The sequence below is a fragment of the Rheinheimera baltica genome (assembly GCF_030731985.1).
GTDB classification, from domain to species: domain Bacteria; phylum Pseudomonadota; class Gammaproteobacteria; order Enterobacterales; family Alteromonadaceae; genus Alishewanella; species Alishewanella baltica.
In genome coordinates this window covers 57,672-115,110 of the sequence record NZ_JAPJDY010000008.1, presented here as the reverse complement: position 1 = coordinate 115,110, position 57,439 = coordinate 57,672, and the positions used below count along the sequence as shown (strand labels likewise).

General features: G+C 45.9%; 58 protein-coding genes and 4 tRNA genes (2 of these 62 only partly in view). 21 read left to right on the top strand and 41 right to left on the bottom strand.

What is annotated here, in order from left to right; all coding sequences use genetic code 11:
* Positions 1-183 carry the final stretch of an RES family NAD+ phosphorylase gene (locus ORJ00_RS14195; RefSeq protein WP_306126937.1) on the top strand. It extends 531 nt beyond the left edge of the window, so 183 of the gene's 714 nt are visible here — the last part of the coding sequence; its start codon lies beyond the left edge, outside the window; the stop codon is at positions 181-183.
* 22 nt (positions 184-205) lie between these two features.
* On the opposite strand, the gene ppiC is transcribed toward ORJ00_RS14195, so the two are convergent.
* From ppiC to ORJ00_RS14170, 5 genes are all read right to left on the bottom strand, one after another.
* On the bottom strand, positions 206-484 hold the full coding sequence (gene ppiC / locus ORJ00_RS14190; protein WP_027671480.1) for a peptidylprolyl isomerase PpiC: 279 nt from the start codon (positions 482-484) through the stop codon (positions 206-208).
* Positions 485-603: 119 nt separating this feature from the next.
* A complete protein-coding gene (locus tag ORJ00_RS14185; RefSeq protein WP_306126939.1) occupies positions 604-1,152 on the bottom strand; it encodes an SEL1-like repeat protein in 549 nt (182 codons plus the stop codon).
* 253 nt (positions 1,153-1,405) lie between these two features.
* Positions 1,406-2,521, bottom strand: coding sequence for an agmatine deiminase (gene aguA / locus ORJ00_RS14180; RefSeq protein WP_027672515.1), 1,116 nt, complete (start codon positions 2,519-2,521; stop codon positions 1,406-1,408).
* Positions 2,522-3,418: an N-carbamoylputrescine amidase gene (gene aguB, locus ORJ00_RS14175; protein WP_306140157.1), complete on the bottom strand. Its 897-nt coding sequence runs from the start codon at positions 3,416-3,418 to the stop codon at positions 2,522-2,524.
* Between the two features lie 185 nt (positions 3,419-3,603).
* On the bottom strand, positions 3,604-4,236 hold the full coding sequence (locus tag ORJ00_RS14170) for a peroxiredoxin-like family protein (RefSeq protein ID WP_305975740.1): 633 nt from the start codon (positions 4,234-4,236) through the stop codon (positions 3,604-3,606).
* 151 nt (positions 4,237-4,387) lie between these two features.
* Between ORJ00_RS14170 and ORJ00_RS14165 the strand changes: the two genes are divergently transcribed.
* Positions 4,388-5,566, top strand: coding sequence for an FAD-dependent oxidoreductase (locus tag ORJ00_RS14165; RefSeq protein WP_306140156.1), 1,179 nt, complete (start codon positions 4,388-4,390; stop codon positions 5,564-5,566).
* A gap of 290 nt (positions 5,567-5,856) precedes the next feature.
* On the opposite strand, the gene ORJ00_RS14160 is transcribed toward ORJ00_RS14165, so the two are convergent.
* The 7 genes from ORJ00_RS14160 to ORJ00_RS14130 form a co-directional block, all read right to left on the bottom strand.
* Positions 5,857-5,931, bottom strand: a tRNA-Gln gene (locus tag ORJ00_RS14160).
* Positions 5,932-5,996: 65 nt separating this feature from the next.
* Positions 5,997-6,071: transfer RNA gene (locus tag ORJ00_RS14155), tRNA-Gln, on the bottom strand.
* A gap of 29 nt (positions 6,072-6,100) precedes the next feature.
* A tRNA-Leu gene (locus tag ORJ00_RS14150) sits at positions 6,101-6,185 on the bottom strand.
* Positions 6,186-6,204: 19 nt separating this feature from the next.
* A tRNA-Met gene (locus ORJ00_RS14145) sits at positions 6,205-6,281 on the bottom strand.
* 183 nt (positions 6,282-6,464) lie between these two features.
* Positions 6,465-7,556, bottom strand: a complete 1,092-nt coding sequence (gene ychF / locus ORJ00_RS14140) for a redox-regulated ATPase YchF (RefSeq protein WP_027672519.1) — start codon at positions 7,554-7,556, stop codon at positions 6,465-6,467.
* A 40-nt stretch (positions 7,557-7,596) separates the two neighbouring features.
* Positions 7,597-8,199 (bottom strand): aminoacyl-tRNA hydrolase, encoded by a 603-nt coding sequence (pth, locus tag ORJ00_RS14135; protein WP_027672520.1) that lies wholly within the window; start codon positions 8,197-8,199, stop codon positions 7,597-7,599.
* Complete coding sequence (locus ORJ00_RS14130; RefSeq protein ID WP_305975744.1) at positions 8,199-8,807, bottom strand: 50S ribosomal protein L25/general stress protein Ctc; 609 nt, start codon at positions 8,805-8,807, stop codon at positions 8,199-8,201. Before ORJ00_RS14130 ends, pth begins: the two co-directional genes overlap by 1 nt.
* 511 nt (positions 8,808-9,318) lie before the next feature.
* On the opposite strand from ORJ00_RS14130, the gene ORJ00_RS14125 reads away from it, so the two are divergent.
* The 5 genes from ORJ00_RS14125 to ORJ00_RS14105 all read left to right on the top strand — a co-directional run bounded on the left by ORJ00_RS14125 (position 9,319) and on the right by ORJ00_RS14105 (position 12,994).
* Entirely contained in the window at positions 9,319-9,876 is a 558-nt protein-coding gene (locus ORJ00_RS14125) for a hypothetical protein (protein WP_306140155.1), read from the top strand.
* Between the two features lie 81 nt (positions 9,877-9,957).
* Positions 9,958-10,986: a hypothetical protein gene (locus ORJ00_RS14120; RefSeq protein WP_306140154.1), complete on the top strand. Its 1,029-nt coding sequence runs from the start codon at positions 9,958-9,960 to the stop codon at positions 10,984-10,986.
* A gap of 26 nt (positions 10,987-11,012) precedes the next feature.
* A complete protein-coding gene (locus tag ORJ00_RS14115; RefSeq protein ID WP_306140153.1) occupies positions 11,013-11,513 on the top strand; it encodes a TlpA family protein disulfide reductase in 501 nt (166 codons plus the stop codon).
* 5 nt (positions 11,514-11,518) lie between these two features.
* A complete protein-coding gene (locus tag ORJ00_RS14110; RefSeq protein ID WP_306140152.1) occupies positions 11,519-12,556 on the top strand; it encodes a hypothetical protein in 1,038 nt (345 codons plus the stop codon).
* Between the two features lie 246 nt (positions 12,557-12,802).
* Positions 12,803-12,994 (top strand): CsbD family protein, encoded by a 192-nt coding sequence (locus tag ORJ00_RS14105; protein WP_305975752.1) that lies wholly within the window; start codon positions 12,803-12,805, stop codon positions 12,992-12,994.
* 238 nt (positions 12,995-13,232) lie between these two features.
* On the opposite strand, the gene ORJ00_RS14100 is transcribed toward ORJ00_RS14105, so the two are convergent.
* The 5 genes from ORJ00_RS14100 to lolB all read right to left on the bottom strand — a co-directional run bounded on the left by ORJ00_RS14100 (position 13,233) and on the right by lolB (position 19,264).
* Complete coding sequence (locus ORJ00_RS14100; protein WP_306140151.1) at positions 13,233-14,330, bottom strand: Fic family protein; 1,098 nt, start codon at positions 14,328-14,330, stop codon at positions 13,233-13,235.
* A 56-nt stretch (positions 14,331-14,386) separates the two neighbouring features.
* Positions 14,387-16,504: a hypothetical protein gene (locus ORJ00_RS14095; RefSeq protein ID WP_306140150.1), complete on the bottom strand. Its 2,118-nt coding sequence runs from the start codon at positions 16,502-16,504 to the stop codon at positions 14,387-14,389.
* 294 nt (positions 16,505-16,798) lie between these two features.
* Positions 16,799-17,734: a ribose-phosphate pyrophosphokinase gene (locus tag ORJ00_RS14090; protein WP_240474855.1), complete on the bottom strand. Its 936-nt coding sequence runs from the start codon at positions 17,732-17,734 to the stop codon at positions 16,799-16,801.
* 79 nt (positions 17,735-17,813) lie between these two features.
* Positions 17,814-18,659 carry a 4-(cytidine 5'-diphospho)-2-C-methyl-D-erythritol kinase gene (ispE, locus tag ORJ00_RS14085; RefSeq protein ID WP_027670682.1) on the bottom strand — a complete coding sequence of 282 codons (846 nt, stop codon included), beginning with the start codon at positions 18,657-18,659 and terminating at the stop codon, positions 17,814-17,816.
* Positions 18,656-19,264 (bottom strand): lipoprotein insertase outer membrane protein LolB, encoded by a 609-nt coding sequence (lolB, locus tag ORJ00_RS14080; protein WP_306140149.1) that lies wholly within the window; start codon positions 19,262-19,264, stop codon positions 18,656-18,658. Before lolB ends, ispE begins: the two co-directional genes overlap by 4 nt.
* A gap of 67 nt (positions 19,265-19,331) precedes the next feature.
* Between lolB and hemA the strand changes: the two genes are divergently transcribed.
* From hemA to ORJ00_RS14040, 8 genes are all read left to right on the top strand, one after another.
* Positions 19,332-20,591, top strand: a complete 1,260-nt coding sequence (gene hemA / locus ORJ00_RS14075) for a glutamyl-tRNA reductase (protein ID WP_306140148.1) — start codon at positions 19,332-19,334, stop codon at positions 20,589-20,591.
* 18 nt (positions 20,592-20,609) lie between these two features.
* The gene (gene prfA, locus ORJ00_RS14070; RefSeq protein ID WP_027670685.1) at positions 20,610-21,701 is read left to right on the top strand and encodes a peptide chain release factor 1; all 1,092 of its coding nucleotides are present in this window, start codon (positions 20,610-20,612) and stop codon (positions 21,699-21,701) included.
* 3 nt (positions 21,702-21,704) lie between these two features.
* Complete coding sequence (gene prmC / locus ORJ00_RS14065; protein WP_027670686.1) at positions 21,705-22,547, top strand: peptide chain release factor N(5)-glutamine methyltransferase; 843 nt, start codon at positions 21,705-21,707, stop codon at positions 22,545-22,547.
* Between the two features lie 95 nt (positions 22,548-22,642).
* Positions 22,643-24,202, top strand: a complete 1,560-nt coding sequence (locus tag ORJ00_RS14060) for a response regulator (protein ID WP_306140147.1) — start codon at positions 22,643-22,645, stop codon at positions 24,200-24,202.
* A gap of 52 nt (positions 24,203-24,254) precedes the next feature.
* Positions 24,255-24,635: a SirB2 family protein gene (locus ORJ00_RS14055; protein WP_027670688.1), complete on the top strand. Its 381-nt coding sequence runs from the start codon at positions 24,255-24,257 to the stop codon at positions 24,633-24,635.
* Between the two features lie 90 nt (positions 24,636-24,725).
* Positions 24,726-25,574: a 3-deoxy-8-phosphooctulonate synthase gene (gene kdsA, locus ORJ00_RS14050; protein ID WP_027670689.1), complete on the top strand. Its 849-nt coding sequence runs from the start codon at positions 24,726-24,728 to the stop codon at positions 25,572-25,574.
* Between the two features lie 119 nt (positions 25,575-25,693).
* Complete coding sequence (locus ORJ00_RS14045) at positions 25,694-26,707, top strand: M14 family zinc carboxypeptidase (RefSeq protein ID WP_240474850.1); 1,014 nt, start codon at positions 25,694-25,696, stop codon at positions 26,705-26,707.
* On the top strand, positions 26,698-27,459 hold the full coding sequence (locus ORJ00_RS14040; protein ID WP_306126951.1) for an alpha/beta fold hydrolase: 762 nt from the start codon (positions 26,698-26,700) through the stop codon (positions 27,457-27,459). The genes ORJ00_RS14045 and ORJ00_RS14040 overlap by 10 nt, the downstream gene beginning before the upstream one ends.
* Positions 27,460-27,520: 61 nt before the next feature.
* On the opposite strand, the gene ORJ00_RS14035 is transcribed toward ORJ00_RS14040, so the two are convergent.
* The gene (locus ORJ00_RS14035) at positions 27,521-27,733 is read right to left on the bottom strand and encodes an RNA-binding S4 domain-containing protein (RefSeq protein ID WP_027670692.1); all 213 of its coding nucleotides are present in this window, start codon (positions 27,731-27,733) and stop codon (positions 27,521-27,523) included.
* Between the two features lie 16 nt (positions 27,734-27,749).
* Positions 27,750-28,448: a tRNA-uridine aminocarboxypropyltransferase gene (locus ORJ00_RS14030; protein ID WP_305975768.1), complete on the bottom strand. Its 699-nt coding sequence runs from the start codon at positions 28,446-28,448 to the stop codon at positions 27,750-27,752.
* A 91-nt stretch (positions 28,449-28,539) separates the two neighbouring features.
* Here ORJ00_RS14030 and ORJ00_RS14025 point away from each other — a divergent pair, with 91 nt between their 5' ends.
* A complete protein-coding gene (locus tag ORJ00_RS14025) occupies positions 28,540-29,460 on the top strand; it encodes a pseudouridine synthase (protein ID WP_306140146.1) in 921 nt (306 codons plus the stop codon).
* A 127-nt stretch (positions 29,461-29,587) separates the two neighbouring features.
* Positions 29,588-31,231, top strand: coding sequence for a methyl-accepting chemotaxis protein (locus ORJ00_RS14020; protein ID WP_306140145.1), 1,644 nt, complete (start codon positions 29,588-29,590; stop codon positions 31,229-31,231).
* Positions 31,232-31,348: 117 nt separating this feature from the next.
* On the opposite strand, the gene ORJ00_RS14015 is transcribed toward ORJ00_RS14020, so the two are convergent.
* From ORJ00_RS14015 to aceK, 4 genes are all read right to left on the bottom strand, one after another.
* Positions 31,349-31,795 (bottom strand): YaiI/YqxD family protein, encoded by a 447-nt coding sequence (locus ORJ00_RS14015; protein ID WP_306140144.1) that lies wholly within the window; start codon positions 31,793-31,795, stop codon positions 31,349-31,351.
* 8 nt (positions 31,796-31,803) lie between these two features.
* Positions 31,804-33,192: an ATP-binding protein gene (locus ORJ00_RS14010; protein ID WP_306140143.1), complete on the bottom strand. Its 1,389-nt coding sequence runs from the start codon at positions 33,190-33,192 to the stop codon at positions 31,804-31,806.
* Entirely contained in the window at positions 33,125-33,337 is a 213-nt protein-coding gene (locus ORJ00_RS19030; RefSeq protein WP_370304653.1) for a two-component regulator propeller domain-containing protein, read from the bottom strand. Before ORJ00_RS19030 ends, ORJ00_RS14010 begins: the two co-directional genes overlap by 68 nt.
* Positions 33,338-33,472: 135 nt before the next feature.
* The gene (gene aceK, locus ORJ00_RS14005; protein WP_306126955.1) at positions 33,473-35,224 is read right to left on the bottom strand and encodes a bifunctional isocitrate dehydrogenase kinase/phosphatase; all 1,752 of its coding nucleotides are present in this window, start codon (positions 35,222-35,224) and stop codon (positions 33,473-33,475) included.
* A gap of 271 nt (positions 35,225-35,495) precedes the next feature.
* On the opposite strand from aceK, the gene ORJ00_RS14000 reads away from it, so the two are divergent.
* Together ORJ00_RS14000 and ORJ00_RS13995 are read left to right on the top strand one after the other, a co-directional pair.
* The gene (locus ORJ00_RS14000; RefSeq protein ID WP_306126956.1) at positions 35,496-36,584 is read left to right on the top strand and encodes a porin; all 1,089 of its coding nucleotides are present in this window, start codon (positions 35,496-35,498) and stop codon (positions 36,582-36,584) included.
* Positions 36,585-36,593: 9 nt separating this feature from the next.
* Positions 36,594-37,004: a type 2 periplasmic-binding domain-containing protein gene (locus ORJ00_RS13995; RefSeq protein ID WP_305977887.1), complete on the top strand. Its 411-nt coding sequence runs from the start codon at positions 36,594-36,596 to the stop codon at positions 37,002-37,004.
* Between the two features lie 34 nt (positions 37,005-37,038).
* Here ORJ00_RS13995 and ORJ00_RS13990 read toward each other — a convergent pair whose 3' ends face one another.
* From ORJ00_RS13990 to ORJ00_RS13945, 10 genes are all read right to left on the bottom strand, one after another.
* The gene (locus ORJ00_RS13990) at positions 37,039-38,439 is read right to left on the bottom strand and encodes a YfcC family protein (protein WP_306140142.1); all 1,401 of its coding nucleotides are present in this window, start codon (positions 38,437-38,439) and stop codon (positions 37,039-37,041) included.
* Positions 38,440-38,628: 189 nt separating this feature from the next.
* Positions 38,629-42,432, bottom strand: coding sequence for a bifunctional proline dehydrogenase/L-glutamate gamma-semialdehyde dehydrogenase PutA (gene putA / locus ORJ00_RS13985; RefSeq protein ID WP_306140141.1), 3,804 nt, complete (start codon positions 42,430-42,432; stop codon positions 38,629-38,631).
* Between the two features lie 352 nt (positions 42,433-42,784).
* The gene (locus tag ORJ00_RS13980; protein ID WP_027670702.1) at positions 42,785-43,465 is read right to left on the bottom strand and encodes an endonuclease/exonuclease/phosphatase family protein; all 681 of its coding nucleotides are present in this window, start codon (positions 43,463-43,465) and stop codon (positions 42,785-42,787) included.
* A gap of 4 nt (positions 43,466-43,469) precedes the next feature.
* Positions 43,470-43,679 carry a hypothetical protein gene (locus ORJ00_RS13975; protein ID WP_305975782.1) on the bottom strand — a complete coding sequence of 70 codons (210 nt, stop codon included), beginning with the start codon at positions 43,677-43,679 and terminating at the stop codon, positions 43,470-43,472.
* A 50-nt stretch (positions 43,680-43,729) separates the two neighbouring features.
* Entirely contained in the window at positions 43,730-44,413 is a 684-nt protein-coding gene (locus ORJ00_RS13970; RefSeq protein WP_306126959.1) for a DUF2589 domain-containing protein, read from the bottom strand.
* Between the two features lie 55 nt (positions 44,414-44,468).
* Complete coding sequence (locus ORJ00_RS13965) at positions 44,469-45,008, bottom strand: DUF2589 domain-containing protein (RefSeq protein ID WP_305975786.1); 540 nt, start codon at positions 45,006-45,008, stop codon at positions 44,469-44,471.
* 209 nt (positions 45,009-45,217) lie between these two features.
* Positions 45,218-45,856, bottom strand: coding sequence for a PEP-CTERM sorting domain-containing protein (locus ORJ00_RS13960; protein WP_305975788.1), 639 nt, complete (start codon positions 45,854-45,856; stop codon positions 45,218-45,220).
* A gap of 180 nt (positions 45,857-46,036) precedes the next feature.
* A complete protein-coding gene (locus ORJ00_RS13955; protein WP_051219784.1) occupies positions 46,037-47,023 on the bottom strand; it encodes a tetratricopeptide repeat protein in 987 nt (328 codons plus the stop codon).
* A gap of 196 nt (positions 47,024-47,219) precedes the next feature.
* Positions 47,220-48,251, bottom strand: coding sequence for an RDD family protein (locus ORJ00_RS13950; RefSeq protein ID WP_306140140.1), 1,032 nt, complete (start codon positions 48,249-48,251; stop codon positions 47,220-47,222).
* A 73-nt stretch (positions 48,252-48,324) separates the two neighbouring features.
* On the bottom strand, positions 48,325-48,852 hold the full coding sequence (locus tag ORJ00_RS13945) for a lipocalin family protein (protein WP_306140139.1): 528 nt from the start codon (positions 48,850-48,852) through the stop codon (positions 48,325-48,327).
* 107 nt (positions 48,853-48,959) lie between these two features.
* On the opposite strand from ORJ00_RS13945, the gene ORJ00_RS13940 reads away from it, so the two are divergent.
* Positions 48,960-49,133 carry a hypothetical protein gene (locus tag ORJ00_RS13940; RefSeq protein WP_305975794.1) on the top strand — a complete coding sequence of 58 codons (174 nt, stop codon included), beginning with the start codon at positions 48,960-48,962 and terminating at the stop codon, positions 49,131-49,133.
* 74 nt (positions 49,134-49,207) lie between these two features.
* On the opposite strand, the gene ORJ00_RS13935 is transcribed toward ORJ00_RS13940, so the two are convergent.
* The 5 genes from ORJ00_RS13935 to ORJ00_RS13915 all read right to left on the bottom strand — a co-directional run bounded on the left by ORJ00_RS13935 (position 49,208) and on the right by ORJ00_RS13915 (position 52,697).
* Complete coding sequence (locus tag ORJ00_RS13935) at positions 49,208-50,362, bottom strand: histidine kinase dimerization/phospho-acceptor domain-containing protein (protein WP_306140138.1); 1,155 nt, start codon at positions 50,360-50,362, stop codon at positions 49,208-49,210.
* Positions 50,355-51,035, bottom strand: coding sequence for a response regulator transcription factor (locus tag ORJ00_RS13930; protein ID WP_305975797.1), 681 nt, complete (start codon positions 51,033-51,035; stop codon positions 50,355-50,357). The genes ORJ00_RS13935 and ORJ00_RS13930 overlap by 8 nt, the downstream gene beginning before the upstream one ends.
* Before the next feature lie 27 nt (positions 51,036-51,062).
* The gene (locus ORJ00_RS13925; protein ID WP_305975799.1) at positions 51,063-51,869 is read right to left on the bottom strand and encodes an alpha/beta fold hydrolase; all 807 of its coding nucleotides are present in this window, start codon (positions 51,867-51,869) and stop codon (positions 51,063-51,065) included.
* A gap of 96 nt (positions 51,870-51,965) precedes the next feature.
* Positions 51,966-52,178, bottom strand: a complete 213-nt coding sequence (locus ORJ00_RS13920; RefSeq protein WP_306140137.1) for a hypothetical protein — start codon at positions 52,176-52,178, stop codon at positions 51,966-51,968.
* An 81-nt stretch (positions 52,179-52,259) separates the two neighbouring features.
* Positions 52,260-52,697 (bottom strand): OsmC family protein, encoded by a 438-nt coding sequence (locus ORJ00_RS13915; protein WP_306126965.1) that lies wholly within the window; start codon positions 52,695-52,697, stop codon positions 52,260-52,262.
* A gap of 406 nt (positions 52,698-53,103) precedes the next feature.
* On the opposite strand from ORJ00_RS13915, the gene ORJ00_RS13910 reads away from it, so the two are divergent.
* A complete protein-coding gene (locus tag ORJ00_RS13910; protein WP_306140136.1) occupies positions 53,104-53,943 on the top strand; it encodes a substrate-binding periplasmic protein in 840 nt (279 codons plus the stop codon).
* Between the two features lie 3 nt (positions 53,944-53,946).
* On the opposite strand, the gene ORJ00_RS13905 is transcribed toward ORJ00_RS13910, so the two are convergent.
* The 3 genes from ORJ00_RS13905 to ORJ00_RS13895 all read right to left on the bottom strand — a co-directional run.
* Positions 53,947-55,176 (bottom strand): sensor histidine kinase, encoded by a 1,230-nt coding sequence (locus ORJ00_RS13905; protein WP_306140135.1) that lies wholly within the window; start codon positions 55,174-55,176, stop codon positions 53,947-53,949.
* Positions 55,176-55,898: a response regulator transcription factor gene (locus ORJ00_RS13900; RefSeq protein WP_306140134.1), complete on the bottom strand. Its 723-nt coding sequence runs from the start codon at positions 55,896-55,898 to the stop codon at positions 55,176-55,178. The genes ORJ00_RS13905 and ORJ00_RS13900 overlap by 1 nt, the downstream gene beginning before the upstream one ends.
* 79 nt (positions 55,899-55,977) lie before the next feature.
* A protein-coding gene (locus ORJ00_RS13895) for a TonB-dependent receptor (RefSeq protein ID WP_305975809.1) crosses the window boundary here: on the bottom strand, positions 55,978-57,439 show its 3' portion. It continues 950 nt past the right edge of the window; the window shows 1,462 of its 2,412 coding nt (coding positions 951-2,412); its start codon lies beyond the right edge, outside the window — the gene reads right to left on this strand; its stop codon occupies positions 55,978-55,980.

The following is a 57,439-nucleotide window of genomic DNA, read 5'->3' as shown; positions in this document are numbered from 1 at the left end:
ATAAGCTTGCGTGAGCAGCATGGCGCTGGGGTACAGTACTATTCGGTGCGTAACAATGCTGCGCTATGCTGGGGCTTATTCAGCCCGCAATATGTTACACAGATGGTGCAAAGTGCTCACTATGAGATGATCTGGCAGAGCGGCCGTATCAACGCTATTAACAAGATCGTTAGCTGTGTTTAATTAGTGTTTAACCCACATTGAGTTAGCTGCGATATAGTGTTTTGATCAGATGGAAACCAAACTGGGTTTTTACCGGGCCTTGTACTTCTAGCAGTGGGCCTTTAAACACGACGTCATCAAAGGCTTTTACCATCTGTCCTTGACGAAACTCGCCCAAATCGCCGCCTTTTTTCCCCGACGGGCATTGTGAGTGCTGCTTGGCTAATTTGCCAAAATCAGCCCCTTTTGCCAGCTGTTGTTTAAGTCTGTCAGCTTCTTCACGGGTTTTTACCAGTATGTGTAAGGCGCAGGCTTTGGCCATCAGAACGCTCCTTTATAAAAACCGCTATGGTAGCAGTTTTCGTTATTCTGGCCCAGTAAAGCCAACTACGTTAAATAGATTTACCGGGTCTCAGGCTGTGCCTGAAACCCGGTATTTTTTTAGCCCTCAGTGTCGTATTCAACTATTTTATAATAGTCATCTTGAAAGATGCTTTTCTTACAAATGTGCTTAACAATATTGGAAAATTTAACGCGTTCATATTCACAGCGCATAAATTGTTGCTCAGCACCGTATTTACTTTTGTATTCTTCATACAGGGGATCAAGTGATGCCAATTGTTGTTTGGTCAGGTTTTTAGTGATATCACGATAGCGGTTTTTCCAATCCGTTGTTTCTTGTTCCAGCGCAAGTCTCATCCACACTAGCCCTAATTCGGTATTAGCCTCTACTCCGCCACCTGAAATGAATAACACGCCAGTTAGAAATTGTGCCTGTTTATCGCCATAGCGTGCATAGCGTAATAGCTCAGGAAAAGCTTTATCATAAGCTTCCAATTTCACATTGTTCATCATCGTGTCGTAATCAGAAAAGTACTTCAATCTGTTTACGCTGCTTACTTTACCTGCATTTGGTGCATCGTCAGCTAAAACGGCTAAAGGACTGGTGGCCAGTAAAGTGGTTATTGCAATGAGGAGCAGCTTTTTCATATATCGTTATCCATAATCAATATTAGTAGCGTTAAGTGTAACAAGTAACCTGTTACACCATTGTCTCCATTTGTAAAAAACTATTTCACAAACACAGTGTTTTATTAGTTTGATTTTTATTTTTTATACCGATAACAATTGTTTATGCCGCAGTAGCCTGCCTGTTTTTATTACAGGGATTTACGCTTTAACTAAGAATTTCGTCAGTTAGGGTAAAAGGCTGCTCTCTTGTTTTAAGAGCAGCCTGAAAGGTTTAACGTGCAGGTTGTTGCTGGGTAATGCAGTGAATATTGCCACCACCGAGCAGTATTTCACGGCCGGGTACAGTAACAACTTTGTGCTCCGGATAAAGGCTTTGCAAAATATCTGCCGCGACTTTATCGTTTGGGTCGTCAAAGGTAGGCAATATTAAGCCGCCATTGCACAGGTAGAAGTTGATGTAAGAACCTGCCAAACGGGCATTGGCTTCGCGTGGAATAGCGCTCATTGTTGCATCTACGGTGGCGTATTCTTCAGCGTTGGCGATAATCGGAGCTGGTACAGGGAGTTTATGTACCTTAATTTTCCTGCCTTTGGCATCCGTTGCTGCTTCTAAGTAATCTAAAGCCGCTTTACTGCGGGCATACTGCGGATCAGTTTCATCGTCTGTCCAGGCCAGCACCACTTCACCCGGTTTTACAAAACAGGCCATATTATCAATGTGGCCATCGGTTTCGTCGTTAAAAATACCGTCAGTAAGCCAAAGTACTTTGTCTATACCCAGATAATCCCGCATCTGTTGTTCTATTTGCTCACGGTTTAAATGCGGGTTACGGTTGCTGTTTAATAAACATTCTTCAGTAGTTAACAGCGTACCTTCGCCATCAACATGAATAGCCCCGCCCTCAAGCACAAAACCCTCAGTGCGGTAACGTGGCAGTTGCTCAATACCCAACACTTTGCTGGCTACCTGGTCGTCTTTGTCCCACGGGAAGTATAAACCGCCGTTTAAGCCGCCCCAGGCATTAAAGGTCCAATCAATGCCGCGAACGTCACCATTAGCGTTAGTGACAAAAGTAGGGCCGGTATCCCGGCACCAGGCGTCATTATTAGAAATCTCTACCACCCGGATAGGAAAAGTAGTGGCTACGTCTGTTAACTGTGACAGCGCGTTGGCATACTGCGCTGCCGAAGCGCCAACGGTTACCGGCTCAAAACCTGCGATGGCTTTAATAACACGGACAAAAGCCTGTTGGGCTGGCTTGGCGCCTAAGCGCCAGCTGTCGGTACGCTCTGGCCATACCATCCAGGTTTGTTTATGTGCTACCCATTCAGCCGGCATACTAAAGCCGTCTGCACGCGGCGTGCTGTTTAGTGTTGTAAAGGCCACTTAGTTACCACCTTGTTTAGCAGGTTGTTTCATGTCGCCATCTTTAGTGAGTACTGTGCCATAAATATCAATACGACGGTCACGGAAAATACCCCAGGCACGACGCGTTGCGGCTACGGCATCTAAATCAAAGCTGTGTACCAACACGGCTTCATCAGTTTCATTCGCTTCTTGTACCTTGGCACCGGTTTCGTCGGCAATAAATGAACTGCCATAGAAGGTGATATGGTAGTCGCCTTCAGTTTCAGTACCAATACGGTTAGAGGCAATTAGCGGCATTAAATTCGCTGCGGCATGGCCTTGCTGCGTGCGTTGCCAGTGATCGCGTGAGCTAATAGTTGGGTCGTGTGGCTCGCTGCCAATAGCAGTTGGGTAGAACAGCAGTTCTGCGCCCATTAATGCCATGCTGCGGGCGCACTCGGGGAACCATTGATCCCAACAAATACCTACGCCAATGTTGGCATACTTGGTTGCAAACACTTTAAAACCGGTGTCGCCCGGCGTGAAGTAATACTTTTCACTATAGCCCGGGCCATCTGGGATATGGCTTTTACGGTACGTACCCAGGTTTTCGCCGTCAGCATCAATAATGACTACGCTGTTGTACAGGCAGTTGCCGGCGCGCTCGTAAATGCTTATGGGTAGCACCACGTTTAGCTCTTTAGCAATTTTAGTAAAATGTGCAACTGCTTTGTTTTCGGCCACCGTGGTGGCAAAAGCTAAGTAATCAGGTTTTTGTTTCTGACAGAAATAATTGCGCTCGAACAACTCCTGCAACAGGATAATCTGGGCGCCCTTAGCGGCCGCTTCACGCACCAGACGCTCACCGCGTTCGATGTTTTCGTCAACATTCCAGCCGCCAATCATTTGTGTTGCAGCAACGGTTACATTACGCATCTGTTATCTCCAGCAGAGGGTAAAAACAACAGGCTAGCATCCCTTACGATACTTGCCAAACAGGGCGCGAAAAATGCCGTATTTTTGCGCTGTCGTCAACGCTTTTATCAGAAAAAAACAGCGCCAAAATCCGCTACAGTGTCTGGCGCTGTGAACAGGCTAAAAAAGGCTTGAAGCCGGTAAAATTATTGCAGCGCTAACTCCGCCGCTTTTAGCAGCAATTCACTGTTTAAGCGGGTTTTGTAATTGATATGCACATAGTTAAATACGGCGTCACCTTGGGTATTGGCGATATACACCGCCGGTACCGGTAGCACTACCTTTTCTGTGCCTGCTTCAGTGGTAATTAAGCTACCAAGCTTGCCTTTGTAGGCCATTGCCGTTTTATCATCCAGATAATACGCCAAGCCAAATGCACTGCTGGCACTGAAGGTATGGTCTGACAACAGGGTATAATTCAGTTTTTGGCCACCCGTGTCGCTTAGGCTTTTATTGATTGAAGTAACGCTGTCAGGCGTTATGGCAATTAATTGATAACCTAATTGGGCAAGTCGCGGTTCAATTTCGCGTAACGACGCTAACTGAGCATTGCAGTAAGGACACCAGCCACCGCGGTAGAATACTAATACGCTGGGTTTTTTTTGTACCAGCGACATTAAGCTAACGGCCTTATTATCTGGGGTTGTTAGCGTAACATCGGGAATGCTCAAACCATTAAGGAGCGGGGAGACTTGCTCAGGGGATGGCGCAATGGCCGCAGCGGCTAGAATTTTAATACTAAATAATAAAGCGCTAAGCAGTATAAGATAAGCTTTCATTGTTGATCCTTGTTGCTGTTGTCGACATAGTGAGACCCACAAAGACAGACCTTAGCCGGTTTTGCTTTCAATTTTAAGTAAAAAACAGGCATTTTCTTTTTGCCGTGCGCCTGACGTACAATGTGCTTAATTACAAAGAAGACAAAACGTTATGACAAGTACAGCTTCGCAATTTGATATTACCGTCGTTGGCGGTGGGATGGTGGGAGCCGCCATAGCATTGGCGTTAAGCCAGGCGGGTTTGCAGGTGGCGTTAATCGAGAAACTTGCACCAGTCGCTTTTGATGCGCAAAGTACGCCAGATTTACGTGTATCGTCAGTTAATCTTGCCAGTGAAGCCTGGCTTAGCGATTTGGGTGCCTGGCAGGCATTGCAACAGATGCGATTGTGCCCGTATCAGCGTCTACAAGCGTTTGAGCATTCACAGAGTGTTGTTACCTTCAATGCTGCTGATATTGACCGCAGCCACTTGGGCCATATTGTTGAAAACAATCTTTTGCAACTGGCGCTATGGCAGCAGTTGGGTAGCAATGTTCAAGTATTTTGCCCATCGTCTGTTACCGCACTTGAGCAAACAGCCGATAGCGCCATCCTGACATTGGATAGCGGTGAAAAACTTAGTAGTGATCTGGTTGTAGCGGCTGATGGCGGGCATTCACTGTTACGGCAACTTGCGGGTATTGGCACCAATGGCTGGCAATACCGGCAGGCGTGTTTAGTGGCGTTGGTTAAAACGCCTTACCCACAACAAGACGTTACCTGGCAGCAATTTACCCCCAGTGGGCCAAAAGCTTTTTTACCGCTAAACGGCCAGCAAGGCTCTGTGGTGTGGTATGAAGATGCGGCCAAAGTTAAACAGCTCGCTGCGCTTAGCCCCGCCCAATTGACCCAAGAATTAGTAAAAGCTTTTCCTAACGTTATAGGTGACGTTGAGGTGATGGCCAGCAGCTGGTTTCCTTTGGCACGAATGGACGCTAACCGTTACTTCGCCGGCCGTGTAGTGCTGGCAGGCGATGCAGCACATACCATTAACCCGTTAGCGGGGCAGGGCGTTAACCTGGGCTTTGCAGACGCCAAATTGCTAACCGAGCTGATTATCGACGCCAAACGGCATAACAGCGATATAGGCAGCGAACAATTATTGCAACGCTATCAGCGTAAGCGTAAGCCTGCGAATTTATTAATGATGAGCGCGATGGATGGGTTTTATCAGGTGTTCGGTAATGATATTGCGCCGCTGCGTAAGCTACGCCAGTTGGCATTAAGTTTAGCTGCGCGCAGTACAATGTTAAAAACGCTGGTAGCGCGCTATGCTGTTGGTTCTGAATAGGCAGGCTAAAATGCTTAGCTAAGCAATACGGTTGCAACACCTACAGTGCTCGCCACAGCAACTCGTCCTTAGCCTACGGCAGGACTCAGACACTCTGTGGCTGTGCGCTGCAGGGTTCCAACCTTATCTGCAAAGCAGGTTAGAACTCTTTTAGCGCAACCGCAGAGTGTTTGAGCAAATACGTGAGTATTTGTGAGTTGCTGCGGCGAGCATAAAAGAAGTTGTAACCGGAAAAATGAGGTTAAACCAGAAAAGCAAAAACCCAGCCTTGGCTGGGTTTTTATGTTTAATGGCAGGGGCGGCTGGATTCGAACCAACGCATGGCGGGATCAAAACCCGCTGCCTTACCGCTTGGCTACGCCCCTACAGAAACGTGTTGTGTGATCGTCGTTTGGAAGGTGTTTAAAAAAAACTACGGCCACTGAATTAATGGCAGGGGCGGCTGGATTCGAACCAACGCATGGCGGGATCAAAACCCGCTGCCTTACCGCTTGGCTACGCCCCTGCAAAACTTGTGTGCAACCACTTTAAAAGTGGTGCGGAAAGAGAGACTCGAACTCTCACGCCTCGCGGCGCTGGAACCTAAATCCAGTGCGTCTACCAATTCCGCCATTCCCGCATGCACAGGTAAAGTAAAGTGGTGGCTACAGCGGGAATCGAACCTGCGACCCCAGCATTATGAGTGCTGTGCTCTAACCAGCTGAGCTATGTAGCCACTATTACTTGACCTAAGCAAGTGGCGCGTATTATCCAGAACTGCCCCTATAGCGTCAACCGTTTTTTTGCGTTTAAAATTCATTGTTGGTTCGTTTGCTGAATTTATATGCAAAACGCTGGTTTCACAGGCAATAAAAAAGCCGTTGTCGGCAAACAACGGCTTTTTTTACAACAAAACGGCTTAAACGTTAAAACGGAAATGCATTACATCGCCATCTTTTACGATGTAGTCTTTACCTTCTAAACGCCATTTGCCGGCTTCTTTTGCTCCGGCTTCACCATTAAATTGCACAAAGTCGTCAAAACCCACTACTTCAGCGCGAATAAAACCTTTTTCAAAGTCGGTATGGATGACACCCGCAGCTTGTGGGGCGGTAGCACCAATAGCCACAGTCCAGGCGCGAACTTCTTTAACCCCTGCAGTAAAATAGGTTTGCAGGTTCAATAATGAATAGCCACCGCGGATCACCCGGTTTAAACCAGGCTCTTCCAAGCCCATGTCGGCCATAAACTCTGCTTTCTCATCATCTTCAAGCTCAGCAATCTCTGATTCAATAGCAGCGCATACAGGCACAACAATCGCACCCTCTTTATCAGCAATGGCTCTGACGATGTCTAAATAGGGATTATTCTCAAAACCGTCGTCCATCACGTTGGCAATGTACATCGTCGGCTTTATGGTTAAGAAGTTCATATAAGCAATTAGCGCTTTCTCTTCTTTATCCAGTTCAAGCTGGCGTAATGTATCGCCAGTTTCTAAATGGGCTTTTACTTTTTCCAGTACGGCCATTTCGGCTTTAGCGTCTTTGTCGCCGCCCTTGGCTTTTTTACTGACGCGGAAGATAGCACGCTCTGCACTGTCCATATCAGACAGCACTAGTTCCATGTTTATGGTGTCTATATCGTCAGCAGGGTCAATTTTGCCGGCAACGTGAATAATGTTTTCATCGTTAAAACAACGCACAACGTGGCCAATAGCATCTGTTTCGCGGATATTGGCTAAAAATTTGTTGCCTAAGCCTTCGCCCTTAGAGGCGCCTTTAACTAAACCGGCAATATCAACAAATTCCATTGTGGTTGGCAGCACGCGTTGCGGGTTAACAATGGCAGCTAACTTTTCCAGACGCAGGTCTGGCACCGGCACTACGCCAGTATTGGGTTCAATAGTACAGAACGGAAAGTTAGCGGCTTCAATGCCGGCCTTGGTTAACGCATTAAACAGGGTAGATTTGCCTACGTTAGGTAAGCCGACGATGCCACATTTGAAACCCATAATTAGTATCCTTTACGTGCTGTAAATATCTGCGCCGCGTCTAGCTGGCTTTGAAACTGTGTAAACGGTTTTGTGCTTTGATAAGACCGTCTTTGGCCAAAATATCAAAGCAAGACGCCGCTTCATCAATAGTATGTTCGATCAATTGTTGCTCACCAGCCGGGGCTTTACCCAAAACATAACCGGTAACTTTATCTTTATGCCCAGGATGACCGATACCTAAGCGTAAGCGGTAAAAATTCTGATTATTACCCAGTCTGGATATAATATCACGTAGGCCATTATGCCCAGCATGACCGCCACCCAGTTTAAACTTAGCAATACCCGGCTCTAGTGCCATTTCGTCATGTGCAACCAGTATTTGCTCAGGGGCTAATTTGTAAAACTGCGCCATTGCCAGCACCGATTTACCGCTAAGATTCATAAATGTGGAGGGGATAAGAAGTTTATATTCTTGTCCGGCACAAATAAATTTGCCGGTATAACCGAAGAACTTCGGTTCATTTTTCAGACTGACATTAAAGCGACGCGCCAGTTGTTCAATAAACCAGACGCCGGCATTATGCCGTGTCTGGCTGTATTCAGGGCCTGGATTACCCAAGCCCACAATCAACTGGACTGTTGACTGAGTCGTGTCAGACATTACTCAGCAGTTTCAGTTTCTTCTGCATCAGCTGCTTTACCAGCTGGTTTGTTCACAGAAACAACCGCTAAGTCGTGACCTTTCGCTAACTGAACAAAAGTAACACCTTTTGGTGCTTTAAGATCAGATAAGTGCAGGTGAGCACCCACTTCAACGTCGCTCATGTTAACTTCGATAAACTCTGGTAAGTCTTTTGGCAGACAAGAGATTTCGATTTCGTTAGCCGCGTGAACAACTACACCACCTTTCTTCACTGCCGCTTCTTCATTTACGAAGTGAACAGGAACAACAGTGTGCAGTTCGTGGCCAGCTTCAACGCGTTGGAAGTCAACGTGCATGATTTTTGGCTTGTACGGGTGACGCTGCATAGCTTTAACGATTGCTTTTACGTCTTCTTTTCCAACTTTAATGGTCAGAATGTGAGAGTAAAACGCTTCGAAGCTTTGTGCTTTTATCAATTTAGAATGTTCTAAAGTGATAGAAACTGGTGCTTTGCTACCACCGTAAATGATAGCTGGTACTTTGTCTTCGTGACGTAGGCGGCGGCTCGCACCTTTCCCCGCGTCAGTGCGGACTTCTGCATCTAAAGTAAAAATTGCATCAGACATGATGTGCTCCAAAATAATAGGTTTCCCAAGACTCGCGACCAGTCTCAGGTAGGATGCCCTTTTCAAGGGCGCGACATATTACCACCGGGATGCATAAGCTGCAAATGAAAAGACGTGCCCACTCTATTTGAAGCCAACCACGACTTTCTCCTTTTGGGGTTTTCGTTAGCGTCTGTCAATTTTATAAAATTAAGTTACTGATATCATTTTATAAATGTCTATTATGATGATAAGTGTTACAGAAATGTTTTGACATTGATGCATTGGGGGGGGAAATTGCGCGCCGTTCGTAACAAAGGAGTAAAATATGAACGTCGTTAATAAATATCTTGCTACATTATCGCTGGTTGTCGGTACTTTGGGTGTACAAATTGCTGTTGCCGCTGAAGCTTATACTCGTGATGTGCCAAACTGAATTCAATGCGACACTTGCTACAGTGTTGCTGATTTTGAGCGAAAAGCTAAAACTCAGGCACAAAGTAATACCGCTGGTTATCATCTGGTCTACAACATGAATACCGAAGTGGTTGAAACTGTGTATACCTTTGAGTTGCATGAACCAGAACTGGGCATCTCGATGTCGAATGCTAGGGTTGTAAGCACCAAAGCGCTTCATGCTCAACAGTTCTCAGAATATGTTGATTATGAGAAATATGCTGTTAAAAAGACCCCCACATTAATTAATATTAACCTTACAGGTAGCTACGATGGAATGCCTGAATATTATGTTTCGGATGTGCGCAAGGAAATGAGACTCTTAAATTTCTCACCACTTATGCCAATTTTAGCCACAATAACTTTTACCAACGGGGATGTGATTGTGGTGCTTATACCTAACCCTGCAGGTTCGGCGATTATATTAATCTCTGCCAAAGATAAAGATGGCAAAGATATATCGTCACGGGCAAGTAACTCAGGCGGCACATCAGGCGGTTCTGGTGCGGGTTCTGAAGGTGGAGGTACAATCGTTTCTGGCAGCATCACTATTGCTGGTGTAAATTCTGGCGGTAGCACGCTTATGTGTCAAAAGCCGATTAAAGGTGAAGGCGTGCATTGTAAATTTGTATGATATACGTAGCGGACACTTCTCGTGTCCGCAATTAGCTGCAATCGATATTATGATTTTCAGGCAAAGAGAAAAGGTTTTAAAATGCGGTATTTTTACCTGGTCGTCACCATCGTTGTAGCAGTATTCGCTATTACTACGCTTACCACTGACGAACCTTCCATATATACCGAGTCACCTGATGAAGCAGTTCAAACTATTGGCGCAGTGCAAACGTTAGTTACCGTTAAACCAGAGCAGGTCAGTGCATCGTCAGGCACCATCGAATTCTTGCTGCAGGGCGAGCAGCAGCAATCAATGCGTGAGTTGCAAAAACAGTATGACGATTATTATACGCTGGCACTAGAGTTGCTGCATCGGGCTAGAGCTGGTGATGGAGTAAGCCAGCTAAATTTAGCTGGACTGCTTTTACATTGTCAACAAGTGGTCTTAATAGATGTTGATGATGAGATAAGTATATTGCTAGCCACTGAAGTATCAAAAGCTGAAGCTGATATGTTAGAGCAACTAAAGTCAGAGGTAGCAAAATGTGCTAACTTCCAAAATATTGACTACAAGTTTTTTGAAGATATAAATTACGATAATGAGCAAGTGTTGGAAAGGTCTCTTTATTGGATTACGAAATCCTTCAGGAATGGTGTTACCGATGCAGCTGCATATCTAATAAGTTTGCATTTATCTGAGGTAATCAAATTATCTGATGACGAGCGTTTACTTGCGGCTAAAATGGTTCGCGAAGAGCTGGCTCGGCCTTCATTAGCAACTTTGACTTATTTGGCGCATTTGTCATCCACTCCTCATTCTTTCAGGGTTGTTGCTGCTCTAAAGCAAGAGCCTGGTTTTTTCCGAGAAAGCGACGAATTGCAATTTAGTACTGCTGAGATCGGTATTATTCCTTGTTTAGAACGCAGTGTGCTATGGGCTGAACCAGTTACCCCGAGATACGATTGTGCCGAAAATATCAGTCGCTATGGTGTTTGGATCGAGCCTGAGTTAATTCCTGAGGTTGAAGCCGAGGTAGAGAAAGTTAAACAAGCCTGGGAAAAAGGCGATTATGCTGCTGCCGGTTTCGAAGCCTTAATGCCGTTACTGAACGATACGCACCAGCCATAGTGGTTAAAAATTCACGAGGAAATACAATGCTTAAATACCTATTGGCCGGCATTACGCTTAGCCTGGCTCTTAACCTAGAAGCTGCAGCGCCGGCCGTTGGCGATGCGCCGGATAACTACCTGGGTATGACCATTCAGGGTGATGATGTGCTGCTGGAAAACTATCAGGATAAAGTGGTTGTCGTGTCGTTTTGGGCATCCTGGTGTGCACCTTGTTTACAAGAAATGCCGGTGCTGGATGTAATACAGCAACAAGTTGGTGCAGACGCAATGCAAGTGGTGGCAGTCAATTTTAAAGAAGATAAAAAGCGTTACCGCAAATTACATAAGGTGCTGTCGGAAGCGTCAAGCCATCTGGTTTTTACTCATGATGAGCGAGGCCGAATTGGTGGCGCCTATGGTGTAGAGAGTTTACCTTCGTTATTTGTTATTGGAAAAACAGGAAAGGTAGCACTGCATAAAATTGGTTATGGCGAGTCATCTATTGATTCAATTGTTGATGTATTAAATGCAGAGCTGGCTAAATAAATTATATGAAATTAAAAGCATTGTTGGGTTGTTGTGTACTATTGATATCGGGTGCTTTAATTTTTAGCACATTTTATAAAACGCCCGATGCTGCCAGTGTGCAAAATGTATCAAGTGAAGAGGCAGCGAGCATACAGAGACCCGTGCTAAGTAACCAAAATTCTGAGCAAACAGATTACCTGGTTCCAGCGGAAAATAGCGAAAGCCCACCAGAAGTGGATCCATTGGATTACTACAGCCAAGCCCTATCGTTGCTGGCCAGCGCCGACGATGGTGACGCGAAAGCTCAGTTTCAGTTAGCAGAGATCCTGGCACACTGTAATACTCTTAACGCTTGGAAGGCTGACTTTGAGCGAGATTTTCCGCAATTTTTGGCCATGATGGTGAGTGATGCTGATGCCCGGTATATGGAAAACCTAATGCAGGAAGTGCAACGCTGTGAGCAGTTTATTGGGCAAAAGTTAGATGTGTTTAGTGGTCAGCCGTTGTCTGGTATGCAGCCAATGCAGGTGGCATCAGTACGTTATTTGAATGCCGCGCTATTAGGACATGATGCTGCAGTGGTTCAGGCTATAAGTGCAGTAAGCTCGAATATCATGGTAGATTTTGATACTAAGCAACTGCTTGCTGAACGTTTAAAAAAGCTATTAACCTCTGAGGCTGCGCAAACATACTTTGAGTTGGCACCTTTTCAGCAAAGTGAATTAAGTCAAATTGCTATGGCGAAACTAGGCTGTTCTGGCAAGGTAAACTGTGACGGCATCGACAGTGCTCCTTTTCCACATATCTACTTTTATAGCTGCATGAAATCTGCTGTTGACGATCAAATTGCCGGTATCAGTACTGAGCCTACCAAGTGTACTTCATGGGGGATTAATTACTACATCGCTGAGCAAAGCACCAAATACTCCGAAACCGAGCTTGCTGAACATATGGCAAAAATTCAACGGGCGGCCCAGCAAGGCGATTTATATGGTATGGAGCTTAGTGCATTGGCAGATTGGTTAAAAACGGATGATACTAAGTCATCACCGGCAGATTAAATGCTTTCTAAGCTGCTTTTAACAAAACAATGGCCCGTTTTTATATCAATGCGAACATATTGCAACTTGGTCGGTAATATTTACCGTTTGTGGTGTCATCGTAAAGGTGTTTAAAGTTAGGTTTGCTTTTAAGTTATTGATAATATTTCAAATTAAATTCTGGAGTGAATATTGCTGTATACCTTATGAGTGGCAATGTTAAGTTTTACATTGCTAAGTGCAACCAGTCTAAATGAGAGGTGTTGTATGAACAGCGATATTGCAGAAGGTAAATGGAAGCAAATGACCGGCGCCATAAAAGAAAAATGGGGCAAACTAACCGATGATGATTTAGAACAGGTAGAAGGGAGTATCGATAGATTCTGCGGCAAGATGCAGGAACGTTATGGCATGTCACGTGAAGAGGCGGAAAAGGAGTTTAATCGTATTCAGCCCTAGTTATTGGAAAAAACAAAGACGCCTCTAGGCGTAATGCTAGTCAGTTAAGGTTTACATTGTCATCGTTTTGCCCACACTAACACGCCGTAAACCCTTCCCTGGGGTCTCGTTTCAGCCCGTCCGGGGCTTCAACGGTTAGTTTAGGGCAAACCGATTCTGTTTAACTGATCAACATTACGTCCAAAGGCGCTTTTTATTATCAACCTTGTTAATCATAATAAAAAAATAACTCATCTTATTACATATTGTTGCGAAATAAATGCTCGTCCATGGCCAAATAAGCGTCGAATACTAATTTACATTCATAAATCACGGTATGCATGGGCTGGCGCAGTTGGTAGCGCTGCAATAGACCAAATTCGACCAAATTATCGAGGGCGAGTTGAATATCCGCAACGGCATGCTCGGTTTGCGCTAGGGTATATTGAACAGTAAGAAGTGGTTGATTAATAATCAATGACAAAATAGATGTCATAGCGGGTGTTACAGGTCGAAGTGCTAGTGATACTCGAAGCGTTCTTTGTAAATGCTGTACCGTGTTTAGAAGCCATATGCTGGCTTCATTACTCCAATTGATGGCGTCATGCCAAAATGAGGTTACCTGTGACCAGTCGCCTTGCAGCATTGCTGTCGGGGTGCTGTGATAGCCGCTATGATTATGGCCAAGCCGATACAAAAAAGGGCTGATGTAACTTGCCGGGTGCTCTGTCTGCATCGCTAATAAGCTGTCGGTAAAGGCACGCTGCAAGCGGCCATTGCCATCGACAAAAGGGTGTAACACTATTAGCTGGTTGCTTGCCGCAATAATATGCGCACGCTCAAGCGGCTTGTGTGTGTTGATGAACTGTAGCAAGTCATCTACCAGTGGCGGTAAATATTCTGCAGGTGGTGGCACAAAATGGGCTTTATCTGGTGACGTACCGCCTAACCAATTTTGTACTGTTCTAATATGACCATTTTGCTTGTCGCTGTTGGTGAGTTGTGCTTGCAGCTGACACAGCAGTGCGAGGCTTGCCTTGTTGTTAGTAAACTGGTTAATAGCGTTTACATAGCGTTGTATTTGCTTGTGCACTAAGTTTGCCAGGTAATCTTCCGGTGCGAGGTTTAGTGCACACAGTGCGAGTCTGCGCCGGGATACAGTGCGGCCTTCTTTTAAGCAGATACCGCCAGCTAAATAGCGTGCGCTGAAACGTTGTATATTAATGTGCTGATCCAGTGCACAGGTGTTAAGTGTGGGCAGTGAGGCAAAATTATTGATGTCGATAGTGTGCATCTGCTCAGGCAGTATGCATTTGTATTTGGCTTTATTGGTTGGCCATATGCGTTCAAGGAACATAATCATCCTTTTCAAAAGGGGGCAGCTAAACTGCCCCTTATTTAATATTGATCCAACTACAACGAGTAACCGATATTTTCAATTAACTTAAAGCCGAACATTTGGTTGTTCGCTTCGTATCGACCACCAGAGCCCCAGCCACCTTTGCCGTAAACTTCAGCTGATGAACCTAAGCAATATTTACCAGAGGCATTGCTTATGCTGTTACGGACATAATTAACCTGCCAGGCACGGTCAACCGTAACGACTAGTCCAGGAATTGATGTCGGCACATAGCTGCTGCTAATCACTTTATTACGCGAATAATCCGGTACCGTGTTGCTAGTGGCAAAACACTGTTGAATTGAAGCACTCTTTTTACAAGGGCCAATAGCGCAGCCGCCGCGAGCTAAATCTAGCCGAGCTTCCGCTAGCGCAAATTGTTTAAATGAAAGTAGCTCCGGGCGCTCCATACATTGCCCTTGGTTAATGCTATCAATACAGGCGGACGCAGTGGGCAGCTTACAGTTGCTCCATTCACCCTGGTTAGCACAGTAGTTGATACCACGATCAATCATATCTTTAGTGGCGCTGCACAGGTTTTCTTGGCTTACGTTGCCTTGGAAAAAGGTCATTCCCATTGCTTCGGCTATTCTTCCTACAACGTCAAAACCGACTTTGTCGCTGTTTAACATCCAGCAGCGTTGCTCAACCTGACTGTCTAGCCGGCCCCAGGCTGTTAAAATGTCCCGATAAACTGGATAGTTGGTAAACACACTAAAATGGCTACCGCTCATTGAAGAGGGAATAGGGTAGTCGCGCTCGGTTGAGGCAATAGCCACTAAATCATCATTGGCGCTGTCGGCAAAGTTATTTAATACGGTCATCAGCTCAGTAATACTGTTTAAACGCAATAAGTTTGACGGCGCCGACCCTCCTGTCTGTGTACCAATAATTTCGAAGGTGTAGCCCCGGAATTCTTGCTCAAGCGTAGATTTTTCACTTGATGAAAAATTACCGTCAGCACTGTATTGATCTAGTGAAGCTTTAAGTTCCAGGGTTTTGTTTTTAATTTCGCTATAGCTGCTTGAGACACTTTCTACGCGAATGGTAAACAACATTTTTCTGCCGGTAGTGACGGTATCTATAAACTTATCGCCACAGGCTTTACGAAACTCAAGCTTTTGCCCTGCAGTAAGTAAGTTAGTGTAGTTAGATGCCATACCTAGTTCATAAGCTTGTTTTGCCTGAAACTTTTTGCGCTGATCAACAAAGGAAGCCACGATGACAGAGCTTTCTGTTACTTTTGAAGTTTCGCTATACAGTGACGAGCTGCCCGACCCTCCAATAGAGAAACCACCGAATGACAGTGAGCCGCCGCCTGAGCGTTTTAAATCTAAACTGGTTGCTAACGATTCATAGCTGTCGACCTGACGAAAACTGTACTTTTGTTCGTTAACATTTTGAACTGAGCTTAACTTGTCTGCACCTGAAGCACTCCAGCAAGTGTTGCCAAATACTTCACCTTTTATGGCGTCAAAGCCGTTACCCAGCACCGACAACGCGGTGTCAGTTTCTGTTAAGGTATGCACGTTTGCAGCGGTTGATGATTTGCTTAAACTGATAGCGGCGTTAAGGCCAAAAGATTCCAGTGGCATTGTGTTTGCACCACCGTTGTTATAACTGGTGTTTATAGCAAAATAGCTACTTTCGCTTAGCGCGCTGCAGCCAGCACTGTTACACGCTTTTACCTGGTATTTTGCGGTGGTATTATTCCCCGCATTATAATTTATGGCGCGGCTGGTACCGTAATATATTCTGCTGTTGCCGCCGTTTTTCAGCTGTTGGTAAACTTCATAGCGAAAATTACTGCCAATACCCGGTGATGCGGCAGCCCAATTCAGCTTTATTGTGGGCGAACCTGCTACTCTGGAGACGGTAATACGTTTGGGTGTTGCCGGAGGCGTATCTGCCGGTGGCGCTATCGTTGTATCACAACCGGTATCGTAGGGATCGCAAAATGCGGCCGAGCTCCAACCCCATCCGGCTTCACTCGTTGATGCCACGTCATTAAATTGTGCGCTATCTTCGTAAAAGGGTGAGGTTGAATCAACAGGAACACTACTGTCTGCGTAGGTTGATAACGGCAATCCGATACAGCCCAGCATCAGTAAAATCTTATTTTGTTTCATCATGTACTTCTCCATACTGAAAGTAATACAGCGTTTTAGTTAACGTTATTCAGCCTGCGCCTGATGCAGTGAGTTAATAAAACTATTAACCTGAATATTGCTTTTAGACTGCACCGGTAAGGGGTTACAGCTTGGGTTAACATAACGTGTAAAATATTTCTGTTGGGTGACTAAAAAGATATAAAAATAAGATATTTGATGATAAATATATGTTTGCGAGCACCGCTGCAATTGCTTTTAGGTTTTGCGGCAAATAAAAAGGCGCCAATTGGGCGCCTTAATCTAAATGGGTTTCGCTTAGTCAAACATTGACGAGATAGACTCTTCGTTACTGATGCGGCGAATACACTCGGCCAACATTTCACTTAATGTGAGCTGACGAACTTTCGCGACGGCCTTCATTTCGGCTGACAATGGAATGGTATCTGTAACAATCAACTCGTCGATAACAGAGTTTTCAATGTTTTGCGCTGCGTTGCCAGAGAACACCGGATGTGTGGCATACGCAAATACCCGTTTAGCACCTTGCTCTTTTAATGCTTCAGCGGCTTTACATAAGGTACCGCCGGTGTCGATCATGTCGTCGACGATGATACAGTCACGGTCGCGTACATCACCGATGATATGCATTACCTGGGCTACGTTGGCTTTAGGCCGGCGTTTATCAATAATGGCTAAGTCTGCATCGTTTAACAGCTTAGCAATAGCGCGGGCGCGCACAACACCGCCAATATCTGGTGATACGACAACCGGTGAAGTAAAGCCTTTTTTACGCATATCGTCCAGCAGCACTGGGCTGGCGAATACGTTGTCTACCGGCACATCAAAGAAGCCTTGAATTTGTTCAGCGTGTAAGTCTACCGTGAGTACGCGGTCAACGCCAACGCTGGATAAAAAGTCGGCAACAACTTTAGCCGTAATAGGCACCCGGGCTGAACGGACACGGCGGTCTTGACGTGCGTAACCAAAGTACGGCATTACCGCAGTAATACGACCGGCAGACGCACGACGCAGAGCGTCAACCATAACGATCAGTTCCATCAGGTTGTCGTTAGTGGGTGCACAAGTGGATTGAATAATGAAAACATCTGAACCACGCACATTTTCATTGATTTGGACACTAACTTCCCCATCACTGAAACGGCCGACTTCGGCATCTCCAAGTTGAATGTACAGGCGGCTGGCGATTTTACTTGCGAGTTCTGGTATGGCGTTACCAGCGAAAACCTTCATGTCAGGCACGGTAGGATCCTCAGGGCAGTGGTGAGTCCGGTTTATCAATAAACAGCGGTAAAAGCACCGCTGCAGTTACTTATTCGGTATCTGCCAACGCAGCCCATACAGGCGACTGGTTGACCCCTCTGGCGATAAAACCGCGCCAGGTGGCGGGTAAATTCGCAAGGGCATGCTGAGCACTGGTCTGGTCCGGGAAAGCCGCGAACACACTGGCGCCAGTACCCGTCATTTGACACGGCGCGTATTCTACCAACCACTGTAAGGTTATTGCAACAATAGGGTAGTGCTGTTCGACCAGCGGCTGACAGTCATTACGCCATGGCGTGGTTAATACTTGCTCAACGCTAATTAAAGGTGTATTTCTAATCAAATCATTATGTTGGAATATTTCAGCTGTGCTGATATGGCAATCTGGTGTCACAATCAGGTATATTTTCTCGGGTAAATTAACCGGTAGTAATTTTTCACCAACGCCTTCTGCAAAGGCGCTGTAACCTCGTACAAACAGGGGCACATCGGCACCAAGGGTAAGACCTAATTCTGCCAGCGTGTCAATCGAAAGCCCTAATTGCCACAGGGCATTTAAGCCCAGCAGTGTAGTGGCTGCATCTGATGAGCCACCGCCAAGACCGCCGCCCATAGGCAGACGTTTATCAAGATAAATATCGCAGCCACTATGGCAGCTGCTATGGCGCTGTAATAAGCGGGCAGCGCGTAAGACTAAATTATCTTCATTAACTAAGTCGTTATTATTGCATTGCAAGTTAATGTTGCTGTCGTTGCGCAGGGTAAAATGTAATTCATCGCCAACATCAAGCAATTGAAACAACGTTTGCAAATTATGGTAACCGTCTGGCCGACGACCGGTAATATGTAAAAATAAATTGAGTTTTGCCACGGCGGGCAGTGTTAGTGTGGTCATTGCCAGCTCCGGATCACAACTTTAATTTGGGTATCGCTACTGGTCAGCCGCAGGCGTTTAGGTAGCGCCAATGCATCAGCAAAAAAGCTCTGATATTCCAGTTGCCACAGAACACCACTGCTGTCGATGAGGTTAAACCGGGTAACACGGCCAAAGTTATCGTAAACAACGTCGGTGCTATTGTTACCGGGTAAGCCCCTTAACCACAAAGGCATATCGGCTAGCGGCATAGACCAGCCTGTTAGTTGCAATAGCAATGTATCGGCATCCACGGCTTGGTAGGTTTCACCTTTTATCGTCAACTCGCTGCTATAGGGTTTCTGCTGTAACGCAAATAAACTGATACCCAAAAAATTACTCAGCCGCGCCTGATACTGCTTCGTATCTTGCTGTTGCCAGGTTAAATTGCCAGTTACATTGTCTTGTTGAGTTTTAATACCTATGGTGGCTTGCAGCGTATAGTTTTGCATCGCGATAAGTTGTTGCTCACGCACAGAACCTGCCAAGGGCGGTTCTATTACCGTAGGTCGTTGAAATAAACTACAACCGGTTAACAAATACAGTGAAATGCAGATAATAAATAGCTGCTTTATCGAATAGCCCACACTAAAGTCCTTCGCTGTGCTTTTCTTAGTTAGGGCTTTTTCGTACAATCCGCCCCTGACGATTCTAATGATACAGGTGATATCCATTTTCGCTCTCGGCATTAACCATAAAACGGCACCCGTTGCCCTGCGCGAACAAGTTGCGTTTGCGCCTGAGCAAGTGTCGCAAGCCTTGCGCGAACTGACTACTGCCACCAGTATTTCAGATGCAGTGATTTTATCTACCTGTAACCGAACTGAATTGTATTTTAACGGCAGTGCGAGCCAAGCGGAACAGGTAATTGTCTGGTTGGCACAATTTCATGCCGTTGACGGCAGTGAGTTGCAACAACATTTATACTTGCATCAGGATAATGCGGCTGCCGAACACCTTATGCAAGTCGCTTCTGGTTTAGATTCACTCGTGCTGGGTGAGCCGCAAATTCTTGGTCAGGTAAAACAAGCGTATAATCAGGCGCGCAATGCCGGTACGGTGAATCCGCAGTTTGAGCGTTTGTTTCAAAAGACTTTTGCCGTGGCGAAGCAGGTACGCACGGATACCGAAATTGGTGCCAATGCGGTGTCTGTTGCTTTTGCTGCGGTAAGCTTAGCCAAGCAAATTTTTGGTAATTTAAGCAAGGTACGGGTGTTATTGATTGGTGCAGGCGAAACCATTGAACTGGTTGCTAAGCATTTACAAGAGCAAGGCGCTGGCGCTTTGGTTGTGGCAAATCGCACCTATGAGCGCGCTGTATTGCTGGCGGAGCAATTTGACGCGGCAGCCATTACGTTGGCGCAGGTGCCCGCCAAACTGGCTGAAGCCGATATTGTTATCAGCTCGACAGCGAGTACGTTACCTATTGTTGGTAAAGGTATGGTTGAGCAAGCATTAAAACGGCGTAAACATAAACCGATGTTTTTAGTAGATTTAGCTGTGCCGCGTGATATTGAACAGCAGGTGGCAGAACTGGAAGATGCCTATCTTTATACCGTAGATGATTTGCAAACCATCGTGGAGCAAAATCTAAGTAACCGTCAGCAAGCGGCTGATCAGGCCAGGTTAATGATCCGTGCAGGTGTTGCAGAGTTTGCACAGTGGTTGACATTGCAAGGTAGTGTGGACTGGGTGAGGGATTATCGCCAGCGCTGTGAAGACATCCGGGCAGAGTTATTAGCGAAGGCGGTTAACCAATTATCTGCAGGTCAGGACGCAGAAAAAGTCCTGGCTGAAATGTCGACTAAACTAAGTAATCGACTGATGCACAGTCCAACCAAAGCCATCCGCCAGTTAGGGCAGGATGATGAATTGAATAAACAAACCATGATCAACACCTTGTTAGATCTGTAATTGAGCATATAAAACACCATGAAAGAATCGGTATATCGAAAGCTGGAAGGTTTGTCTGAGCGCTATGAAGAGGTGCAGGCATTATTAAGTGACGCAGGTGTAATTAGTGATCAAAGCCGGTTTCGTGAACTGTCTAAAGAGTACAGCCAACTGGAAGATATCAGTAAAGCCTTTGCTGACTATCAACAAGCTCAGCAAGATTTAAGCTCGGCTGAAGAGATGCAAAAAGACAGCGACCCGGACATGCGAGAAATGGCGCAGGAAGAATATAAAACGGCCAAAGAGCGCATTGAGCAGTTAGATCAAGATCTGCAAATTTTGCTGTTGCCAAAAGATCCCAACGACAACAACAGCTGTTTTATTGAAATACGTGCCGGTGCAGGCGGTGACGAAGCGGCTATTTTTGCTGGCGATGTATTTCGGATGTACAGCCGTTTTGCTGAAAAGCGGCGCTGGAAACTGGAAGTTATCAGCGCTAGTGATGGCGAGCATGGTGGTTTTAAAGAAATTATCGCCAGTGTGCAAGGTGAGGGCGCTTATGGCACGCTGAAATTTGAATCTGGCGGCCATCGTGTGCAACGCGTACCAGCAACAGAATCACAGGGCCGGGTGCATACGTCAGCTTGTACTGTAGCCATAATGCCGGAAATTCCGGAAAGTGAAGCCATCGAAATTAACCCGGCCGATTTAAAAGTGGATACGTTTCGCGCATCTGGTGCCGGTGGTCAGCACGTAAACCGGACTGACTCTGCCATTCGTATTACCCACTTACCTACCGGCATTGTGGTGGAATGTCAGGATGAGCGTTCACAACATAAAAACCGTGCCCGTGCCATGAGCGTGTTGCAATCACGCATTCAGGCCGCAGAAGACGAAAAGCGCCGCTTAGTGGAAGAATCAACCCGACGCTCGTTAGTGGGCAGTGGTGACCGCTCAGAGCGCATTCGCACTTACAATTTCCCGCAAGGGCGTTTAACGGATCATCGTATCAACCTTACCATTTACCGGTTAAATGAAGTTATCGAAGGCGATTTGGATCAAGTACTAGAGCCGCTGAAGCATGAACATCAGGCTGACTTGTTAGCGGCACTGGCGGACGAGAATCGTTAAGTGATGGCGCTGGTGCAAACACTCGGTGAGTGGTTAAAGCAAAGCCAGCAAGAGCTTGCTGCTGTTTGTTCGACGCCCGGTATTGACGCTCGGTTATGTCTGAGCCATGTGTTACAGGTTAGCAATAGCTACCTGTACAGCTACCCCGAACGTATATTAACCCTTGCAGAGCTAACACAACTTAACGATTTACTGACTAAACGGCTGCAAGGGCACCCACTGGCTTATCTATTTGGCTACTGGCACTTTTTCGGTTTAACCCTAAAAGTGTCGCCATCAACTCTCATTCCGCGGCCAGATACGGAAATTTTGGTTGAGTACGTGCTGGGGTTGGCGCTGCCCAATAAAGCTAAGGTGCTAGATCTGGGCACGGGGACTGGTGCAATTGCATTGGCTCTGGCGCAGCAGCGTCAGCAGTGGCAAGTAACGGCTGTAGACTATATTAGTGACGCGGTGGCGCTGGCTGAGACTAATCGAGTGGCGTTAGCCATTACAAACTGTCGCATGTTACAAAGTAACTGGTTTGACGCACTGCAGGGCGAGCAGTTTGATCTGATTGTTAGTAATCCGCCTTATATCGATCCGCAAGACCCTCATTTAATTGCCCTGAAACATGAACCCCTCACTGCACTAACAGCGGCTAACAACGGCATGGCCGATATTGTCCAGATTGTCACCCAGGCGCAATCACATCTTAATGCTGGCGGTTGGTTATGGCTGGAGCATGGCTATAACCAAGCCGAAGCAGTTCAACACTTGCTGCAGCAGGCCGGTTTTACCTCGGTTGAGTCGAAACGTGATTACGGCAACAACTGGCGTATTAGTGGTGGTCAAAAGCGCGGTTAATCGCTGTTTTTAACGACTTTTCTTTGACCGCTGTAGCATTCCGTCATATAACTTAATCACTATCTTTATGCCGAATGAGTGCTAAGGAACCGCGGATGAGTTATGACTTTTTATTTGCTGAAGAAACTGATCAAGTCGAGCCAATAATCAATGGCAGCTGGAAAATATTAATTGTTGATGATGAGCCTGAAGTACACGCTGTTACCAAGCTCGCATTAAGCGACTTTACGTTTCAAGGTAAAAATCTGACTTTTCTTAGTGCTTATTCGGGCGCAGAAGCTAAGAAACTGATTGCTGAGCACCCCGACGCGGCAATTATTTTGCTGGACGTGGTGATGGAAACGGACGACGCGGGTTTGCTGGTAGCCAGTTATGTACGGGAGGAGCTGCATAACGAGCATGTCAGAATTATCCTACGTACCGGTCAGCCGGGCCAGGCGCCAGAGCGGCAAGTCATTATCAATTATGATATTAATGACTACAAATCGAAGACAGAATTGACAGCACAAAAACTGTTTACCGTGATTATGTCCAGTTTGCGCTCATACCGCGATATTTTGTCTTTAGAGCAAAGCCGGCAAGGGCTGGAAAAAATCATTAATGCGTCGGCTGATTTATTCACCTCACACTCGATGGAGCAGTTTATTGATGGTGTGCTGCAACAGCTCACGTCAATACTGGGTTGTAACGAAGATGCGTTGTTAGTCAGTTCATCTTTAGTTGCCGGAAATATTAGCGGAGATGTATCAGATCCGCATCGACTGGTGGTGTTTGCCGGTCAGGGCGAGTTTGAGCGTAAAGAAGGGAAACCGGTGCAAGACGTATTGGCACCAGAGCTAATGGACGCCTTTGAAGTAGCGTTAAATTCTCGTGGCATTGTTTATCGGGACAATTATTTGGTGGCATATTGCACCAGCAAATTTACTCACGGCTCTTTATTGTATATTTCCGGCCTGCCTGGCGTTATGACAGAAAATCAGAAAAAGTTAATCGAGTTGTTTTCGCAAAATGTGCAAATTGCATACGAAAATGTGCAACTGCAGCATGAGGTAGAAGATACCCAACGCGAAATTGTTTACCGCTTAAGTGAAGCCGTTGAACATCGTTCTATTGAAACCGGTAACCATGTAAAACGGGTTGCCTTTATTTGTTATGACCTGGCTAAAGCCTATGGATTAACTGAAGAGGAAGCCGAGCGGTTAATGTTTGCCGCGCCATTGCATGATGTAGGTAAAGTCGGTATTCCTGATGGCATCTTAAACAAGCCGTCTAAATTGCAGGATCACGAATGGGAAGTAATGAAAACTCACTCCAGCATTGGTTACAACATTTTAAAAGACTCTAAACGTAGCATTATTCAAGCTGGCGCTATTATTGCGTTAGACCATCATGAAAAATGGGATGGTTCAGGTTATCCCAGTGGTAAGAAAGGCGAGGATATTCATATCTATGGCCGTATTGCGGCCTTGGCAGATGTGTATGACGCTCTACGACATCGACGTTGTTATAAATCTGCGTGGGAACTAGAGCAGGTAAAAACGTGGATTGAGTCAGAATCAGGAAAGCAGTTTGACCCTAAATTGGTAGAAATCTTTAATAACCGGGTCGACAAACTAGAGGCAATACTGCAAAAATACCCCGATAGCGACGAATAGCCTAACAGCCAGCATCCGCTGGCTGTTTTTTTACTTGAAGAGGATAAGCTTAATGTATATGGCGTTTAAACATATTCACCTGTTAATGGTTGTGCTGAGTGTGAGTTTTTTACTGGTTCGTTTTGCGATGAGTTTAAAACCTGCTGCAATATTACAAAGTAAATTTTTTAAAATTGCCCCACATGTTATCGACACCTTTTTACTTCTGAGCGCTGTTATGTTGATGCTGACATTACAACAATACCCGTTTGTGCAGCCTTGGCTAACAGAAAAACTTATTGCGGTTATTGCTTATATTGTATTGGGTGTCATGGCGTTTAAAGGCCGTACCGCCTATATACGCTGGCTGTGTTTTCTCGGTGCGTTGGGTTGGTTAGGATTGGTACTACGCGTGGCCATGACAAAGCAACCCGTATTTTTAACTGCTTTTTAAGCTGACGTTTCTCAGTGTAAGTTTTGGCAGTGTAAATTTCGGCAGTGTAAATTTTGCCTTTGAAAACGGGCAACTCAATTGAGATTAATTATGACAGGGCAAATTATTCAAGTAGGAGCTACCAAAGTAGCCAACCATTTACCGTTCGTGTTGTTTGGTGGCATGAACGTATTGGAATCGCGTGATTTAGCCATGCGTATTGCGGAGCACTATGTTGAGGTAACCACTAAGCTTGGCATACCTTATGTGTTTAAAGCGTCATTTGACAAGGCTAACCGCTCGTCGGTGCACTCTTATCGTGGCCCTGGCATGGAAGAAGGTTTAAGAATTTTTGAAGAAATAAAACATACCTTCAAGGTGCCGTTAATTACTGATGTGCACGAAACACATCAGGCGGCACCGGTTGCCGAAGTCGTGGATGTTATTCAATTACCCGCATTTTTAGCCCGGCAAACCGATTTAGTGGTTGCTATGGCTAAAACCGGTGCGGTTATTAATGTGAAAAAACCGCAGTTTTTGGCACCGCACGAAATGCGTCATATCATCACCAAGTTTAAAGAAGCCGGTAACGAGCAGGTTATATTGTGCGAACGTGGTAGCTGCTTTGGCTATAACAATCTTGTGGTTGATATGCTGGGGATGGACGAAATGAAGCAGTACGGTCCGGTTATTTTCGACGCGACCCACGCGTTGCAAAAACCAGGTGGGCGTGAAAGCTCGGCAGATGGACGCCGCGCTCAGGCTGCACAACTGGCGCGTTCTGGCATGGCATTGGGGCTGGCCGGTTTGTTTATCGAAGCTCACCCAGAGCCAAATCTGGCAAAGTGTGATGGCCCTTGCGCGCTACCATTAGCCAAGCTGGAAGATTATTTGTTGCAGATGAAAGCTGTGGACGATTTGGTTAAAAGCTTTGCGCCTTTGGATACGGCTGCCAATTAATAATCTTATGCCAAATGTTGCTCTAGGGGCAGCGTTTGGTAAACCTTCATAAAACTGCCATTTTTCTGTTGTGATGCTCAGGTAAGCTATCGCTTAAGCGTTATTGACGGAATATTCTGTTGCTGTCTTCCACTGATACAGTCTTACCTGAACTACAACAGCTTGAGCAGTTAATCGCTCAAGCTCCTGATCAATTGCATGTTGAAGTGTTGGCGCAGGTGCCGCATATGGCACAGCAATTACCACTATATTTGTTGTCTTTGGGTAACCCCGAACCGACCTTACCTGCAATTGTACTGGTGGGGGGAGTGCATGGTCTTGAACGCATTGGCACTCAGGTGGTGTTAGCCTATCTGCAAACATTATTAAGCCGTCTTTCCTGGGATCTGTGTCTGCAACATACTCTTCAACAGTGCCGAATTCATTTTATTCCTTTGGTTAATCCGGCGGGTATGGCAAATGGGTGGCGTGCTAATGGCAATAGCGTAGATTTAATGCGTAATGCCCCTGTTGAGTGCACTGAGGGCGCTGCATGGCTGGTGGGTGGTCAGCGCATTAGCCGCGCTATTCCCTGGCACCGTGGCCGCAGCGACAAAATGGAAACTGAAAGTAGTGCTGTGACAGACTTTATTCAGCGTGAGCTGTTTAAGCGGCCATTTTCGCTGGTACTGGATTGTCATTCCGGTTTCGGTACTACTGACAGGCTTTGGTTTCCTTACGCTAAAAGCCGACGCGAGCCAATAGCTCATTTGGCAGAAATGTACCGGTTGCGGCAATTACTGGCGCAAACCTATCCGCATCAAAATTATATTTTTGAACCTCAGGCCCAACATTATTTATGTCATGGTGACTTGTGGGACTATTTGTATGATTTAGCCTTGGCGCACAATACCACTATGCTGCCGCTGACATTAGAGATGGGATCGTGGAATTGGGTACGTAAAAACCCGTTTCAACTGTTGTCCAGTTTAGGCATGTTTCACCCCGTGAAACCGCATCGCGTTAAAAGGGTGCTGCGCAGCCATCTTATTTTAATTAATTTCCTAATTAACAGTACGATGTCTTATCACAATTGGCTACCCAAGGCTAATCGTGAGCAACTAAACGCAGCGGCCAGGCAGTTATGGTATTAAAAGACTCTACGCCAATACTCCTGATCCGTGGGCTTACACGTGAACAGCGGCATTGGGGCACATTTAAAACTGAATTAGCGGCTACGCTACCTAATCCGGTGCTAAGTTTTGATTACGCGGGTACCGGCGATTTATATCAGCTGCGCTCACCGGGTAATATCGCCGGCTTGCGCCAATCAGTTCAGGAGCAGTTGCTAAAAGCACCAGAATTTAACGGCAAGGTGCATTTGGTTGCGATATCACTAGGGGGGATGTTAGCTGCTGATTGGGCTCTGCAATATCCGCATCAAATTGCCTCCTTAACCCTGATTAACAGCAGTGCCAGATCTTTATCGCCATTTTATCAGCGCTTACGTTGGCAGAATTACGTATCGATATTACGCGGCGCGTTTATGGGCGCAGCGAAGCGGGAACAGATGATTTTGCAGTTAACCAGCGCCAAGCCAGCAGAGCACGCCAGTGTTGTCACTAGCTGGCAGCAGTGGCAGCAACAAAGGCCAGTGAGTAAGTTAAATGCGCTGCGTCAGTTATGGGCGGCGAGCAGATTTATGGTTAAGCCTCTACCGCAACGCGACATTTTATTACTTAGCAGCCGTGGCGATACTCTGGTTAGCTCACAGTGCTCCAGCGATTTAGCACGCTATTGGCAAGCGCCGCATATTCAGCATCCCTGGGCTGGTCACGATTTACCTCTGGATGATGCCAGCTGGCTTTGTGCTCAGCTAGCTGCGTTTATAAGTCAACAGAACTAGGCAAACAATAATTGGCAAATAATAATTAGCAACCAATTATTAGCAAGCAATAGCCACAACGTTACAGCAAGCGCATTTGCAACTGTTCGTTGCCAAATTCAATTATGTCACCCGCATTTATTTGCCGCCGTTTACGGGTTTCTATTTCGCCGTTCACTTTAACTAAACCGGCATCTATCGCTGCCTTTGCTTCGCCACCGCTGCTAATTAAGCCTTCAAATTTCAAAATTTTATACAGTTCAACTGCAGGTTTACTTAACATTACGTCACGCATTGTTTGGTCTCCGGGGTTAGTCGTTTAATGTACTTGAGTTTAAATGGGGTTTTCCGACAATATAGGCGCGACGAAATACATCAAAGTACGTGGACAACGCGTCGGCAGCCGCCATATCGTTTGCCAGTTTTAGCACCTCAATGGCAACTTCTGCCGTACATAGCTGGTGTAAATGTGCCGCCTCACGCAATTGATAAGCCGAGGCCTGCGAAGGTTGAATACCGAGCACAGGTAAGTTTGCCAGATAGGGGCTTTTAAACATTTTTTTAGCTTCGCGCCAGGTGCCGTCCAGCATAATAAATAACGGCGTTTTACCAGATTGCACCGTAGCTAACGAAAGCGGCGAGTCAATACAACGCTCTGGCGTGGCGTATTGTTGTGGAAATACCACTATTGGCGCGTAATCCGCATTTGCCAGTAAGGCTAGCATGGCAGTATCAGGGCAAGTTCTATCCCAAACATAGGCGTGGTTGTCAGTGATAACATCAGCAATAATCCGGCCGGTATTACTGGGTTTATAGCACTCGCCAGTGTACATAATAAAACAAAAAGCGCTGCTGCTTGCTACATTGGGTTTGGCTGCACAAATACATTCAGCTTGAGGCAACAGACACATTTCACAGCGTTTAACTTTACTGCCTCTGGCATTAAACACCCTGGTAGCTTTTGCTAGTTCCTGCGTGCGCAGCAGCAAAACAGAATTTTTATGTGACATCTGGGTTCCAATAGTGGCTTAACGACAAGCGGCGGCTATTGTAACGGCTTTTATGCTACACTGCGCGCTGATTTTTATGCCGGAAAATATCGTGTCGATAGCCCGCCAAGCTTCAGAAATAACCCTGCCAGCTGTCAATGACGGTTGGCAAACCGTGCTGCAGTTTCTCTGCAGTCAGTTTCCGTTTATTGCCGAGCAGACCTGGCGCGAACGTATCGTCCAACACAAGGTGCATTGGTTTGAGGGCGAGGCAATAACAGAGCAAACACCGTTTATGCCAAGCAGGCGCTTATGTTATTACCGTGAAGTGGTTTCCGAGCCGGTTATTCCATTTGAGCATCATATTTTGTATCAGGATGAGCATATTTTAGTGGCAGACAAACCGCATTTTTTGCCGGTGACGCCAGGCGGTGAATATGTCAATGAATGCTTGTTAGCCAGATTAAAACGCCAAACAGGTATAGATGATTTGGTGCCGGTACACCGTTTAGATAGAGAAACTGCGGGTTTGGTGCTGTTTTCGGTTACCCCTGAAAGTCGTGCTCAACTTTACCAGCTTTTCAGTGCCGGAACGGTGTTAAAAACCTACAAAGCAGCAGCGCGATTAACGCAAGACATACAAAATAGTCCCTTCCCACAGCATTGGCATATCGAAAATCGAATTGAAAAAGCTCAACCCCGCTTTATTAACGCTATAGTGCCTGGTGCAGTAAACGCGGTATCTGATATTACCCTCAGCGCCCAATATAACGGTATTGGCGAGTTTACCTTGAGGCCTCATAGCGGAAAAACGCACCAATTGCGCCTTCATATGCAAAGTTTGGGCATGCCAATACTCCATGATAAATATTATCCGCGGTTACTTGCTAAAACGGCATTGCAGTTTGACAACCCGCTGCAGCTATTGGCGGCTGAACTTCGATTTATTCATCCTCTGACCCAGGCCGAACAACAGTTTTACTCCACATTCAGCTTGAATGCGTTGCGTCCGATGAACAAAAAATTACTTTAGAAAATAAATTCTATAATTTCGCTAGGTTACTGATAAAACTTAACTATACTTTCAACGATATAGGCCATTGCCATACACCTTGCACATTTAAACGGTGTGCTTGTCTTAGCGTTAGGATATCGACCTCATGACCAATACATTAAAAAACCTGTCAGTTAAAATGCAAATTTCGTTACCTATTTTGTGTCTTGCACTTTTGATCGTGGTGATTGGCTTGAAAAGTCTGTTCACGATAAATAGTGTTATAGAGCGAACAGATATTGCCATTGATAAATTAAGCCCTGCCACAACCGCTATTTTAAACGCTGACCGTGATTTATATCAGGCTGAATTGGCTTTGAGAGAGTTTGTAGTGTTAAGTGCCAGTGGGATTTCAACCACGGCAACTAAAAAAGATTTTGAGGACAATGTTAAGCAAGCATTTGATCGTATGGAAAAAGCAGTCAGCTTGGTTAAAGAACATGATGTTCGTGTGATGACGTCATCAGACTTCGCAGCGGTTTTTACTAAATGGCGTAGTCTGGCTGAGCAAGTTATCAGCCTGGCACAGCAAAATGACATTACGCAGGCACGAACACTAATTACCGGCGCTGAGGGGAATGCATTTTCTCAATTACGTGAAGAGTATAATGGGTTAGGAGAGCGCATTGAAAACCGCTTAGTTGCGCTAGAGAAAGATTTGTCAGATTATGTTGTTGCACAAAAATCGCTTACTATAACCTTGTTAATTATAGCCATCGCCATTGCAGTATTAACCGTACTGTTTAGCCCTAATCTTATTGTTAAGCCACTTTCACAACTAAAAAATATGGTGAGTGAATTAGCCAGTGTTGGTGGTGACCTAACACAACGGATCCCACTGGATAGTGAAAATGAAATTGGCGATGTTGCAAAGAAAACCAATGCGTTTATTTCAACATTACAATTGATGATGCAAGATGTTCAGCGCAATCTGGTCGAATTGGAGGCTGCTTCAGGCAATATCGCAGAAAAAACAGATAGCACCAGTTATAAAGCTCAGCAACAGACCGAGCATATTGAACAGGTTTTAACTGCTATCCATCAGATGCAACATGCCGTGCAGGAAATTGCCGGTAATTCCTCACTGACCAGCACGGCTACCGAGCAGGCAAATATTGATGCGGACAATTCGAATAAAGTTATTCGTCAGTCGATGAATGAAATTAGTGTGCTGGCGCGTGACATCGACAAAGTGGTTCAGGCCATTTCAGAGCTTGAAACTGAGAGCCGTAATATTGTCTCTGTACTAGAAGTGATTGGCAGCATTGCAGATCAAACCAATTTGCTAGCGTTGAACGCGGCAATAGAAGCTGCCAGAGCCGGCGATGCCGGGCGTGGTTTTGCTGTGGTTGCAGACGAAGTAAGAACGTTGGCATCGCGTACGCAACAATCAACCAAAGATATCCATGACATGATTACGCGCCTGCAAAACGGCGTAAATAGCGCTGTGCAGGCCATGAGTAATGCTAAAACCCAAGTGTCAGAAACTGAACAACATGCAGATTCTGCAAGTCAATATCTTGAGCGCATTGTTACCGGGATAGCCAACATTAATGATATGGCAATACAGATAGCCGCTGCTACCGAACAGCAGTCAACGGTTGCGGAACATGTTAATCAAACCGTAAATGGCATTAGCCAAAATGCAATTGATTTATCAATCTTGGCCAGGGATACCGGGGATGACGGCAATAAAGTACGAAAACTGGTACAAGTGGTAAGTAGTCAGGTTGGTCGTTTTAAAGTCTGACCGTAGTAGATAAACCAATATGCTAAACCGTATTTATCATTTTGGGGTACTGCATTAATTGAGATTATTGCAGTGCCCTTTTATTAATCTATTGTTGATGTAAGGCTGCAGCTTGGTTTAGCGATGACGTTGTAGCAACGTATCTAGTTGATTTGCAAATGCCTGTCTGTCACTTTGATTAAGCGGTGGTGGGCCGCCAGTATGTAGACCACTACCTCGCAGTGTATCCATAAAGTCGCGCATCGTTAGTTTTTGTTTAATCGTATCATTACTATACAATTCGCCTCTTGGGTTTAATGCATAACCGCCTTTTGCCAGCACATCCGCTGCCAGCGGTATATCTGCCGTAATTACTAAATCGCCCGCTTCGCAACGCCTTACTATTTCATTGTCGGCTTCGTCAAAGCCACTACTTACCGTAATGGCCGAGATAAACCGCGAAGGCGGTATCCGCAAAGACTGGTTAGCGACCAACACTAACGGGATCTGTTTACGTTCTGCTGCGCGAAATAGTATGTCTTTGATCACGGTTGGACATGCATCCGCATCTACCCAAATCTTCATTTTATCCTTTATGATTTATTACCTGACTGCGCCGGAAACGTAACATGGAATTGTGCGCCATTACCATTGCTTTGCAGTAATGAAATCTGGCCTGCCATCACTTGTGTGACCAGATTATAACAAAGATGCAATCCAAGACCTTTACACTGAGCGCCTCTTTTGGTGGTAACAAAGGGGTCAAACAAGGTTTCTGTTACGTCAACCGCCACGCCTGATCCATTATCCTGATACAAGAGGGTACATTGCTGCGCTTCATACTCGAAGCTAATGCCAATTTTACCTGGGGTGTTCTTTGAAAAACCGTGTATCAACGAGTTGTTGAGTAAATGCATTAGGACCACTTCTAAGGCTTTAGCGGGGAGCTGCAAATTCAGGTTAGACGGACATATTATTTCAACTTGATGAGGCTGGATACGCGGACCAAGCAACTGAATGCGTTGCTGCAACCATTGGTATACATTGACACTTTCGACCACTTCCATTGTCGCATCAATCGCGACTTCTTTAAAAGATTGCACTAAATCGGCTGACCGGTACAAATTTGACATTAACAACGCCAGGTTTTCCTGACTTTGCTGCAAAAATTGCTGTAACTGAGCACTGGTTAAGCTTTTATGTTCAAATTGTAGCTGAAGTTGGTTAGTGGTTTCTTGCAGCAGGCTACTGGCTGTTACACTAATACCTAAAGGCGTATTAATTTCGTGTGCTATGCCGGCAACCATATGGCCCAATGCCGCCATTTTTTCTTTTTCTGACAACGATTTTTGTACAGCTTTAAGCTCTTGCGTCCGGCTTGCCACCTCTTGTTCCAATTGCTTTGCTTGTCGTTTCAATCGATGGGTGCGCAGCTTCACTATACTGAAAATAGCTAAGACAACTGCGATTAATGCTAGCAATATAAACCAATGGGTTTGCCAAAATGCCGGCAATACCTTTATGGTTAACTCAAGTGTATTGGGACTCCACTGACCAGCCCGGTTGGTGGATTGCACTAACAACCGATAGTTACCTGGCCAAAGGTTGGTGTAGTTCACTTTTCGATGTGACGCGTCGGAGTAACGCCATTCGGTATCAAAGCCGTTAAGTTTATGGCGGTATTTCACGCTAAGAGGCGATGATAAATCTAAGCCAGAAAACTCCACACTAAAGCCCTTTGCTTTCGACGGAATAATCATATTCTTAGTTGATAGTAATACGGGTTTATCATCAATGGTAGCTTGAGTAAGCTGCACTTTGGGCTCGTAACGCCATTTTTCAAATTTATTGGGCTGAACAACTAATACCCCTTCACTACCTCCAAACCAAACAGGCAGGCCGTCAGGAATATTACTATTGTGGGTATACAACAGAAACTGGTATCCATCGTAACAAACCCGATGGCGTGCCGATCCAAACAAAACCCTGCTGGTCCTGCGCTATGCTGGTCACAACATTGTCCGGTATACTGGATGCGTGGCCAACCTGATGAAATAAGCCGGTTTCTGGTAGCGATGAAGAGTAAGCTTGGTCCGGGCTCAATGCGAATAACAATACTATGCTCACCGCCAGGTATTGTTTGAAGGCGCTACACCATAATAATGTTCCTATTTTGATTTTTATCAACGGCTTAGCTCTTGATAGCTTTAGTATTGTAAGTTTCTAATGTAGCAAGTATTAGCGTTAAAGCAATGCTCAGTGCTACTCGATTAGCTCATCTTGTTTTGCCAAATATTGATGATAAAAACGCATGCCATCAGGGTAGGGAAAAATATCTTCCACCACGCCGTCACGGATGTTTTGTTGTTTTTGGCGCCAGTAAGCTGCATCTAATAGTTCTGAGTGTTTACTGAACAGCAAATCACGTATTTGTACTTGTGGTGTTACAAAGGTTGCCATTTGTTCCGGAAAAACATCCCCGGGTGCTGCACATACTGTACCTTCCATAAACAAGGCGTCTTCATAGTTATCTGTTTTAGGGAAGCTTCTAAAATTAACATCCAGCATATACTGCACTTCGTCGTAGTCGTAAAACACAACGCGCTTATGCCGCGTTACACCAAAGTTTTTTAATAGCATGTCGCCCGGAAAAATATTGGCGGCGATCATTTCTTTTATCGCTTTGCCATAATCATCCATGATATGCGCTTTTTCGTCGGTGCTGGCCTGTTCAAGATATAAATTAAGCGGAATCATACGACGCTCAATGTATAAGTGTTTAATAATAATTAAATCGTCTTCAAGGCTTAATGATTCCCCGATCGCGTCTTGTAACTCAAGCAGTAATTCGGCAGAGAAACGACTTTTGGGCAACGCCACATAAGAATATTCCAGCGTATCGGCCATTCTGCCCACGCGGTCGTGCTTCTTAACCAGAAAATAGCGGGCTTTAACGGTATCGCGGCCAAACTCTTTGCTTGGTGCAAATTTGTCTCTAATCACTTTAAACACATAGGGAAATGACGGTAGGGTAAACACCATCATTACCATGCCCCGAATGCCCGGTGCTGCAACAAATTGATCTGTGCTTTTGTGTAAATGCTGAAGTAGTTCGCGATAAAACTCTGTTTTGCCCTGCTTATGTAGTCCTACAGAGGCGTATAGTTCTGCCAGGGTTTTGTGTGGCAAAAGCTCGCGTAAAAAATGTACCAGTGCGGAGGGTACTTGAGTTTCTACCATAAAATAGGCCCGCGAAAAGCCAAAAATAATGGTCATTTGTTGGGCGTCGGTTACGAGTGTATCAATATATAACCCTGCGCCTTCGCGGTGTAATACCGGGATAATAAATGGCTGTTGGCCATCAGGCGTAACCGCACGACCGACAATGTATGCTGCTTTATTGCGGTAGAAAACTGACTTTAAAATATCAAATCGAATTTGATAAATGGGGTGCCTGCCATGGCTGGATTGTGCCATAAAGCTTTTCACAATCAGCCTTATATCCCGATCCAGATTGATGAAGGGGGTGTTGAAACCAAAACTGGACACGATATGGCGAATGGTGTTTTTTAATCCATCTTGTGCTGGAAAGTAGCTGTCATACACTGATGCAATGGGGGCCGGTAAGTGCTGTTTGCTCAGGGTTGATTCAACAAATATATTTTGGTTATGAAAGTACTTGCGGTCAAACAGCTGACAAAATACTGAATTGTAAAATGTTTCTGCCAGTTCAGCCTGAGGATGAAATGCCAGAAATACCATGTAATGTTGTTTAACTTGTTGCCATAACGCTTCATTTAAACATTGTGAGGGAAGTTCAGTAGCTAGGTGGGCAATAGCTTCGGTAACGCGTTGATCATAAAATGAAATACGCTCGGAGCTATCTTGTTGAAATGCGCACCAGTCTGCCAGTTCAAAACGTTGTTTGGCGTTAGCGGTAATCGCCTGAAATAATCCGAAATGGCGGCGGAAGCCCTTTAAAATAATTTCGGCAATTTGTTTCGCCTGGCTCATAACGCCATCCCAATATTTATTGTAGTGCAGACACTCTAATCAGGATGCCATAAAATTGCTAGCAGTAGCCTGCACAATCTACTAATCGCTAGCTATGATGCTGTGTGAGCATAGTAAGTCGCCGGTTTATAGGTTTCAGCTGTAACCAAAATAAGCACAAATACTTAATTTTTCGTACTTTTCCGGCAATTTAGTTTTTGCTGAACTATGTTTAGCCAAAGGTTAAAAAACCTTTGGCTGGGAACATAGCCCAGGAACATTAGGAGTGCTTATGAAAAAGTCACTGTTAAGCGGAATTAGCAGCATTGTATTGTTACTGCCTTACACTGCTATGGCAGAAATCAATATATCAGGTTTCGCTACTATTGCTGGAGGTCGGGTATTAAGCGGGAGTGGGGTGGAGGAGTTTGGTTTACCGCCTACTTTTTTGGCAAATTATCCGCAGGTAGGTGTATACGAAGAAGAGTGGTCGTTTAAACCAGACAGTCGAATGGGCTTGCAACTGTCGGCAGATTTAATGGACGGTTTGAAGGTCACCGGGCAAATTGTAGCCAGAGGTGCCGACGACTTTAATGCCAGTTTTGAATGGGCTTATATCTCTTACCAGCTAAACGACACCTGGACTATTCAGGCCGGTAAGAAACGTTTACCGTTGTACTACTATTCAGACTTTTTTGACGTAGGTTTTGCTTATCTTTGGCTGCGCCCACCAGCGGATAACTATACCTGGCAAATCTTTAACTACACTGGTATTAATGCCCTGTTTAATACTCAACTGGGTAGTTGGGATGTGAGTGGTAACATTTATACCGGACGAGAGGATGACAAAGACAATAAATTGTTATCGCAGTTTTTTGGGTCCAACCCTGTACAGGAGATTTGGAAAGATATTGTTGGTGGTGTGGTGAGCTTCAACCGTGATTGGTTGGATGTACGCCTTACTTATATGACCTATATTAACGAGCGTTATGTTACCAGAGACGGCGTGGTTGAGCGAGTTGACTGGGACGGTGATTTGGAACGGCGCGGTAAATTTGCTGGTATTTCTATCAACATTGATTACAACGACGTGGTGTTGTTAACTGAGCTAAACCAGCTGGATCTCGAAGGCAGCAAATTCGATACCTATATGGTGTCTTTAGGCTATCGTTTTAATAGTATTACGCCTTACATTTCTTATGCTGACTTTGACAGCGATGGAGAGGTTCATAACACCACCAGCCTGGGATTTAGATACGACTTCCACAGCTCAGCTGCTTTTAAACTGCAGTATGATGATGTGAAGGACGACGGCTACGATGGTCTTATGGTCGCGGGAGACAGCAAATCTATTACCTTTGGCGTAGATCTGGTTTTTTAAGGAGGCAGCATGAAAACAATGTTACTTATTAGCAGTTTATTACTGCCAGGTGCAGTACACGCAGCCATCGCTGTGGTAGCGCATCCTTCAAACCAAACCAGCTTAACCCAAGATGATTTGGTGCGGTTGTATACCGGCAAAATGAGCTCATTTCCGGACGGCTCATCTGCTATACCTGTAAATTTAAATGATTCAGCACCGTTAAGGGCTGACTTCGATCAAAAAGCACTGGGACGCTCGTCGAGCCAGGTGAAAGCGTATTGGTCAAAGTTGGTGTTTACCGGCAAAGGCACACCGCCCAAAGAAGTGGCGTCTGATAGCGAAGTGTTGAGTCTGGTCGCGAATAACCCTAACCTTATTGGCTACGTTAGTTCCGACGCGGTATCTGATAACGTTAAGGTTTTACTTACCATCGACTAATAAAAATCGGGCCGGGAATACCGGCCTGATTACATTACATTGGCGGTTGTAGCTCTACGCCATAACCAAACACGACCGCCAACACCAATACCACGGATGATGCCAGCATCAATTTCAGGATTAATGGCAGACAAAAGCGAAACCAATGACCATACGGAATACCGGCAATACCGATAATGCCCATTAGCACAGCGTTGGTGGGGATGATCATATTAGAGAAACCATCGCCAAACTGATATGCCAATACCGCCACTTGTCGTGGAATGTGCAGTAAATCTGCTAATGGCACCATAAGTGGCATGGTAACGTAGGCCTGTCCACTACCTGAGGGTACAAAGAAGTTAAGCAACGTCTGAATAATTAGCATGCCCACCGCTGCGGCTTCTGCACCAACATAGGATAGCGGCAGTGACATACCGTGAACAAGGCTATGTAAAATCTGGCCATCTTCCATTACCAGAGAAATACCACGGGCAACACCAATGAGCATCGCCGTGGTGGTTAGCTCCATTGCGCCATCAATAAACTTTTGCGCAGCGGTATCAGCTGAAATGCGGCCAATAATCGCGGCGAATATGCCCCAGGCAATAAAGCAGGCGCTTAATTCATACAGGTACCAGCCATGCACTTTAATACCGTAAGCGACTAAAGCAATGGTGCCAACAAAACTGGCCAAAATTAGTTTATGGTTTAATGCCAGTGTTGGGTAGTGCACTTCTGTTTTATCACCCAGCGGGCAGGGCAGGTCGGCAACCATAGAGTTGGCCGGATCAGCCAATACGGTTTTGGCATAGCTCCAGACATGATGAAAACCAATTAATACAAAGGGTACAAAAATAGCAAATCGCAGCCAGTTGCCTGACATGGGGGGCAGGTCGGCAATTTGTTGGGCAATCATTACTGTAAAGGGGTTAAAAGCAGACACACCATAACCTATGCCGTAGCCTGCTACTGTCATGCCGACAGCAGTCATGGCATCCAACCGCATAGCCCTGCACAATGCCACCAGGATCAGTACAAAGGGAATGTATTCGCCTGCGGTGCCGATAAAACTTGATGCCATAGCGAAACAAAACACCACCATAAAGATCAACATGTGTGGTTTCTTGCCATGGCGCTCAAGTAAGCGACCAATTAAGGCATCTACGGTACCGGTTGCACGGGCAATAGACAGTACACCACCCAAAATCATCACAAAGAAAATAACATCCTGCGCGCTGGCAAAAGCACGGGGTATGGCCGTTAGTAGTTGCCAAGGTGTCAAATACTGACGTTCTTCTACCAAGGTAAACGTACCGGGAATAACGGCAGTGCGGCCATTGGCTAAGGTTTCTGTAGCAAAAAAGCCTTGTGGTACTAACCAGGTAGCGATCATTGCTAGCACCATCATGCTAAACAGCAATGTAAGCGTGTGAGGTACTTTAAATTTTGCCATGGCTTAAGGTCCCTTTCGAGCGTTGTTAATTACACGTTTTGAGTGCGACACAAATTAAAAAAAACGGAGTCTACCGAAAAATGATCAGCATCACAAACAGTGCTGTAATGCAGTTAAATGCCTGCGGGCCAGCCGAAATAATGGCCCGCAGGATGACGAACAGCAGATGAATAGGGTTAAATTAACCGGTTACTCATCATCCTCAACCATCGTCATTAACGACGTATTTCCGCCAGATGCGGTGGTATCAATACTGATGGTTTTCTCGGTAACCAGTCGTTTAATTAGCGTGTCATAGTACTCTGCACTGATCACCGGCAAAATTGCCCCCTCTCGCTGCGCTAACTGCTCGCTAAAGTAGCCTAGGCGGGATGAGCGTGCTGCAACCACGGCGCCAGCCAAATGCGAATGAGCCAAAATCGCCTGCAATTGGTCCGGCTTAGCAACCTGAAACACACCGGGTGCGACACCCGTGGCAATGAATTTGTCTCTAAAGGCCATGGCCTCTTCAAAAAACAACTCAGACGCTACCGTGATAACCGTATTACCGGCCCCAAGTGCAGTAATAATAGAAATAGCCCAGAAATTAAATGACGTACTCTTATCGGCATAACATACGACGCAGCCACGAGGCTCTATATGCAACGTATTCGACTCACCGGTAGGGCCGGGCAATGTGGTGCACTTGCGCATATGTTTTTCCAGCCGGTTTAGCTGTGCACGGGCATCGGCTAAGGTTAGCGCTAAGTCGTCGGCTAACTCGTCAATAATATCGACAGTGGCTATTTTGGCCAGTAATTGCCGCAATACCGACACGCGATCGTTCAACGGGGTGGCACGCCAGGTTTTTTCATCCCGCATTGAGTTTGCCATCAGCAACTGCACCTGGGCATCAGCATCCGGGTTGTGGTGCAAGTTTAACTGGTCTGGGGTTAAGTTCGTCATCTGCACATTTTCTGGCGAGGCTTTCTCTTTAACCAAACGGAGTAAATAGTTGGGGCCACCGGCTTTGGGGCCCGTGCCAGACAAACCTCTCCCCCCAAATGGCTGCGCACCTACTATGGCACCTATCATATTACGGTTAATGTACACATTACCGGCACGTGACATTTTCGCCAGATAGTTGCAGCGGTCTTCAATACGCGAGTGAATGCCCATTGTTAAACCGTAACCGGTAGCGTTAATCTGGTCGATAACATTATCCAGTTCACTGGCTTTATAGCGGATAACATGCACACAAGGGCCAAAGACTTCACGTTTGAGTAATGACAAATCGCTGATTTCATACAAGCGCGGCGCAAAAAAGAACGCGCCTTGTGTCGCGTTATCCGGAATATCGCATTGATAATGCAACGTGGCTTTGTCGGCTAAATAATCGACATGTTGTTGTAGGGTTTTTAACGCCCTCTCATCGATTACCGGGCCAATATCGGTGCTTAATAGCGCCGGATCGCCCACATGTAATTCTTTTAATGCACCTTTAATCATCTCGATAATGCCATCTGCGACATCTTGCTGAATAAACAGCACTCGCAATGCCGAGCAGCGCTGGCCAGCGCTTTGAAAGCCTGAGCTTATAACATCGTCTACCACTTGCTCTGGCAGGGCAGTGGAGTCCACTATCATGCAGTTTTGGCCGCCAGTTTCGGCGATAAGCGGTACCTGAATATCATTACGGGCGGCCAGCGTACGGGAGATTAGGCTACCCGTTTCGGTTGAGCCGGTAAACATCACTGCCTGAATACGGGCATCGGGCAGCAAGGTATTGCCTACGTCACTGCCTCGGGCAATGACAGCTTGTACTACGTGTTCTGGTAAGCCAACGGCATGCATTAACTCAATGGCCCGCAAAGCAATAAGACAGGTTTGCTCTGCTGGCTTGGCAATGACGGTATTACCGGTAACGATAGCGGCAGCGACCTGACCTAAAAATATTGCCAGAGGGAAATTCCACGGGCTGATACACAGCACGACCCCCCGCGGTTCAAAACGTTCGTCTTTGGCCAGCTCTTCTGCCCGGGCGGCGTAATAGCGACAAAAATCTACTGCTTCACGTACTTCGTCAATGCCATCTTGTGCCACTTTTCCGGCTTCTTTTATACAAATAGCCACCAGTTCGTCATGATGACGCTCTAAAATATCCGCGATGCGGCGCAGCAAGTTTGCACGTTGGGTAATGGGTGTTTGTGACCAACTGCTAAATGCGGCATCAGCATTGCTCAGCATCTTTTGCATATCATCGGCATTATGCAAGGTAAAATGGCCGATAATCTCCTGCCGATTGGCTGGGTTTCTCACAGCTGATGCACCAGCAGGAATATCGCTTTGCGCAAACCGATGTTCAGCTAACCAGTTGTCAAGGTTCGCTTTAAACGGCAATAAGGTGTCTATATCCGTTAAATCTAAGCCTTTTGAGTTAGCCCGTTCAGCGCCGTATAAATCAACGGGCATTTTAATTTGCGTGTTGTACTTATTGCGTAGGCCTTGCAGGGTTTCTACGGGGTCGGGCAATAACGCTTCAACGGGTTGGCTTGTATCCACTATGGCATTAACGAAAGACGAGTTAGCGCCATTTTCCAGTAAACGGCGTACCAGATAGGCCAGCAGGTTTTCGTGTTCGCCTACCGGGGCATAAACCCGACACTGAATTTTCTCAGCACTGACAATTTGATCAAACAGAGATTCGCCCATACCGTGTAAACGTTGAAATTCAAAACCGCTGTTGTTGCCTTTAGCTACTTCTAAAATGGTGGCCGCTGTGTAGGCGTTGTGCGTGGCAAATTGTGGGTACAACACATCTCGCGCTTCCAGCAGCTTAATGGCGCAGGCTTTGTAAGACACGTCTGTAGACGCTTTGCGGGTAAATACCGGATAGTGATCAAGGCCTTTTTGCTGAGTGGTTTTAATTTCAGTGTCCCAGTAAGCGCCTTTTACCAGTCGTACCATCAATTTACGGTTAACTTTGCGGGCTAAATCGGTTAGCCATTCAATGACAAAAATTGCGCGCTTTTGATAGGCTTGAACGGCCAGGCCAAAGCCGCTCCAGTCACCCAACTCGTCGTCGCTTAATATGGCTTCAATGATATCCAGCGAAATATCTAAGCGGTCGGCTTCTTCTGCATCGACGGTAAAACCAATATCGTAGCTTTTAGCAACTAACACCAAGGCTTTAAGCTTAGGTAGTAGCTCAGCCATTACCCGCTCGCGATGGCTGAACTCATAACGTGGATGAATAGCAGACAGCTTTACTGAAATGCCAGGGCTTTTTATCGGTCCTTTGCCGTTGGCTGCTTTGCCAATTGCATTAATAGCAGTTAAGTAACTTTGGTAGTAGCGATCAGCGTCCTGCATAGTGCGGGCACCTTCACCCAGCATGTCATAGGAGTACACATAGCCTTTTTGCTCTGTATCGGCGGCCCGGCTAATCGCATCATCAATGGTTGTGCCCATGACAAACTGTTTGCCCATAATTTTCATGGCATAGTTAACTGACTTTCTGATCACGGGTTCACCTAAGCGGCCCAGGGTTTTTTTCAGTATGCCAAATTGCTTAGCCTTGGTTTTATCGTTGTAATTCACCATTTTACCGGTAACTAACAACCCCCAGGAAGAAGCATTAACAAACAAGGAGTCGCTGCTACCTAAATGTGAGCTCCAATCGCCTTTGGCTAACTTATCGCGGATCAAGGCTTCCTGAGTGCTTTTATCGGGCACACGTAGTAAGGCTTCGGCCAGACACATCAGAACCACGCCTTCTTCGCTAGATAACGAAAATTCATTTAACAGTGCATCAATGCCACCCTGGCCGTCCTGATCTTTTCGAATAGTATGGACAATCTGCCGTGCCCGCTCCCAGGCGCGGCTGCGGGCTTTTACACCGACTTCCGCTAAAGGTAACAGGTGATCAAGAACGGTATTCTCGTCGATACGGTAAAAATCACGAATTTTTTGTCGTAGTGCGCATTGGGTGGTTAAATCAGCATTAAATAACATAAGTCAGCCTGTAACAGGGGCATAGCACAACAGTAGGTGCAAAGCCGAGTGAGCAATTATCTATCAGGGTCATAAAACCTTGAGGCTATACTAATGAAAATGCGGCAAAATTGGCTGGTTTATTTTGCGGTAAAAACCATAATTAACATGGCTATAATTTGGTTTTGCAGCATAAAATGCTGCTATTTTGGCTTTGTTGTAGTTGTTGCTATGTAATATCGGCGGCTATGGCCTGTAAAATGTTTTACTGATTCGTTGAGCTGAATCGTTTTGCTTAATAATTGTTTAGTTGAACAGGTCCATTCGAAAACGTTAAAATATTATCAGTTAAAGTTGCCATTTCGATAAGGCCTTAGTCTGCCTGATAAACGACTGGTTTATGATCCGGCCCCGACATATCTGAATAAGCCGGGTTCCATTTCATAGGGTTAGCCAAATCAAAGCCGCTAACCTGGGTATTTTTCCCCGCAATACACCAATCTAAAATACCACCTTTACGCTGTGTACAATCTTGCCAATAACTATAAGCATGTGCTCCTGCAGGCATAGCAAGTTGGTTGTACTTACTGTAATCCCAATTCATATCGCCGGTGATGAGCCAATTAGAGGTGCTATTGTGCTCTAGTATTAAGGCTGCCCATTCAATTTGGCTTTTCGTTAAATTGGTCTGCCCGGATTTAAAGTGTGCAAAACCAACATAGGTTCCTTGTAAGGAAAAAATGCTTAGGCTGCGATTCAAATAACGCAGCGGAATATCCTGGATCCACTGAATCGTTTGATTTGTACGAAACATAATAACGTAGTCGTTACTGTAGCCGCCATGAACAGTATGAATAGTGTAATCAGGATACACCTGTTGCAGAAAACTAATGTAGTCCAGTGAGCGTGCGCTATGTACTTCACACAAAAACAGCACGTCTGCGCCAAGGCCATCTGAAGCACAAAGTTGGTGAATAAAGTCAGAGACTTTACTTTGTTTCTCCAAAGACGAAGATTGGCCATTTTTTTCTAAATTCCAGCTTGCAATGATCATGGCATTACATCAAAGGTTTAGCATGGGCATGCTGTTTTATTTGTTCCAGCTTATCAAGACTTTGTTCAAGTAACTGTGTGCTTGTTTCATTTGCCACAGACAAGCCTGAACCACAGAGTGAACAAGTAAAAATTGCGCCTTGAAGCAATAATCTGGGTTCAAGTGCAATGGAACCCTGGTGGCAATGTGGGCATTGTATTGTTACCGTATTCATTATAATTACCTCATATAATGCGGGCATCAGCTTGCTGATGCCCTCCGTGTCTAGGCTGCTTTTTCTTGAGCAGGCATTTCTATCGGTGTAATGTTGTTGGTATAGGCTTGTATAATGACACCGACACCAGGTGGTAAAGGGAGTTGCCCGGCATGCACATCTACTGTGTATGTCGCTGAGTTACTTTTTTGATAGTGCGTACTGTTGGTGGTGCTGCTTGAGCTATCATGCGATACGCTGCCTTTTACTTCTACGCTCCATAAAAATCCGCCAATTTTGGCGTCAAAACTGCCTTCTGCATGAGTAGACTCTGAGCTGGTATCACTGTGGTCTTCGCTGTAACTGCTGTTTACCTGCATTACAAAGTTGACGTTGACGTTGTCAACCGCTAGTGAATTCAGCGGTAAGATAGTTAATAGTGGTAATTTAATCGTTGAGTTTATATTTTGAATTACAGCAGGATCACCTGCTTTTGCTCCTGGTGTAATCACCCCTCGGGTTAACTGCATTTCAATCATTGTTGGTTGGTAAACTTTAGCATCCGTTTTACCCCCGCTTGTGCTTGATGCTTGGGTAAAACAGGTCTTCATTAGAAAATCAACTTGGGTTAGCGCCATTTGTTGATTTGCTTTTGCTGCGGCCATTAACGGGCCACCAATTAATGAGCCCATAGGTAAACCGGTAAACTGCTGCGCCATGGAGACCAGGGCTGGACCATTTGATGTATCTGCCATATTGTCTTTCCTTCTGCTGGTTAATGTTGATCAACACAATGTGATCGGGAACGCTCTAACTTGGTATTTGCGCGCGCACAACTTTGTCATACCCTTCAATCACAGCACTTATTCCCGCGGGGCGGTTTGTTGTTGTTATTTTCATCGTGAGTTTGGCGTTAGGTTTGTTGTCTTGAGTTTTTTCACCGCCAAACATGGATTTTTTCAGTTGAGGAAAGCCAACAATAATGTCGTCATCTCTTTCTAAAAACTCTAAATCAATTTCTACTGTCATTTCGGTAGGTTGTAGTGTGGTAATCGGAGCGAGGGAGATAAGCGGTACCATCACTTGGTGTTCAACGATGCCTTTAGCCGTTTCACGCGGGTACGTCATGGCCACCATTTTAGGAATGAGCTGTGTTTTATTTGATTTGGGATCAAAATTTAAAAATGGCTCAATTTTGACATTATTTTTTGGGTTTTCCTCAGGCGATTGACGCATCGGCACTTCATCAAAATAGCTGGTGAGAATTTTGACGTTTTCCTTTGCTACAGCATCAGAAGCTGTTTCTATGGCTTGTTGAATTGCCGCTATAAATCCATTCAGCTTTAGCATTTTTTTATCACACCTTGCATTCAAAGAATATTTAGCTTGGCAGGGGAATAGCAAATAAAAAGCAAGAAAAGTGAATATCAGATTAATGTAAAAACTTAATCATCTGTTTGTTGGAGAATAAATTTATCCGCTTGAATGCGCATCGTATGCATAAAAAAACCTCAGACTTGCTGAGGTTCTATAAAAATATTTAAGTATGCTACTAAAGCTTAGACTTTTTTCTTCTTACGTGAAAAGCCAATACCCGCTAAACCCAGACCAAGCAATGCAATGCTAAGGGGTTCCGGTACTGACGCTACACCTGGCTCACCTTCAAGCCGGTAAGCGAAGTCTCTGCCGCCCCAATAACCAGTATAGCCAGAGCCATTAGCAACAAGGGCTTCGGTAATATTTACCCGATTATTAATTAAGGTTAGGTGTACATTTTGTGCGTTATTGGCTCTAAGACCAATAAAGTAGCTTCCAGCCATTAAATTAAAGCTTGTTACATCGATACTGTAATCAACTAAATCCCAACCGCTGAAATTTAAGCCAGTATCATTTTTAGCAACAGAACCCACATTGCCGCTAAACAATATACCGCCAGGAAGGCCGTTTAAGACGGAGCGAATTTCCCAATCCATATTGCCGATATTGTCTAAGTTACCAAAATTCGCAAAAGCATTAACCGTAATACGGCTAATGTCATAGCTACTGTCTAAGGTAAAATCATCATAACTAAAATTGTATTTAAACGGGTTGTGACCTGTAGCAACACTTTCCAGGCCTTGCTCATAAATTAGACCTGCATGAGCATTTGATACGAATAAAGCAGAGGCCAGTGCAGCGCCTAACAACAACTTATACATGTAAATATCCCTATATCGACAAAAGTTTAGTAAGCTGCAAATTTCGCGCCACTAGTTTATCCATTTGTTTTATAATGATATTTTTTGTTTGGTTATCGCATTGCTAGGTGTTGTGTAAATTTATCTGACAATTGTGTCAGTTTTTTTGCTAAGTGCTAAGCCCACTAGAAATTGAGCGTATTATGAAGCGTGTGGCCATTCACACTGTTTGACGAGCTGGAACCATGGACGTTCGAATACCTTATTTATTGGTGGTTGAGGTAGAGCAACATTAACACCGAGATAGGATGCAACGTGGTGATAGATCAACGTTCTAACTTTATCATCTTCCAGTTTGTCATAAGCTTCCAGCAGAGCTAAGCGCTGCTCAGTAGTGACAACCGTACCATGTTGTTGTTGAAAACGGGTGTCCAACCAGAACAACAGCGCCTGCTTACTTTCATTTGGAAAGCTTGCAGCAAGCGTGGCAGTTGGGCCGTAAAGTCCTTGAAAATTATCAAACTGTTGCTGTAGTAAAAAGGACGCTAAGAGATTTGTTCCTGCCGATATTTGCCCGGCACGTTGACTAATCGATTGATAATGCTTGAGCGCTTCACGCAAGTGCGCCTCTGCCAGAGCAAACTTTCCAGCGTCCAGCGCCAGTAGTCCCAGATTATTTTCTACCATCGCCACAACATTTGTCTGTTCAGACTGTTTAGCCAGCATAAGCGCGTGGCTAAATAGCTCGCGGGCTTTTTCTGTATCGTTAAGCTGTCGTGCCACTAACGCCATGCTGTTTGTTAACGTTAGTCGTTGTTTATCTGTAGTGGCATATTTATACGAACATTCAAAACTAAGCTGGGCATCATGCAGATATTGATTGCGACGCAACCAAATACCTAATGCGCTGTTAATGGAGGTAAGCTGCTGTTGAAAATACGGCTGCTGTTCATGTTGGAAAACCAGTTCCAGAGTTTGTAGTAATAAATCCATTTTGCTTGTTGGTACTGCTGCTCTTAGTACCAATACGTGTCGGCGAAGTACTTGCTCTAAAGGCAATTTATCTGCGGTGTTAAAGCTTTCCAGCAAGCTAAGTGTTTGTGCAGGATTAACGGTGAGGTAATCTTCAGCTTCGTCTAAAATTGCTGACGCATCTGTTGCAAATGCAAGCGAACAGGGTACTGTCATTAATGTGCAAATTAGCACGTAACACTTTAACAAAATGACGCTCGTAGCGGTTGGTTTAAACCTTGACTATAGCGGTATAATAACGCGACATCAAAAAAGCAAAAGCGCCGGTTTGACATAAGTGGTTTGGTACACTGCAATGACAAAACCACCTTTCTGATTAACAATAACCCGCTAAGGGGGTTGCCTGGCGTGATTAGTTTTTTATGCGTAATACCAGGGTGTCAGCCAGTTTATCCTGAATGGCTTGACGGTTTGGGTCCCAGTAAATTTGGAAAAACCCCAAAAGCCCGGTAGCCAAACCGGCACTATAGCCACCTTGACGACCAAAAGCGCCCCACAATGACAACGGCTTATTGTCCAGTTGCACTACCTTGATACCCAGTAGCTTTTTACCCGGAGTTTGGCCGTTATTCCAGCTGGTAAACACCGTTAAGTACGCCACAGCCCAACCAAAGCTGATGCCTAAATCTGCCAATATACCCTGAGCCCATTTCATCACGCTATGATCAGACTGTTGCAGTTTTTGCCACCAGTTTAGCTTTGCAGGTGCGGCTGAAGTTTCTGACGGTGCCTGTTGCACCAACAGTTTGCGTGCGTCTGAAAGTGTAGCCCGACGTTGCTGCAATAGCGTGAGTTTTTGTTGTTGCTGCTCTGCGCTAAGTACTGAGTTTGCAAGCAAGTCTGTTAGTGTTTCCTCGGCTTGGCTATTGCTTAGTTGTTCATTTTGCAGTGCCGAAATCAGCTCATTGGCTTTGGTGTCAGCGCATTTTTCATCGCAATTATTACCAATTGCAATAGCCGCCGTGCTCAGCTCAATTGCGGATGCTATGTCCATAACAGTGTCTTCATCTACGTTGTTATTTTCTGTGTAGGCAAACACCAGCATTAGCGGCATTAACAGCAGTAAAATGTTGCGCCTTTTTATATTTTGCAGCGCATGGCAGCGCCAAACCAGATAAAGATATAGTGGTGTAAAAAAAGTGACGCCGCCGCCAGCCAGCAAAGCGATAAATACCCCGTCTATACTTATGGCTAAGGCCCTACGCCAAGGGCGTGCCAGTGTTAAACCGAACAGGGAGGTATTTACGGCAAAGTCATGCGGGGTAACAATGTTTCGCACTTCTTTAGGGGTTAACTGATGGCCCGTAGCATCGACAAAGGTATCGGGGGCTATTTCAGTTAAATGCGTGCTGTGCTTAATTGGCGTGGTTATACCGTCACTCATAGTGCAAGTCTGTGTGCTGTTTGCCAATACTCTAACGCCCTGATCAATAAAGCGCAAATATCAGCTTAGGGTATTAGCTACATTGCTGCAGCCATATCCATTGTTGTTTGGCAATGCCCAAACTTAATGCAAATGCCATGTAGTCATCACAGACGGCTTTTTCCGGGGTTTTACTGCGCGCCAGTAACCAAGCGTAATCCAGCGATGGGCCAACCACCAGCGCCACACTGTAATCATCGGTTAATTTGGCAATATTGTAACCTCCGTAAAATGGGCCAAAAAACGACACCTTTAGTGCGCCGGTATTGCTATCACCGACAAAGTAAGCCTTGCCTTCAGCCTGCTGCCAGCTGTTTTCTTCGGTACTAAAGCCACGGTTTACTACTTTCACTCCACCATCATCGCGTAGAGTGTAGTTAGCGGTTACTTCAGTTAAACCTCTTTCAAAGCGGTGATCCAACCGGGCAATTTCATGCCATTCACCCAGATAACGATTTAGCTCAAATGGTGTTTTCGGTGTAACACCCTCTGGCACGCCAGTACAACTTTGCAAAGCAAAGCCGCTGGCAACGAGTAAGGCAATCTTAAGCAGAAGTTTCATAATAACCTTTAATTTACGCTTTAAAACACGAATACTACGCCGCTTTAGCGGCTTTGTATCAATTTGCTGTTGGGTTTTTATTTATCGCTATTTTGCAGGGAGTTAACGTGACACAGCGCATTTTACTGGTAAGCGATATATGTACACAGTTACGGCAAAAGAGGGGCGTGACTGCCGTGAGCACAGGCTACGCACACGGTTTTATGAACCTCGCGTCAGAAGCCTTTAATGAAGTTGGTTATCAGCAGCAGTTAAGCACGCTACTACCGTATTTGGATTGACACGTTCCCTACAGAAAATAACGACAGAAAATATGCTAGTTCCAGTGTTTAATTGTTTCCGACACCTTTAACACTTAGTTAATTAATTCACTAATTGTTAGTTGATAGTGTGTTTCTGTGTGCTGAATTACTACTGGCCAACCTAATGCCGTAGCAATACGTCCGATAAGGCTATTGCCATGGCCAAACCCCTGATACCGATTATTACTTGCCACAGTGCCATCAGGTTGACGTTGTATTTGATTAATAAAATGCATGCTACAGCCGTTTAATCGGATGTGTAATACTGCACCACCACTGTGGTAGCAGGCATTACTAATTATATTAAGCAGTAACAGCTGAATGAGTTGTTTATGACCATTTACCATAAAATCTTCCGGCACATCCATCTGTATTTGGCTGACAAATGCCGGTTCAGTTTGATACAGCATAAACATGGCTTGCTCGAGTTGCGGCAGCAATGCTAAGTGTTCAGTAGGTGTCTGCTGATTTCTGGCAAGCGCGAGTAAAACGTGCAGCTGCTGCGCCATAGCGGAGGTTGCAGCTTTAGCCACACACAAGGCATCTCCTTTAAAGGAGGAGTCGCCATTAAGATTCAATGCGTTTTGTACAATCGAAAGTGGCGTACGCAGTTCATGGCTAATATCGTTAACAAAGTCCTGTTCATGCTGCATGGCCGCAGCTAATTGTTGCCGTGCTTTGCTCAGTCTAAACACCAACCACAAACTTGCTCCACCAAGTACTGCAACTAAAAATGCGCAGAATACTTGTAGTAGCTTCAAAAACTCGCTTATTGGGAACGCCGCGTTAAGATCAAGCTTTAACCACAAGGGTGCTTCTGAGGGCGTTGCAGGCAATAATATAACGGCATAATATTTTGCGTTATCATCGTCAGACGGTAGCTCCATCACCGCGTTGTTATGTACTAAGCTAATAGCATCTTTTGCTAAGTTATTAGAATGCATAGTGAAATAAGGGCGTGAAGGATGAATGCCATCGTACTGTAAGCGGATTAATGCTGTTTGGTCCGTTGTTTGCTCGTTAAGTAATAACACGTTGTCTGCCAGTTGTGCTTGCAAGTAAGCTTGTTCCTGCTCTAACAACTGGCTTGCAGTGAGATGCAACAAGGTGTTGGAAAACTGTATCGCCAGCCACAAACAAAGCACTGAGGCCAGGCTGATAAGGCTTGCCAGCACGGTATGGTTATTAAGTGCAAACCATTTAAACATCATTTAGCCCTGTTAACTGATAGCCAATGGTACTTATTGTGTGGATAAGCGGGCGGCCCACAACCGTATCCAGGCTTTTGCGTAAGGTATAAATATGCGCTTTTAGCGCGTTGCTTTCCGGTGGGTTTGTCGGCCAAACTGAATTGATCAGTTCCCGGCGGGAACTGGGGTAAGGGTGATCTTCCATCAACTTTTGCAAAATCTGAAAGCTGGTAGTCGTTAACGCTATTGGCTGCAGGCTCCACCAGGCCTGTTGCTGACGCCGACATAACTTTAACGGGCCAATTTCAATACTGTGCTGCGTAAATAACTGTCGCCGCCGGGCGAGCGCTTCGCAGCGCAGCGCCAGCTCACGCAAGTCAAACGGCTTCGTTAGGTAATCATCCGCTCCGGCATGAAACCCGCTGGCTTTATCTTTAAAAGAGTCTCTGGCGGTTAGCATTAAAATGGGGGGCCTGGCGTTAACTGTTTCCAATAGTACTTTGCACACTTGTAAACCATCCTGGTCCGGTAGGTTCAAATCCAGCAATACCACATCAAAAGCCTGCTGCTTTGCCAGTTGCACCCCAAGGTGGCCTTCCGCGGCATAATCTACCTGCCAGCCTAATCCTTCCATAAAACTAACAAGTTGATTTGCCAGGGCAAAGTTATCTTCAATAAGTAAAATGTTCATTGGTTTTAGCGCGGCCTGTTTTAGGGCTTACAATAAAGTTTGCAACGCATTTAGCACTGTTTGCGGTGCTTCCTGCATAATGTTATGCCCGACAGTTGGTAATCGCAGATGGCTGCCATCTCGTACCTCAGCGAATAAAGCCTGATGTAATTTAAGCCAAATTGTGTTGCCTGCAGCTGTTTCAATAAAAACCATCGGCTCAGGTTCGATACGGGTTGATGTTAGCAAAATTGTTTTCAAATCAGAAGGTAAAGGCAACACCTGCTGGCCGGCATCATCCAGTTCTGCATTCAGTTGTTGCAACTGCGCCTGTAGTCGCGGAGGTAGCATCTTAGCTAATAACTTATCTTCGTCAGCAACGGCCTTGGCATCTGCCGCTTTAAACCAAGCTCTTTGCTGTGCAACCGTTGGATCAATTAATAATAAGCCAGCCACTTGATCACTATGACGACGGGCAAATTCACTCACCACTAAACCACCGTATGAGTGCCCCACTAAGATCAGCTTTTTGTCTTGGCCAAATCGTTGTATCAGTGAACTTAAATCTTGTAAATGTTGCTCTATGCCTGACGTTTTAACGCGTTCACCAGACTGGCCAATACCTGCGCGTGCATAGCGTACCGTAATAATATCGCTGGGCAGTTGCTCCACAATGCGGTTCCACACCTCTGGACCACGGCCAAAACCAGATTCAAATAACACCATAGTGTCACCTTGTCCGGAAATGGCTACTTGTAAATCGAGATCGTTAATGTTTTCAGCCAGTGATGGCAGGCTGAGGCAATTAAAAGCGGTCATAAGTGAAAACATTAAAATGGTAATTATTTTACGCATAGTTAGGTTCCTGTTTTGCTGCAAAATGTGATGTTCTGCATAGGGTAAGGAACCGGTGGTAAAGAAGTGGTAAAAAAAAGCAATAATCTGGCGGGATTATGCCGTGACAGGAACTGCTTCCAGTAACGCTACAATAGCGGGGGTATTGTCTAGCCTGGCTAGATCAAGCAGGTAGTCTTTCTCCAGTGGTTGCATGCTTTGGTTGGCCAGTAACTCTTTTAGCAACTGTTCTTCACCATTAACGATGGCGGTTTTTAACGCCGCATAGTGCATAAAACTGTGTGATTCTTCCGTTTGCTCAGATGTCATTGGGTGCCTCTAATTTTGCTTAATGCGGCCCGTTTCAATGCCAGTAAAAACGGGCGCAGTTGGTTAAAGCCTATGCTTTACTTAATTACCTTCAAACGAGGTAATGTCTAAGGTTGTATCGCAATTTAGCAGCTTGGATATTGGGCAGTTTAACTTCGCTTCTACCGCGGCTTTTTCAAAATCCGCTCCATTCATGCCCGGCACCTTGGCGTCTAATTTAATTTCGGATTTGGTAATGCTAAAACCATCGCCCTCTTTTATCAGGGTAATTTCGACCTTAGAGGCTAAGCTACCTTTGCTAAAACCCAGCTTTGCGAGGCCAAAAGACAATGCCATAGTGAAGCAAGACGCGTGTGCAGCTGCAATTTGCTCCTCCGGGTTAGTACCTGCCTGGTCTTCAAACCGGGTATTAAAACCGTAAGGTTGGTCTTTTAATGCACCCGACTGCGTTGAAACATGGCCTTTGCCGTCTTTGCCCAGGCCTTCATATTTTGCAGTAGCCCAATTAATAATTGCCATGTGGTTCTCCTTAATTGATAACGGTTGTTGATATTGAGGATTTTGTAAGCGCTAAAAATAACTTATGACAACCTGGTTACAGCAAAAGCTGTTCCACACTGGCAAGGCCACGCCGACAGGGCGCCTAAACACATTAACCTTAGTCTGTGCCGGTAATGTATTCACACTAATGCGTAAAGATTGTAAAAATTGCAGGGTTTACTTGTAACTATACGGCCGAATCTTATGGCTTGATCCACATCACGCCTGCCAAATAAGTGTCAATCATAAAATAGTTAGAGTGTTGCTTGTCAGTATTGGAATAGTTTGCAACAAAAATATAACGAAATTAGGCTAGTGTAGTGCCTTTCTTCTACACTGATCGTTCTACCTGGCCCTTATTGCTTTTTTGCGTCTGGAGCATTCATTGAAAACAACACTAACCTTTTTATTGTGGTTGTTCATATTAACGCTGTTACCGTTAGCTGCTGAGCCAACTGTAACAGCCGGAACAACAGCAAAAAAACCGCTGCGCATTATTACTGAACCTGCCAGCCGAGGGCGGCTAAAAGACAAGCACGGCAGTGTTTATGGTATGTCTACGCAAATTGTAAAGGCGATACAGAAGCAAGTCGGCGATAGCACCACTATTGAGATTTTACCCTGGGCGCGGGCTTACGCTATTGCTGTAAGCAGTGACAATGTGGCGGTGTATGACACCATAAGAACCCCCGACAGAGAACATAAATTCAAATGGGTAGGGCCTATTAAACTTTATTCGGTAAACCTTTACGCCAAACGTGGTGTTGTAGCCCCAAATGCCAGCCTGGCAGATTTACTACAAAACCATGTCGCCTGTGAAACACGTAACACCAGCATTGTTAACGAGCTGCTGACCCTGGGCTTTGAAATAGATAAAAACCTGATCTTAAGTCTTAAATCCGGCGATTGTTATAATATGCTTAAAATCGGTCGTGCCGAGTTAATTGCCATGCACGGTGATGTTACGCCCAAGCGTATGTCGCAGCTGCAAGACGCCGGGTTGGATTTACAAGCGGTATACCCCTTACAAAATATTGAAATGTATCTGGCTTTTTCCAGGCAGGTGGATGATGACGTAATACAGCAATGGCAGTGCGCATTCAATAAACTGGTACTGCAAGGACAGTTCCGACAGTTGTATGAAGATGAATACCCAGAGGTGATGATAAGTAAAATTGAAGGCCGTGCAGCACTGTCACAACAACAGCTGCTCTGCCTGCTGTAGTTGTTACCATGAGAGACGGGCGACGACCCGCGTTTCATCCGCCAGCAGCGAAAACGACCAGCCATTGCGCTCACACAGCCGTTGCACTATCCCCAGGCCCAGGCCATAGCCATGCGACGATGCCCCGGTTGGTGAGTGCTGCTCATCCGCAGCACTGCTCAGCTGATTGGTGACTAACAGCTCGCGCTCTGCGATACGAATGGTTACCGGTCCCTGCCCGGTGAGCGTATGTTCGAAGGCATTTCGCACCAGATTATTCACCGCGGTAGCAAAAGCCTGTGGATGGCCGCAGACACGGGGATTGGCAAGATGGTCTATTTCAACATCGACCATCTTGCGGCTTAGCAGGTAGCGTTGCTGTTCTATGGCTTTGCTTACCAGCGGCAGCACGAAAAACTGCTCATCATACAAGCCGTCGTCGGTTTCGCGGGCGAGACAGAGGAACATTTCAATGGTGGTTTGCATATCAAGGGTGGCCCGGCGCACCCGATCCAGCGTCTTGATATCGGCTGCTGACAACTCGCTTTGTTCCAGCAGCTCAAGTGCTCCTGTAATTACCGTGATGGGGGTGCGCAGCTCATGGCTGGCTGAACTGGTAAAGTAGCGCTCCCTGGCGACAAAGGCGCTGATCCGCTCAAGCGTCTTTTCAATGGTCGCAGCAAGTACACCAACCTCATCATCCCCGAACCGGCCAGACTCTATGCGTTTATAATCATCCATCGACAGCTGCTCTGTGTCGATGTCTGCCACCGCTTTGGCCAGTTGCGCAACAGGAGCAACAGCTCTGCGCATCACCAGCACGCCCAGGCCGAAACCCAGCACACCGAGCGTACCCACAACACCGCTGATAACCAACAGCAACCACCAGTCCTCTGATGACGCCGCTTCAATGCCGGCAACGTCGAACACCACAAAGGCTTGTTGCGGTTCATTAGCGGTTTTGATTACCGCGACATGCAACTCTTCGGTTTCGAACTCATATATTCCCTCAGCGGGGTTGGTCTGTGCCCAGGCCCGCAGTGATTCCGGTAAGCCGGCAACCGTATCGTAGCCGCGCAGGTTCGCCGGCATCACAGGGTAGCTTTGGGCGGCAACCTGCAGCTGCTGCGTCAGCACCCGGTCTTCGCTGAGTCTTATCGCAGCGAGGAAAGCGAATCCCCAGACTACGCTGAGTACCGCAACACAGAGTGCAAAGGCAATAGCGACACGCTGACGTAAACTGTGCCGGTACATTACCTGGCATCCTCCACATCTTCAGCATCCTCTGCAAGGCGGTAGCCGATGCGATGCACGGTATGGATCAGCGGGTTGTTAAACGGCTTGTCTATGACCTGGCGCAGTTTGTAAAGGTGCGAGCGCAGGGCATCACCATCGGGGGGCTCGTCAGCCCACAACAACGTTTCAAGCTCATCGCGGGCGACAACAGAAGGCGCTTGTTCCATCAGGCGTTGCAGCAGTCTCATGCCGGCAGGGCTGAGATCGATGCGTTGCCCTGCGCGATGCACCTGCTGCGTGGCCCGGTTCAGCGTCAAATCAGCCACAGCTAACAGGTTGTCGGTTCTGCCGTGGCTACGTTTGTACAGCGCCTGCAACCTCGCATGCAGCTCTTGTAAGGCGAATGGCTTGACCAGGTAGTCATCGGCGCCTGCGGCAAAGCCTTTTAGTTTATCGTCAAGTGTGTCCCTTGCCGTTAGCATCAGCACCGGGGTTGATATTTCGGCATCAGTGCGCAGTTTTTGGCAGAAACTCAGGCCATCCATGCCCGGCAGCATCAGATCCAGCACAATAACGTCGAACGGGTTGGTCAACGCCAGCTGCATCGCGCTGATGCCGTCATAGGCAAAATCCATTACATAGCTATACTTTGCAAGATAGGCAGCAATGTTGTCGCAGATGTCGCGGTTGTCTTCAACAATCAGCACTCTAACCGGCACTTCACCAAGTTTGCGTAACATCTGCGACTCCTTCCTACCCGTTTTTATCTGGCCCGATTTACCATACCGGGTCTACCATGCCAGGTCTACCACGCCAGGTTTACCAGGCATAGTCCAGCCGCAAACCAATCAGCGGCTCGGCTTCGCTACTGTCTTTTACCAGCACGCCGCGGCGATAGTCAAACTCGCTGTCGTCGCCCGACGACGCGGCCGTTACGTTGATCACATCCAAAAAGGCGGTTACATCTATCGGGCCGAATGCTCGCCGGTAGTCAACGCGAACGTTCAACAAGCCTGAGCTGTCTTTGCGACCGACATTGCGCTCTGTGATCTCTTTTGCGTAGCGTAGCGGTTGCCCGGGCCCCAAAACGTCTGCGTGAATAATAAAGTTGTCGTCCGGCCGGCCGGAAAGGTATTTATAGCGCCCGGCGACCTTCCAGCGGTTGCTTATTTCCCACGTCAGGCCCAGCGTTGCCACATGCTTGCGGTTAAATTCAGCGGCTACGTCACCGCGGCCGTCTTTGCGATCAACCACGGCATCGTTGTAAGAATAGGTTGCGCTGGCGTACAGGCCTTCAAAAATAGTACCGTTTACTACTATATCAACACCATAAGAGCTGCCGTCAGCGATATTGGCATAGGTGCCGTTGGCACGGTCCAGATCTGTCACCAAATCGTCGAGGCGTTGATAATAAGCCTCGGTTAACACCGACCAATTGCTGGTGGGGAAATATTTTACACCGACGCTGGTATGAGTAATTTTTTCCGTCTTCAGCTTATTAGACTCGTTAGCAGCAAGCTCTAAATAGCGTGGTGACTGACGAAACAGCCCGGCGCTGGCAAAATAGCGCACTTTTTTACCGGGCTGCCAGTTGACGCTGAACCTGGGCGAGGCGAAGCTTTCGTCGGCAAAACCGTCGTGCTCAAGCCGTAAGCCGGTGCCAAAATCCCAATTGCCGAATTGGAAAACCTGCTCTGCGTAGCCGGCATAGCTGGTTTCTTTTTGGCGTATTGCCGAGTTTAAGCTGTCGGGCGTAAGCACAATATAACGCTGCTGTGGGCTGGGTCGGAAGTCATCGTCGTCGTAGACAAAGCGTATCCAATCACCATCTAACACCGTGCTATAGTCCAGTTCAATTTGCGTTAGCCGCACACCGGCACTGAACAGACCCCATTTATTCACTGTCTCAAAATCGCTGCGCCAGCCAACCTCTGTTTCAGCTTCAGCGATGGTAATAATGTCCTCCCGCAGTGGAAAATCAGCCGCCGGTGAGCCTTCAGGTACCAGATCAGGAAAGGCTTCCCCTTCTGAACTCAGCTTGTCGCTTGAGCGGTAGTAAGCTCTGTTGGTCCAGACTGCTTTATCACCCACTAATGAGCGTAATGTCAAACCGTATAAGTCGCTGTCTTGTTCAGCATATTGCAGCGCAACATCCTCGAAATCGGGCGACTCAAACACGTGTGTCACGTCGCGGCTATAGTCCTCGTGGGTATCTATCAGCAGCACTTCTAAAGTGTGGTTTTGGTTGATGGGTATCACCGATTTTACGATGATGTCCCTT

Bases quoted from the DNA above. Each gene is read 5' to 3' on its own strand.
- ppiC (WP_027671480.1), bottom strand. From the start codon at position 484: ATGGCCAAAGCCTGCGCCTTACACATACTGGTAAAAACCCGTGAAGAA.
- ORJ00_RS14185 (WP_306126939.1), bottom strand. From the start codon at position 1,152: ATGAAAAAGCTGCTCCTCATTGCAATAACCACTTTACTGGCCACCAGT.
- aguB (WP_306140157.1), bottom strand. From the start codon at position 3,418: ATGCGTAATGTAACCGTTGCTGCAACACAAATGATTGGCGGCTGGAAT.
- ORJ00_RS14170 (WP_305975740.1), bottom strand. From the start codon at position 4,236: ATGAAAGCTTATCTTATACTGCTTAGCGCTTTATTATTTAGTATTAAA.
- ORJ00_RS14165 (WP_306140156.1), top strand. From the start codon at position 4,388: ATGACAAGTACAGCTTCGCAATTTGATATTACCGTCGTTGGCGGTGGG.
- ychF (WP_027672519.1), bottom strand. From the start codon at position 7,556: ATGGGTTTCAAATGTGGCATCGTCGGCTTACCTAACGTAGGCAAATCT.
- pth (WP_027672520.1), bottom strand. From the start codon at position 8,199: ATGTCTGACACGACTCAGTCAACAGTCCAGTTGATTGTGGGCTTGGGT.
- ORJ00_RS14130 (WP_305975744.1), bottom strand. From the start codon at position 8,807: ATGTCTGATGCAATTTTTACTTTAGATGCAGAAGTCCGCACTGACGCG.
- ORJ00_RS14125 (WP_306140155.1), top strand. From the start codon at position 9,319: ATGAATACCGAAGTGGTTGAAACTGTGTATACCTTTGAGTTGCATGAA.
- ORJ00_RS14120 (WP_306140154.1), top strand. From the start codon at position 9,958: ATGCGGTATTTTTACCTGGTCGTCACCATCGTTGTAGCAGTATTCGCT.
- ORJ00_RS14115 (WP_306140153.1), top strand. From the start codon at position 11,013: ATGCTTAAATACCTATTGGCCGGCATTACGCTTAGCCTGGCTCTTAAC.
- ORJ00_RS14110 (WP_306140152.1), top strand. From the start codon at position 11,519: ATGAAATTAAAAGCATTGTTGGGTTGTTGTGTACTATTGATATCGGGT.
- ORJ00_RS14105 (WP_305975752.1), top strand. From the start codon at position 12,803: ATGAACAGCGATATTGCAGAAGGTAAATGGAAGCAAATGACCGGCGCC.
- ORJ00_RS14100 (WP_306140151.1), bottom strand. From the start codon at position 14,330: ATGTTCCTTGAACGCATATGGCCAACCAATAAAGCCAAATACAAATGC.
- ORJ00_RS14095 (WP_306140150.1), bottom strand. From the start codon at position 16,504: ATGATGAAACAAAATAAGATTTTACTGATGCTGGGCTGTATCGGATTG.
- ORJ00_RS14090 (WP_240474855.1), bottom strand. From the start codon at position 17,734: ATGAAGGTTTTCGCTGGTAACGCCATACCAGAACTCGCAAGTAAAATC.
- ispE (WP_027670682.1), bottom strand. From the start codon at position 18,659: ATGACCACACTAACACTGCCCGCCGTGGCAAAACTCAATTTATTTTTA.
- hemA (WP_306140148.1), top strand. From the start codon at position 19,332: ATGATACAGGTGATATCCATTTTCGCTCTCGGCATTAACCATAAAACG.
- prfA (WP_027670685.1), top strand. From the start codon at position 20,610: ATGAAAGAATCGGTATATCGAAAGCTGGAAGGTTTGTCTGAGCGCTAT.
- prmC (WP_027670686.1), top strand. From the start codon at position 21,705: ATGGCGCTGGTGCAAACACTCGGTGAGTGGTTAAAGCAAAGCCAGCAA.
- ORJ00_RS14060 (WP_306140147.1), top strand. From the start codon at position 22,643: ATGAGTTATGACTTTTTATTTGCTGAAGAAACTGATCAAGTCGAGCCA.
- ORJ00_RS14055 (WP_027670688.1), top strand. From the start codon at position 24,255: ATGTATATGGCGTTTAAACATATTCACCTGTTAATGGTTGTGCTGAGT.
- kdsA (WP_027670689.1), top strand. From the start codon at position 24,726: ATGACAGGGCAAATTATTCAAGTAGGAGCTACCAAAGTAGCCAACCAT.
- ORJ00_RS14040 (WP_306126951.1), top strand. From the start codon at position 26,698: ATGGTATTAAAAGACTCTACGCCAATACTCCTGATCCGTGGGCTTACA.
- ORJ00_RS14035 (WP_027670692.1), bottom strand. From the start codon at position 27,733: ATGCGTGACGTAATGTTAAGTAAACCTGCAGTTGAACTGTATAAAATT.
- ORJ00_RS14030 (WP_305975768.1), bottom strand. From the start codon at position 28,448: ATGTCACATAAAAATTCTGTTTTGCTGCTGCGCACGCAGGAACTAGCA.
- ORJ00_RS14020 (WP_306140145.1), top strand. From the start codon at position 29,588: ATGACCAATACATTAAAAAACCTGTCAGTTAAAATGCAAATTTCGTTA.
- ORJ00_RS14015 (WP_306140144.1), bottom strand. From the start codon at position 31,795: ATGAAGATTTGGGTAGATGCGGATGCATGTCCAACCGTGATCAAAGAC.
- aceK (WP_306126955.1), bottom strand. From the start codon at position 35,224: ATGAGCCAGGCGAAACAAATTGCCGAAATTATTTTAAAGGGCTTCCGC.
- ORJ00_RS14000 (WP_306126956.1), top strand. From the start codon at position 35,496: ATGAAAAAGTCACTGTTAAGCGGAATTAGCAGCATTGTATTGTTACTG.
- ORJ00_RS13995 (WP_305977887.1), top strand. From the start codon at position 36,594: ATGAAAACAATGTTACTTATTAGCAGTTTATTACTGCCAGGTGCAGTA.
- ORJ00_RS13990 (WP_306140142.1), bottom strand. From the start codon at position 38,439: ATGGCAAAATTTAAAGTACCTCACACGCTTACATTGCTGTTTAGCATG.
- putA (WP_306140141.1), bottom strand. From the start codon at position 42,432: ATGTTATTTAATGCTGATTTAACCACCCAATGCGCACTACGACAAAAA.
- ORJ00_RS13980 (WP_027670702.1), bottom strand. From the start codon at position 43,465: ATGATCATTGCAAGCTGGAATTTAGAAAAAAATGGCCAATCTTCGTCT.
- ORJ00_RS13975 (WP_305975782.1), bottom strand. From the start codon at position 43,679: ATGAATACGGTAACAATACAATGCCCACATTGCCACCAGGGTTCCATT.
- ORJ00_RS13970 (WP_306126959.1), bottom strand. From the start codon at position 44,413: ATGGCAGATACATCAAATGGTCCAGCCCTGGTCTCCATGGCGCAGCAG.
- ORJ00_RS13965 (WP_305975786.1), bottom strand. From the start codon at position 45,008: ATGCTAAAGCTGAATGGATTTATAGCGGCAATTCAACAAGCCATAGAA.
- ORJ00_RS13960 (WP_305975788.1), bottom strand. From the start codon at position 45,856: ATGTATAAGTTGTTGTTAGGCGCTGCACTGGCCTCTGCTTTATTCGTA.
- ORJ00_RS13955 (WP_051219784.1), bottom strand. From the start codon at position 47,023: ATGACAGTACCCTGTTCGCTTGCATTTGCAACAGATGCGTCAGCAATT.
- ORJ00_RS13950 (WP_306140140.1), bottom strand. From the start codon at position 48,251: ATGAGTGACGGTATAACCACGCCAATTAAGCACAGCACGCATTTAACT.
- ORJ00_RS13945 (WP_306140139.1), bottom strand. From the start codon at position 48,852: ATGAAACTTCTGCTTAAGATTGCCTTACTCGTTGCCAGCGGCTTTGCT.
- ORJ00_RS13935 (WP_306140138.1), bottom strand. From the start codon at position 50,362: ATGTTTAAATGGTTTGCACTTAATAACCATACCGTGCTGGCAAGCCTT.
- ORJ00_RS13930 (WP_305975797.1), bottom strand. From the start codon at position 51,035: ATGAACATTTTACTTATTGAAGATAACTTTGCCCTGGCAAATCAACTT.
- ORJ00_RS13925 (WP_305975799.1), bottom strand. From the start codon at position 51,869: ATGCGTAAAATAATTACCATTTTAATGTTTTCACTTATGACCGCTTTT.
- ORJ00_RS13920 (WP_306140137.1), bottom strand. From the start codon at position 52,178: ATGACATCTGAGCAAACGGAAGAATCACACAGTTTTATGCACTATGCG.
- ORJ00_RS13915 (WP_306126965.1), bottom strand. From the start codon at position 52,697: ATGGCAATTATTAATTGGGCTACTGCAAAATATGAAGGCCTGGGCAAA.
- ORJ00_RS13905 (WP_306140135.1), bottom strand. From the start codon at position 55,176: ATGTACCGGCACAGTTTACGTCAGCGTGTCGCTATTGCCTTTGCACTC.
- ORJ00_RS13900 (WP_306140134.1), bottom strand. From the start codon at position 55,898: ATGTTACGCAAACTTGGTGAAGTGCCGGTTAGAGTGCTGATTGTTGAA.